This window comes from Chryseobacterium sp. JM1, assembly GCF_000737715.1.
Classification (GTDB): domain Bacteria; phylum Bacteroidota; class Bacteroidia; order Flavobacteriales; family Weeksellaceae; genus Chryseobacterium.
The window spans coordinates 288,358-346,028 of sequence record NZ_JPRN01000003.1 but is presented as its reverse complement, the minus strand read 5'-3'; the positions used below and the strand labels follow the sequence as shown (position 1 = coordinate 346,028).

Genomic DNA, 57,671 nt, shown 5'->3' with positions numbered 1-57,671 from the left:
AGGGAGCTGCGGTTTCCGTACTGGTTGTGGCTACCCGTGCTATTTTTGTAGACCTTTACGACTCGGAAAAAGTAAAGCATTATCTGAGCTATTTCACGATTGTCTGGTCGTGTGGGCCTATTCTGGCTCCTTTCCTGGGCGGATATCTTGAAAAACTGTTTAACTGGCATGCGAATTTTTATTTCCTAGCCTTTTATGCAGGTGCTTTATTCCTGTTTGAATGGTTTTTCAGTGGTGAAAGCTTACCGGAGAAAAAGAAACTTAATCTTTCCGAGAACATCAGTCTTTACAAAATGATGCTGAAAAACAGGATCTTTATGCTGGGGATCATTATTTTAGGACTGAGTTATTCTATTGTTATGCTTTTCAATCTGACGGGACCTTTTATTATTGAAAACACATTTCACTTTACTCCTGTAGTGATAGGATATTGTACGCTGATCTTAGGATTTTCGTGGATGATCGGAGGATTTATAGGAAAGCGAAGGCTCAAACTGGAATTTAAAGCAAGAATTCTTCAGCCTATTATTTTGCAACTGGTTTTAATTGCCGGACTGATTGCCACCAGCTTCTACGCAGAAAGTCTGTATATCATGGTTCCATTCGCATTTTTCATTCATATCTGTTCCGGAATTCTGTTTACGTCGTTTTTCACAACGAGTATGCTGTATTTTCCGAAAAATGCAGGAACAGCAGGAGGACTGATGGGTGGTTTGGTGTATGTGATTACGTCTATTACAAGCTTTATTATATCAGTCAGTGGAAACGTCACAGAACAGGATGGTCTGGCCTGGCGTTATCTGGCGATTGCCATTGTGCTTTTGGGAATTATTCTCGTCATGCATCAGGCGGTTAAAAAAGAACAGGCAGAGAGTTGATCTCTGCTTTTTTTATGTCTTTACTATTGCTCAATATCTGAGTTCATTCCAGTCATTTCTTCATTAAATCTATAAAGTTACTACAATCCCATGATTGATACCACCAATACAGCTATTGGTGGAATATATTTTAGCATTGTTACCATAAGAACTAATATTGCAGTGTCAAAAAGAGAATTGTTGTAATTTTAATAAGCGATTAAGTATTATTTATAGAAAAATCCTCAATCATAAATATAACAAAACCAAATCATTAAACAAAAGCAGGGAATTAAATGTTAGAGAAGGTCAAAAAACAATGGAAGCAGATTCTGGTCATCCTCATGTTGTACACGGCATGGAATATCGCGGTATTTCTGTTTCTTGTAAGACTGCAAGGACTTGAGACCACCATGAAGCAATTCGGAACGGGAACTCAGCTGTATGTCAATTTTATTCACACTATTATTAAAGGAACTATTGTTTATTATATCATGATCTACCATCTGATCATCCCATTCATCAGGAACAGAAATTGGAAAAACTTTCTTCTCCGGTGTATTCTGCTTTTTGTAGCACTTACCGCTTATGAATATCTATGGAATTTTACAATATCAAAAACAGATCCTTCGAGCAGCAGCTATGTTTCACCCAAAGTATTTCTTATCAGCGCTGCCGTTCTGGACTGCTTTATTATACTCATCTCTTATTTTGTGGCTACACTCATTACATCTAATGAAATGCGGAAGCACAAAGAGGAACTGGAAAAGGAAAAACTCAGGGCAGAGCTTGCTGCGATCAAATATCAGATCAATCCTCATTTCTTATTTAATTCACTGAGTTTTATTTATACGAAAACCCTTAGAAACAGTCCGGAAGCCGCTCATGCCGTACATCTTCTTTCTGAAATTATGAGTTATGCGCTTGATGACTGGGGAGAACTGGGAACGGTTCCTCTGGCGCTGGAAGTCGAACATATGAAAAAAGTGATTGAGATGAACCAGATCCGGTTCAGTCATAACCTGAAAATTAAATATTATGAAGATGTTCAGGAGAGCGATGCCTTCATACCTGTCCTGGCTTTCGTTACCCTTGTGGAAAATGCTTTTAAACACGGTGATCTGAATGACGATAAAAATCAGGTATCCATTGAATTGATTGCTACAAAAAGTAAAATCTGCTTTCTCGTGAGCAATAAAAAGAAAACAGGCCCCAAAGAACCTTCCAAGGGAATCGGTCTGAACAATGTGCAGCAGCGACTGCAACTGATGTATGGGATCAAGCATTCTTTTACCATCAAAGAAGATGAGAATTATTATTTAAACGAAATTATCATTAATCTATAAATTATGATGAACTGTATTGTTGTAGACGATGAGGCTCACGCCATAGAACTGCTGACACTGCATATTGAGCAGACTCCGTTTCTGAAGCTTGTGGGTACTGCCACCAATCCTGCGGAAGCATTACAGCTGCTGAACAGCACAGAAGTTGACCTTGTTTTCCTGGATATCCAAATGCCGGGAATGTCAGGAATCGAATTGCTTAAAGTATTGAACGACCGGTATAAAGTGATTCTCACCACCGCTTTCAGAGAATATGCCCTCGACGGATTTGATCATCATGTAGTGGATTATCTGCTGAAACCTATCTTTTTCCCAAGGTTCCTTATGGCTGTACAGCGGGCACAGGAAACAACTTCGGCCCCTAAAACGGAAACAGAAGATTTTATCCTTGTCAAAACTGAGTACAAAGGCAAGCTACTGAAAATCAAAATCAATGACATTATCTATATTGAAGGAAAAGGGAAGTATATATGTTTTCATACCAAAGACGGTGAGCAGATCATGGCTCTTCTGAATATCGGAGGCCTGGAAGAAAAACTGCCTACAGACCGTTTCAAACGGATCCATAAATCTTTTATCATAGCTGTTCCGTTTATCATCATGATTCAGGGGAATATGGTACAGTTGGAGTTTACGAAAAACCAGATCCCGATCGGGCAAACCTACCGTGACACTTTTATGGCCCTGATGATGGACAAAGTACTGACCAATAAAGGCAGAGAAGAGCCCGGACCCATTGATCCCATCCGATAAATCAATTAATAACCAACTATATAAAAATCTAACAATTTTAATTTACAAATCAAAAACAATGAAAAAATTATTCATCCAATCTATTGGAATCTTTGCACTGGCTGCAGCTACATCATGTACCCCTTCTTATTTCGGAAAGACCTATTCACCGACGCAGAATGTAGATGTATATTTTGATGCCGCAGATGTAAAAAAAGAGCATGAAGTGATGGGAACAACAGATGTCGGTCAGGGATTTAATTCCTTAAATGCCGTACAGCAGAAAGTCATTGAACTGGGCAAAGCACAAGGAGCAGACGGTGTTATCATGAAGCTTACGGAAGAAGTTACAGGAAGCTCGACAAGTGATTTTGGAAGCATGAAAAACGGCAGTAAAAAAAATACGTACAGTGGCGGATCCATAACTTCTAATATCAAAACTAAAAAAGTACTGGCTACTTTTATCAAATACAAGTAAGTCACTCCCCTATTCATCAGGTTTCTCAACTGATGATTCCCCTGCAAGAGATTGCAAAAACCTACTCATAAATCATATCATTTTTTACCGTTTTTAGTACCATAAACCGCTGTAATATACAGTCGGAAGGGTAAAATATTGGTACAGGTTTGAGAGTAGCGTAGTTGCTGGTTGACATTTGAAATTTCCTGGTTCGAATCTCGGAACTCGTATCCCGAAACATATCTGAAATCCAGAATCTTGACTCTTGGATCTTGGATCTTGACTCTTAACAACACCAATTTAAAATAGTCGTTTTATCCTTTTTATCCAATGTTTTTTGATCCGGAGCTTTTGTGGCTCCGGATTTTGTGTTTTCACAAATAAGATGTTTAAACTTCACAAAAAGGGAGCATAGAATATCTTCCATGCTCCCTTTACAGATCAATAAAAACTGACAATCAAAAGGTGTAAGCTACGACACAACCCGTTCTAAGTTCGCTTAAAGAGCTCATACAGCTGATTGAAATCAAGCTTAATGTTTTTAATCTCCAATGCATATAAGAAATCTTTTATCACCACTTCGTACTCGCCTGTAAGTGATAAAGACTGGGTATATATACCTAAGATATGATTGCATATAATTTCCAGCTTATCAAAATTTTGTGCATCCAGGTTCGATGAAATCCTTTCTTTTTCTATAAAAGACCTCAGTTCCATTTCCTGTTCATTAAATAAGTCGGATGGCTTAAATAAAGTATTACCCGGTACATAGTCTGCCAAAATAAAATTCCAATTGGTATACTGAAATTCGTTTTCATTCAATTCAGTTTTATCCAGTCCTCTCTCCAGAATGGTATCCTCCAATTCATCAATCAAAATACTTTCTAATGATTGAGGTAAATGAAACCTCTTATGAATCCGTTTGTATTGAATGGTGATGGCTTTCTTCATCATGTCCGGGAGTTCATTCCTGTTTTCTAAAAGATGTTCTGACAAAACTTTAGCTGCCTCATACGAATTCTGATATTCCAGATTCTGTAATTTGATAAAATTGAGCTGGGCGACGACATTCAAAGGCGGGATTTTACCCTTAATATACTGATCAATCATCTCCGTTGAAGTATCCCACTTTCCAAGCCTCTGATGCAACAAGGCATGGTAGATGATAAACTCTGAAAAAGATGACCGGATTCTGTCCTTTCCCAATTCTACTTCTTCATTTAAAATCCTGAGATAAGCCAGATCTCCATTAAGTGCGGTTTTCAGAAGCATTAAATAATATACCTCCCATTCTTCATCGCTCATAGCATTGACAAGTCTATCTGATGCTTTTGTTTTCAACAGAGAATGCAGGTATGCCTGTACATTTCTGGGAAATTCCTGAAACGAATACCCTATATAATTCCTTATCCTGCTATATAAATCTGCAGTAAGCTGTGAGGGTATACTTCCCTTTTTCAGTAAATGGAAGTAGTATTCAGCTTCAAAAAGCACCCCTTTATCTATTCTTGTTTTATAATAATTGATAATATTGGCTTCAATTTGTCGGGACGAAACAATATAGTCATTCTTGATCAGCGGTACACAAGCCATCCTGAGATCCGGTCTGAAAACAATTTCATCATTATTTGAAGATTTTGAAATAAGCATTGTTTCTTTCTTGAGTTTTTCAAAGATCTCCGCCGTATCTTCATGCTCATCCAGCCCGCATGGTTTTGCTAAAACTTCTTTAATAATTTCAGGGCTAATTCGTCTGATCAGCATACCGGGAACTGCTATTTTCTGTACTTTTTCATCATGAATATGCTCTAAAATCCGCTGTACCAGATATTCACTTTTCTGATTTTTAATTTTAGAAAAGTCATAAAGGCTTTCCGGGTCATTTTTCACCATATTCATAGCCATATGAAGCATGAGTGGTGTTCCCCCGAAAATCCGAAAAATTTCTTCTGCTATTTGAGTAGATTCTATTCCATTTTTTAATAAAAGGGCCACTGCAGATTCTTTATCAAAATCTTTAATCCTCAAAAACTGAAAACTAAAATAATCTAACTGCTCTTCCAATTCAGCACGTCCCGAGAAAACAGGTCTTATTCTCGGCAGCTTTTCTGACATTTCCTTTATAAAACTCAAAAAATTATTCATCTCATCACGGGATGAACGGAACTGCATTTCTTCAAAGGAATCAAAAACTAAAAGAATTGGAGAATCCAGCCCGTCCAGTTTCAGGCTGTACTGCCCTATCAGGGTTTGCAGCTCATGAAACAATACACTTCTTGTAGATGAAATAGAAGAATTAAAGGACTGTGAATCTTGCCCTGCATTCAAATTATTTTTTTCGATAACACCGGAAATAACGGCTGATACATCATCAAATATATATTTGTATTCATAAAACTGTATGGAAAGCTGTCTCAGAGACTCAATAAGTATGGAAAGCGGTTCTTTAATATTAAATCCCGGTAAATCAAAATCAATATATATAAATGGAAGAGACCTTTTCTCCTTTTGAACATTCTGTTCTAAAATAAACTTTGACAATAGAGCTGACTTCCCTATTCCGCCTACGCCCTGTATGATCAAAGGGGGCTTATCATACCAATTGATCACATTTCTTATTGTATTTGAAATTCTGCCTATCAGCGTTCTGGAAGGAAGCCAGTTGACGTAGTCATTGAGTTCTGCCAGCTCCGAAGACCGTCCTGCAAAGTTCCGGGTTATTTTTTCGAATTGCTGGAGAAAATATTTTTTATTTAATTCTGCTTTCAGTTCGTTTTCATTAAATCTATTTGGAAATGCTTTTAAGGAATTAATCAAATAAAAAAGTTCAGTATTTGAGAGTGTTTTATAATCAAAATCAGGATTATACATCACATTCATCAACGTCTTTGACAGCTCGGAATCAATCCCAAGCCGGTTAACTGTCTCCTGAAGGGTATTGTGTTCTACTTCTTCTGCTATTATTTTGATCCTGATCTGATCATTAAGCAGATATTGCGTTTTTAACTCATCAGACGGACATGAGCTTTCCAGAACCTCAGCGATCTTTTCAGCCGGGTAATCTTCAAGATCTGCTGTACTAAAATAGTACAGAAGTGCAGCCTTTTTAAAAGCATCATCATATATAAAACCTTCTTTATCAACAGAAATACTGAAAAGATGATCTAAATTTATTGGGGTATTCATGATTAGTACTTTTTCAGGTTAAACAAGTGATCATTTATTATATTTCCCACTTTGCATATATCCAGCTCTTCTCCATCCACAAATATTTTTTCCGACACAAGGGAACAGTATTCATCACACTGTATGTGCTTTCCTCCCAGAGAATTGATAATATTCTCTTCATACTGATTGAAAATAACTGAAAAACAATCCACTATCGTTTCTTTTGTAATATCCTTTGCGGAAATCTCATCAAATCTGCAGGAATTTCTTATATCATTCCAGTTAGGAATGGAATTGTACTCTAATCCTGAAAATATAAAAAGACAATTTGTAGGAATATTAATGAGCTCATATATCAAACGATATACATCTTCGGGAATAAACATAGCCTTATGAAAATCGTGGAAGAAAAATATCGGAAACATTTCATTATTATGAACCACCTCTCTCAGGGCATTTCCCAGTCTGATAAATTTTATATCATCTCCTGTAGCAGGAAGATCTTCTCCTATATTGGCAAAAAGAATTTCTAAAATTTTAGCGCTTTTCCCTGAAGTCGGGCTATTAAGAATCTTTTCCATGTTGATGGGTATAATCTTAATATTTGTATCATTATTGATTTCGGAAAAATGCCTCAGAAACTGTTCAAGATAGGATATTCCGGATTTAGGTCCACCATTTATTAATAATGTTTTAGAAATCTTTGTACTGATGTGGGAAATGACCTCATGCCGAAATTTGGTTCTTTCGAGAAAAGCATAATTAAAACTTCTGATCAATAATGCTTTTTCAATATTGAATCTTTCAAAAGCTATTTCAGGCTCGCTTTCTAATTTATTCAACAGCGTGAGAATTCTTCTGGATATTTTTGTTGTTTCCACCTGAGCATCTGTAAAATTGATGCTATTCTCAGCCAGTTTTCCCAAAATATCATGATAATCTCTATGCATCAAAGTTAAGCTATCTTTCTGCGCCACAGAAAGATATAAAAACAATTTTGAACTGCATAGATCCAGTGCCATCTGGATTTCATTCCCTGCCACAAAATCTCTTACGCCCTTAATTATAGTTTCCATAGTAGATTTTTTAATTGGTTAGCCATAAATTTAAATATCAAGATCTGCTATATACTGGCTGTTATCCGTAAGTTTAGCGATGATCTGTTCCCTGTACGTTGCATACACATTCGAATTCAAGGTCGCTTTTGCAAGGCAGTAGTTAAGTTCAGCTTCGTTTCTGGCGGAAGTAAAGAAAAGTATTTTGGTAATGGTAGTTTCGGTAGAGAGAATAAAGGCATTTGCGGAAAGAGAAACAGTTCCGTTTACTTCATCAGCTACGCCCACCTGAAAGCTTCCTTTATGTGAAGTATGGGTATTTCTTTCAAAAAATGTAATCCGGCCATCCTGATCTGCCATATCCTTTAAGGCAGATAAAGTTTTCATGACAATAGCAAGCTGTCCTGCCGTCACAGCTGCTCCCAATATCTCCAGAAGAGCTTTATGAACATCAAATTTATTGTGGGAAGAAGCAAACTTACTGAAGTCTTTACCTTCCAATACCCATCCCACATTTTCAAGCACTTCAAAATATTTCTCATACCATTTAAAAATATCTTTCTCATTCGGAAAAGATTTTGAGGCTGCCCTCTGTGCCAGAAGAAGAGAATTTAAAACATCTTCTCTGTTTTGTACGGAAACACCTGCAGCAAAGGATTGCAGTCCTTTATAAGCTACGAATCCGGCCTCGCTGTCATCTGATTTTTCAGAGCTAAGACTTTCAAAAAATTCAGAATCCATCAATAGCGGCGCATCAGCCAGTTCAAGCTGAGACAAATAGTCATTATAGTTTTGCATGTTTTTTAGTTTTTTAGTTATTCAGTGGATGTAAGGTTAAAGAGAAAGATATTTCCGAGGTACTTTTCTTAGTAAATGATCGAAATGGACAGACATTTGCAGACAGAATTGCTTTTGCATTTCAAGTAAATCTGCAGAAGGAATAACCACCCAATAATCGGTACCAAACATTACTTTTTCTCTTATCTCGGGCTCCGAGTCAAGCTCTTTTTGAAAACGGTTAAACGTCTTCATATCTGCCACATTATAAGAAAAGTCGGCAAACACGTTCCACGATGGGTTTTTAAGCATCTCTTTAATCTTATTAATTCTGGAGTGCGATCCCTTTTTTTCATATTCCTCCCAGTCAGAATTACCACTGAAATGAGCCAGATTAAGCTTAAGGGTGTTATATTTTCTGAGCACAGGCTCCCAGTGTTCTGGCCCGTTCAGATACCTTGCTCTTTCAGTCCTCGAATCCCCGGGGATGCGGAAATCTTTATAGTTCCCATTCTCTTTTACCCTTATGCTTCGGTCAAAAGTAGAAACACTTTCCCCTCCGCAATGGGTAAGTACAGGGATATTTTTTTCTGCACAGATCTGAAAAATAGGGTCTAAGCGGTCATCATTGGGAAGATATCCCAAGGAAGGGTAACATTTCACTCCATAAAAAGAGGTTACAGGATCTTTAAATGCTTCGAGAAAAAGTTCATATAAATTTTCTTCCCTGTCTGCCAAATCAGATCTTCTGGGATCTACGGCCAAAAATGGAAGTATGGCTCTTTTTCCTGTTATCTCTTTTATTTCTTTGATCTGTTCAAGATATTTTTTCTTAGGCGTTTTACCCCAGCCTGTTTCAAGGTCCATCATCAGTACTCCCAGTACCATAGGATGCACTTTATAAGAATCAAGCGTATTTATAGAAAAATTACTCATATAGTAATCCAGAATTTCCAGCATACTGTTCTTTTTAAAGACAATACTGAAGGCATCTTTTATTTTATTGCTCAGGAACTCAGAACTGTCTGTGATCTCCACAACCTTTTCCATTTCCTGTTTAATCTGTTGCCACTTTTCTTCATGATCCAGATTATTTTCCATCATCATCTGATACACTTCTTCTTCTTCCTTATTCAAAAGAGAGTCTTTGTCGGAAAATGCTTCAAGATTAAAAAGATCTTTTAAATGACTGGTTCCCATTTTCAGGAGAAGGTATCCTATAGTAATACATTTTCTGTCAAAAATGTGTGTATGCACGTCAATGAGACAGTCTTTATCCAGCAGTGCCACTCTTGCCTTTTCGGTAAGGCGATGGGATGGGTTGTCCGAAATCTGCTCTCTGGCAGTTTTCAGAAAAGTTTCAGTGTCCATGGTATATAAGTTTTTAGTTTTGGTTTAGTTTTTATAATCTACATCATCACTTACTTCTCCGATTGTTCTTTTATATTACTCATAATTTCCTTAATAGGTATCCCTTCATTTGCAGCTGCTCTAGTCCCTATATCATCAATAATATATCCGCCATCCGACTCGCTTTTACCGGCATGATGAAGTGCAATGACCTCCCAGTCTTTATTAAATACGGGTGATCCGCTGGATCCTTTTTCGGTATCGGTTGTGTAATATATTTTACCGTTATATTTTCCTATAATAACGTCCGAAGCGATTTGTTTTGTTTCCCCAAGGGCATGTTGAATAATGACTACACTGTCCTCTTTGCTAATAGTGGAAGAATCTCCAAATTTCAGAAATCCCCATTCACTTATCGGAAAATCAGGATTGTCTTTTATTTTGACACGCGCATAGTCTAATGCAGCATCTTTAATAATTGTATTCGGTTCCAGATAGTACTCTGTTGATTTCTTAAGAACACCGGCTATATCTTCCTCATAATTGAAGATGATCTTTGCTGCAGCGGCTCTTTCTTCTGTTGGCAGCACATGAAAATTCGTGATCAGAAATCCTCCTTCAACAACAAATCCTGTTCCCTTATCACCATCGTCTCTTATGATCTGACAGACACTTTTTGACGCGATAATGCCTTGTTCAAGCCACTTAATTTTCAGCAGATTATTCTTTTCTCCGATGATTTTTTCAAGATGGTCATCATTTTCAAATTGATAGATATCCTTTAAATTATTATTTCTCTCTATGGCTTTCGGTATGGTTCTCCTTGCCAGATTCAGCGTATTATTACTAATTATCGAGGTCTCTACCCTAGCATTATCAGGCGATATCATTCCCATTGCAATTCTGGACTGCAATGAGTTGTAATTGGCAAGGTTTAATATAATGATCGTATCTATTGAATCTGAAAGATGCGAGTATTTATCTTTCAAAAGCAGCAGGGCTTCTTCAAGGTTTCCTTCAATAACAAGGTCCCCGATTATTTGGGTTAATCGTTGGTTGAGTTCCATGGTAATTTTAAATTTAAAGTTATTAGCTGACCTAATTTACGCAAATATTATCAAAAATAACAAACTCAGGATCAAAAACTTAAAGACCTTTTCACAAAACACCATGAGATAAATAAATTTGTATTTGAAACACGATTCATCGGTCTTTAGAAACAATTGACAAAACTTTTCTCTAACAAATTTAAGTCATAACCCAATCCCTAACCATTACCCTTTCGGGTGAATTTATCATGAAAGAACCATCATATTATTTATAATTTCAGTCTCTAAAAAAAACATTTCAATCGTTCCAAGTTCAGATTTCTATTTAAAGTAATTCTAAATTACATGAAAATAAAAAAACTCCAAAATACTTCACACAAGGCTTTTCATGAAAATAGTCCAAAATATCAAGATTGAAATTAAGTAAAAACACTGAATGGCATCTACCCCATTCTGATTAATTTTGAGTAAACAAAAACTGAAAATTATGGATCACTTAAAAAGCAACCCTCCATTTCTCAAAAAGGAGATGGACTCTAAAACGGCATCCAGGAAACTCTGACAAATACAGATTTCTCGAGATGAGATGTTGAAGACACTTTAATCATCAAATTTTAACGAAATGATTTGAATACAATCTCCCCAACGACGATTATTATTTCGAAGTGTCTGCCTCTGCCTCAAAATGATTACCAGATCCAATTTTAAAACCCATTAACTGATAACCATAAAAACGATATATCATGCTTAAACGTAAAAAAGAAAGTCTTGAAAAAGGAAGTGAGCTGCTCCGTAAGAGTTCAGGAGAAAATCAGGGTACTCTGGCCCAAGTGATGGACGGATATTCGAAACTTCTCATTGATGATCCGGTATTACCCTTTAAGGAAGAAAACCTCCAAGACATCGCCAACAATGTAGATTACGGGGTACTGGCAGCATTGGATGGCACCTGGGTAAGCTACAACGCTAATTACAATCAAAATATAGGAAAACCATCATTGGCAGGAGGAATACACACAACGATTATGCCTTCTCCAGGAACAAATTCAGGAACAATTCCCGGCAAATTCAGCTTCGACTGTGAAGAGTATATCGAAAAGCTGACCTTTTCTCTGGTTGCCGGAGGTGTCCGTAACCGTGGCGGTGCCAGTGAGTTATTCTGTGGGGCTGTAAAATATGAGCAAACCATAAAAAGCGTTAATAAAGAAGAAGGAAAGCCCGGTTTACAATATGCCGGCATTCATGAGGAAAACGGAATGTATTTATGGCTGAGCGATGTCTACAATCATGCCGCTACCAAAGAATCGATTGAGAAAGACCGCGGTATTCATGCTTTTTCTGATGAGGATTTTAAAAATTACGGATATACGGGAGAATACAGAGACGAGCCTCTGGTTCAGATATCTGCGGATGAAAATCATAAAAAATACATTCTTTTAAGCGAACTTCAGCCGGGACAGGAGTACTATGAGATTATTCCTGCTCAGGAGCTCAAGCCGGGAGACGGTATAAAAGGTCCTTACTTTATTCCTGACTACTCTATTTCCAGAAGTGGTGTTATTCCTCACGGCAGCACAATTACTTTACTGGGAGACATTGCTCCGGACGGTAACAATTACTTAATTAACGGTTCCCCAAAGTTTCCATACGGTAATGCTGCGTGGCAGACGGATCACCTTGCGATTTCGCAAACCATGGGAGGAGCAGGTGCAAGTCCTACACATCCTATTGATCTGGATCAGCCGGCACCAGCCTGGGTTCATGAAAAACTGAACGATCATAATGACAAAGGTTCGAATAAAATTTACACACAGCGAATTCTTGCCAATGATTTGTATCCGTATTCCGTACGACCGGATTTACGTCTTAGAGATACTTTAAGCGGACAGAATGTGGTCAACTATGTCCTTGTTCAGATGTCCTCAAAAATGAAAACCGGCGCTCAGGGAGGAATTTTAAATGTCCCTTTTGTGAATCGTTTCGTTCCTACGGTTGAAGTGGATTTCCGTCTGTGGATTGAAACTGTGATTGAAGATGGAAAAGAAATTCTTCAACTGCAATATGAGCAGATTGTGTTTTTCGAATTTGATTTCGGAAATGATGGTGGAACGACAAGCTGGCCTCACATCCAGGTCAATACACTTCGTAAATTACAAGATATCCCTGAAGATCAGAGGCGTGTGATAGAAGAGCAGTTCTTTGACTGTAAACCTGCCACTATAGGTACTGTTGAAACAGCTAATGCTGCTTCGGGGTGTCCTTATCATAAAGGATAGAATTACTCAAAACAGAAAAAAAGAGGCCAATTATTGCCTCTTTTTTTATTTCTCCGGCGATTACAACAAGTCCAAATATATACCTGTCCAGTCAATTACTACAGATTCTCGTAAGTCTGATCCACCAGGAAAGATACTGCCTTTTTGATCTTCTCACGGCCTTCCTCCGTACTGAGGTCTATTCCGCAAAAAACGCTGCCATTCAAGGAAGAATACATATTTAGATAATAAAGTCCTGAAATGATAATAGCCGTTATGGCACGGAAATCCTGTGTACGTTCCCCAAAATGAGGCTCGATAATGAATTTAAATAGACCCTCTCCGTTTTCCTCCTGCGCATTGGTCATTTTTGTTAATGATTTTCTGGACTCAGATAAGCGCCACAGTAATAGTTTTTGCAGCTCCTTATTTTTGAATACATAATCGTATTGCTCCAATAACATGGCTTCCGTAAATAATCTCCCGCCGCTTTCCATATCCGGCACCATTTTTTCGGTCGTTACATTACTCCAGTAATCCTTAGATCTGATATATTCGTCCATAAGACCATCCATTCCACCAAAATAGGTGTAGATCATTTTCTTATCTACTCCCGCGACGGTGGCGATATCATTCACTTTTAATCCTGCATATCCTTTCGTTTTCAGAATTTTTCCAACCGCATCCAAAAATTTCTTTTTACTGCGTTCCTTGTTTCGGATGCTGCCTGCTGCTGATTTTCTTTCCATGATTAAACATTAGATTATACAAGTTTATGAAATTTTTAATTATTTTAGACACTCGTTAGTGTCTAATTTTATATATTTGCACAAACTAAGCCATTCTATATATATTTAAACACTCATTAAGTTGAAAAAGCTAAAGACAATTCAGATCGCAGTATTGCGTAAGTCAGGACAGAACAGCCAGCAGGCACAGGGAAAATCCGACCTTTTATCCAAGGATAAATTGTTGGTTGAAAGTATTTCGATTTCTTTTAAAGATTCTTTCTTTCATTCCCATTCCGGAGGTTGCACAAGTACCGATTAACAAAATAAGGATTGATTTGAATTCCCAATTTCGGACAGGATCAGAAATCTTTTGCAGTTTTTATCCAAAAGCTCCAGAAGAAAGTCCATGAAAGCTAAATGATCCTATCCTTAAAATGGTTCCCCCGGTTTATTCTCTCAGTTTAAGAATACTTCAGAAATAACCATAGAACGAAGCACTTAAACATGAGGTTTTGAAACAAGCGAAAATGTGGTTGTACCCGTAACATAAAGACAATTTCGAACCAAATTACTAAGGTAAAAACACTTAATGTAAGCAGCATCATTAGAACTCTAATGGTGCTGTTTTTATTTTCCCGGAAGCTTTCGGCTAAAACATTTGCCTAGTCGAATCAATACAATTAATTCCTTTTTTGCTCAACTTTCAATATGCAGCATCGTGATTGAATTTTGCGTTTAAAAAACAGAAATATTATTTTTCTACTGACAACCTCTTGTCACACCACCACCCTATTTTTGTTGAATAATTTAAAATTTAAAAAAATGAATTTAGTTTCCATACGAATTATCACAGCCCAAATCGAAAGTCTGGTGAAATTTTATGAACAGATCACAGGGGTTCCTGCCATACAGTATACTCCTGATTTCGCTGAACTGAAAACATCAACTGCAACCCTTGCCATCGGAAGTACGAAAACTTTACAATTTTTTGGAAGAGAAAGTGTGGCACAGCCTGCTGAAAACCGTACTGCAATAATAGAATTTATGGTTGAGGACGTAGATCAGGAATTTAACCGCTTAAAAAATGTACTGTCTTCTTATATTGTTCAGGAACCTACAACCATGCCCTGGGGAAATAAATCGTTACTGTTCAGGGATCCGGATGGTAATCTTGTCAATTTCTTTACACCTGTAACGAAGGAGTCAATAGAAAAATTCGCGACTAAGCAGGAATAATGTGTGCGATTGGGTTAAAAATATTATTTAAATACTATTATAAATTAAGGCTTGGATTTTATCATCTGAGCCTTTTTTATATATACAATCAATTTATTTTTACTGAATTTAAATTTCAGATCGCGCATAGTTTTGAGGAAGGCAAAGACTTCGACTGCGTCGTTGATAAAGCTCTCGGATAATAAACGTTCGCTTAGCCGAATCAATGCAATTGATTTTCTCTTTGTTCTCCTTTCAATACATAGAATGATGATCAAACTTTGTATTTAAAAAATAGGAAGCAAGCTTTTTTTAAACATTAAGACATTAAGATCTAAAAGATGGATGTTTAAAGAACTAAAAAAAAGTCGATTTATTGATTTCTTCATTTATAACAATAAGCATACTGCTTAAATCCTCAATGTTTAAATTAAGAAATAAACTAAAGTTTATTGAGGTTAAGAAAATTAAGGTCAACTTTAAACAGACTATTATAGGCTTGATTGTCTTTATTTTACTCCCCAAGTTTTGAAATTAATCGCATTTTTCCCGATATCCAGATCGCCTCTTTTTAGTACCACATTTTAATTTCATTTTCATATCAATAAAAAACTTAATATTAAGAATTTGTAAAATAATTTGAATTATAATGTAAATTGGAACAGGATTGGGAAGTAATTTAAGCTTAGTTGGGGTTAAAGAAGCACCATGAAAAAACCTGAAGTAGGAATTTACCTTAATAAATTCCCTCTTTCAACTTGCTTTCCCCGATAAATAAACACCAATAAAAACAATACAATGGAAAAAAAACTAATTTCGAAAAAACCCGGAAAAAGGAAGAAGGTCATACTGATCATCATTGGGACTCTGCTCCTTTTAGCACTTATTTTTCCGTTTGCGTTGAATATCTATCTCAAAAATAAGCTGCCGGAACTGGTGAATGAAAAAACACCTTATCAAATTCGTCTTGATAATTTCAGCCTTAATCTTTTTAAGGGTGATATTTCCGCGAATTCGATAAACATTACGACCAAACAGACTAAAGACCCGACTGTTACTCACATCAACGGAAATATAAAAAGCCTGCGTGTACAGAATTTTGGGATCTGGAAGGCGATCTTTAACAAATCTTATCATGTCAAAGAGCTACAGCTTATTGATCCTGATGTGAAAGTGATTCTGGGAAAATCAAAGGAGAAAAAAGATGCCCCAAAGAAGAAAATCAATTTCGGGATTGAAAATATTTTGGTAACCAACGGACACATTTCTGTGAAGGATAAAAACAAAAAAGATCTCGTTACCGGAAAAAATGTTAATATTAATCTTACAGAAATTAAGCTGAGTGAAAATGTATCAAAAATACCTGTTGAGTTTAAAGATTTTAAGATTGATGCCCATGATATTCTTATCACTGTAAACGATTTTTATCAGATTTATGCTACAAAAATTGACGCGAAAAATAAGCAGCTCAATATTTCTGAGTTTCACCTGAAGCCCATTGAAACCCCTGCACTTTACAACGCAAAAAATGTCTTTGACCTGAAGATCAGTCAGCTAGCGGCGGATAATTTCACAGTGAGTAAGGATTCTCTTATCATTGAAAATGCAAAATTCGTAAAACCACAACTGACGGTTACTTCAACCAACAAAAAAGAGGTTAAAGAAAATCCCAAAGAAGTCAACCTGAAAATAGGTATCAAAAACCTTGATTTTGGGCAGGGCTCTGTTCTTATTCAGCAAAGAGATAAAACAAAAGTGGCTTCTGTAGATAATTTCCATCTGAATCTTAAGGATATTGTTTTCGACAAAAAAACGGTGAAAGAAAAGATACCTTTTGCATTTTCCACGCATAATATTGAGTTTGAAAATATCTACTTCAAAACGGATCCACTGCAGGCAGTGAACATTAAAAAAATCACGTCAAATGATTCCAATATTTTAATCAATGATATTGCATTTACGGCCCTTGGAAAGAGTGCTACAAAAGATGTTTTCAATATTAAAACCGAGAAAGTTGAAATACTGAATAATACTTCAAAATTTGCAGGACAACAGCTGCAGCTGCAATTGGGAAAAATTAATGTGTATCATCCCCACGTAGAAATCATTGCAGCCACGCATAAACCAAAGGTTACTAAAAAAAGCAACCCTGCCACACCTGATCTGTTGGCTCATCTTGGAGCGCTTCATATTATAGACGGTACTTTTGTCCAAAAAAAGGAGGGTCATGATAAAATGAAGGTTGAAAATTTCAATGTACAGCTTAATTCAGTTACAACCAATAAAGATATTCTTAAGGAATCTATTCCATTTCATAGTAAAAATCAGCTTATTACGGCAAAGAAAATCGATGTGGATGCAGGAAAATATTATCGTCTGAAAGTTGATCAGATCAAAAATACAGGAAAAGAGACCGCTCTGAACAACTTTGCTTTCCTTCCTAAATATTCCAGAGCTCAGTTTAACCGTTTAATTGCAGTTGAAGAAGATTTGTACACCATAAAGGCAAAATCAGTGATGATTAAGGATAAAAATTCAGCATTGGGAGCAAAAACAAGCATAGACCTGGATCAGATTATTTTTGATGGCATCGACTGTAATATCTATCATGATCTGGCACCGCCGGATGACATTGGAATACGTTATATGTTCAGCAAAAAGCTTCGTGACGTGAAATTCCCGCTTTATATCAGAAATATAGATATTAAAAACTCACACCTTACCTATGAGGAAGTTGCTGAAAAAGCGAAAATACCGGGTAAGCTCACTTTTGCCCATTTTAACGCGAAAATCAGAGATGTAAACAGTGCTAAAATGAAAGGAAAACCAACAATGGTGAAAGTAGATTCAAATTTTGACTTTTTTGGAGATGCTCCTACGGATGTGCACTGGCAGTTTGATGTAGCCAATACCAATGGTGATTATGCCATCAATGGAACCATTAAAAATCTGTCCGTACAAAATGCCAACCTGTTTGTAAGGCCTTATCTTAATGTAAGCTTAGACGGGCAAATTCATTATCTGAAATTTGACTATAAAGGAAGCAGCAAGCAAATCGGTGGTAATTTTTACTTTAAATATACCGACATGCAGGTCAACTTTTTAAATAAAAATACGGGTAAAGAGAGAAAACTTCTCAGCGCTGTTGCCAATATTTTTGTGAAAAACGACTCAAAAGGTGAACCCAATCATGTAGAAGTGGATGTAAAGCGTGATCCCAATAAGAGTTTCTTCAATACGCTGTGGCAGGGAATTATGGAGGGGTTGAAGAAGTATCTGATTTAGTTTCGGGTTTCGGGTTGGAGAGTTTGAGAGTCGGAGCGTTGGAGGGTTTGAGCTTTTCGCCATGTCTGATGTCTAAAATCTGACGTCTTGCATCTTGGCTCTTAATTCTTAGTTCCAGCAAAGCAAAACCCACCATTGACTCTCAAACCCGGCCTCGCTATTTTTTCGATATAAAACCTATCGCTTCCTGAATGTTTTTGTCGGCCAGCAGATCATTGAAATTGTCCTGTTTTGAAACTGCGATGTCTGGAAGGACTTTTTCATAATAGTTGCCATATCTGTCGCTGTCATAGGCTACACTTAAAAGCAGCATGGTATCAAAAGGCAGTCCGATATCAACATTCGATGTAGTCATTCCAAAGGTGGGCTCTCCAATCAAAATGGTATTGGGTCTGCCTTTAAATGCTAACGCCGTCACTTCTCCGGAACTGGCGGTTAACGGACCTGTAATGACCGCTACTTTCGCTTTGTCGAGCAATTCTCCTTTAGGATTGATATAAGATGATTTTTTAGAATTACTTAGGTAGTTTCCTTTTTCCAGCTTTACCTTAGAATTCTGTTTTTTATTACGGTCAACGGTACCCCAAATATCATTATCACCCAGTAGATCGTATAAAGCGAGCAGCATCGCAGAAGAATTCCCACCTGTATTAAAGCGTAAATCAAGAATCCAGCCTTTTGTTTTATTTTTAGCTTTAAAATCAGCAATCTGGTCATACATAGACTGAGCTATTTTATGAACATTTTCAGAACTGAAATCTAAGAACGTAACATTCGGCATTAAAATATATCCAATATTTCCATTCAGGGCTTTCACTTCAAAACCAGGTTTGGTTGCGAATTTTTCTTTCCATTGGGTGCTTAAATTATCTATTGATGCTTTTACCGTTGTTCCATAGGGCTTATTCTGGTAAAAAACCTTGCAGTGTGTTGCGCCTATTTTACCAAATAATACCTCTGTTTCCTTTAATGAACTTTTAAAATCACTGTACTTCGTTAAATTCTGATTGGTTTCATCACCGACAGTTTTCCAGTCTACATCCTTTCTAAGAAGATAATCTGATTTTAACATCACCAGTAATTTATCGTAGAATACTTTTATACTATCCTGTGAGGTCTTTACTTTCTGTGCATTCAAACAGAATGATAAACTGCAAATACAAAGCAATATCAATATTTTTTTCATGTTTTATTCTGGTAGTTATTAATTTTGTTAAGAATCTAATATAATTAAATTAAAAATATTTAAAACCATTTATTTTAAATTTAATTGCGGGAAAAAAGCCGTTTCTCCGTCGAATTTTAATACGCTCAAAGCGAAATTATAGTCCATCTTTTCCAACTTCAACCCCAAAAATTCAATTTTTCACCACCAACTCCAATTATTAACATAAAATTATCATCAATTTTACACCGTCTCTCCTTTTTATCGATGACAGGAAACAGAACGTCATTTCTGGCTGGTGATCAGGGTATTCCGTGCGAAGCATATGAATTAAATACAGGAAAAGTAATATAAATTTTAAAAAAACATATCAATAAATCAGAGCAGAATAATTTCTTTTGTGCTTTAATCTTTATTTTCCTTTGATTTATTTTAGCTTATGGGTAAATTTGTATAAAAATAAAATTCATGAACTATACACTTGAGCTCAATACACAGGAACCCGGTTCCAATATTGTATTTAACACAATCGTATTTGATCCGTTCAAGGTTAATATAATTGAAAGATATGTGGGAAAGATGAATTTCCATCCTAAATTATCTTACGTCTTATTTAAAATCAGAACTCTGGATAATGAAATCATTAAAACAAGAGATGGCAATGGAAGGGTAAAAATCAAGGGAGATCATTTCGAAACGTACCAGAGACTGGTAAGAGTTCTGAATTCTTATGACTATAAAAATAAGCTGATCAACCGAAAGGAAGCTGATCAGGATTATGTTCACTTTATTCTGAGCCTGGTGCTTGCCAATTATCAGCTGAGCTAGTTTTTTTTCGCTGGTACCTGACCGATATTCAAAGAAAGAAACCTGGAAGCAGGAAAGAAAAGTGTATTGAAGTCCAAAGAACAGCCATATTCTGGTTCTTAGTGTCTTTTTGAAAACTGTTGACTTTACAATAGTTGTCAGAAATGAAAAGTTCTTGCAGTAACTTCCAGCCTCCTTCTTCCATCTTCCGGTCCTAAAAACATACATCTTATGGATCATAAAACAGTTTTGAAGAAGGCCAATTCAGCGATCTCGGAGGGTGATCATGAAACCTTCCTTGCATATTGCATGGAACATATTAAATGGACATTCATGGGAGATCAGGTACTTTCAGGAAAAGACGAAATACGCCAGTATATGGCTGATACCTACAAAAAACCACCAAAGTTTAATGTAGAACTGATGATTGAAGAAGATGATTATGTAACCGCAGTAGGTATCATAAGCCTTTTTAATGAAGACGGCCAATGGATAGCATATGATTATTGCGACATCTGGAGATTTGAAGATGGCCAAATGGCTGAACTGAAAGCTTTTGTTGTTGAGAAATAATATTCTTTAAAGGCCAAACAGGATCATCAAAACAGATAGCTACAACCTGACTGGCACGAACTATTAAAAATAATGGTGATATCAAGTTGCAGCTATTAAAATGAAGTCATCTTTATACTGAAGTATTTAGTACAGCTGAGATAACGAGTTCTCTTTTTTTATAGAATGAACAATTTCGTCTATTTTCCCGTATCCTGCGCCATATAGTATACCTGCCATACTGATCCGCTTTACGCCACAGTCAGTAAGTTCATCAACAGATGAAAGGGCTGAAATACCGACCACATTGACAGGAAGCTCTACAGCCGAAACAATTTTTCTAACTGTCTCTGTGTCTTTTAACCCGATCACAAACAACCCGTCAGTTCCGGCATCTTTATAAAGCTTTGCTCTATTGATCACGGTTTCCGTTGGATGATCTATTTTTTGTGCAAACACATCTGTTCTTGCATTGATGAATAATTTTTGGTTGGTTTCATGAAGATAATTCGTGATGGATTTCAGTTTTTCCAGGAAAATATCCTCGCCCTGATTATCCTCAAGATTAATGCCCGCCACGCCTATATCTATCATCTGCTGAATATGTGAATGAAGAACGTCAAGGTCATTGGTGTAGCCCCGCTCCAAATCTACAGTAAGCGGAATACCCGTGCTTGCCTTGATCCTTTTCACTATATAAAGCAGCTCATCAAAAGGGATCTGCTCACCATCTTTATACCCCAAGGAATCGGCGATGGCACCACTGGAAGTAGCGATGGCGCTGAATCCTGCTTTTTCTATAATCTGTGCACTTTTAACATTCCAGGCATTGGCCAGTAACAAAGGCTGAGCCTGATAATGCAAGTCGTAAAATATCTGATACTGATTCATAATATTGTATTTTAAATTGATTTGATGATTGTATATTTTTCAGATTAAGATTTTGGTTCATCTTATGGATTAAAAGACAGATGCATCCAATTTTTGAATTCCGGAAATAAGAAATCTGTTGGTTAAGAAAATCCGGGTGTCGTATTCTGTACAACACCCGGATGTGCTGAAATAATTTAATCGGCAATGGTTCCCATACTCATATTGACAATAGTCCCGGTCATTCCGCTTGCACGATCGGAAGCCATGAATGCAGCAACTTCCGCCATTTCCTGAAGCAATGGTAAACGTTTGCTATGCGTATTTCTTTCGATGATCCCCTGAAACTGCTCACGGGAAAGACCATTGGCTTTAGCATGAAGTCCATATACTTCCTCCATCGTATCACTGTCTGCCATACCTTCAGGACGAATTCCTATCGCTCTCACCCCTGTAGATCCTAATTCAGCGGAAAGATCTCTGATAAGTGCTTCTTCAGCAGCCATCGCAACCGCTACTCCGCCCATATGCGGGATTGCTACCCTTGAAGGGCTTGACGTAACGGTCATAATAACTCCCGATCCATTGGCGCCCATATGTCTTCCGGCTACTCTCGCCGTTAAAAAATTAGACTGTACATGAGATAAAAGAGGAGCCATAAAATCTTCAACATCAAGATCTACCAATGCAACACCCTGTAATTTTGTATTGCGGAGACCCACTGCGTTAAATGAAATGTCAATATTTCCTGACTGATTCACCACATAATCTAAATGGTCTGTGATTTGAGATTCATTAAGTGCGTCAACTTCTGCAACTTCCGCATAACCACCGGCAGCATTAATTCTAGCAGCTACAGCCTCCACTTTTGATTTGTTACGACCTGTTAAATACACCTTTGCTCCTTCCCGGGCAAATGTTTTTGCTACTGTACTTCCGACAGCTCCGCCGGCTCCATAAATAATGGCAATTTTTTTTGTTAATAACATAATTCTGTTTGTTTTTGATTTAGTGTTCTTATGAACATGACAAAGATATCGTCTATATCAAACATTAATACATGGTAAAATAGACAACTTAACGTGTTGATTTGGACAACACATTATCATACCTTTGTAAAAAATTAAGGATGAAACAAGTAACGATTCTTGTTCCTGCGGGCAATGTTAATCTGAGCAGTGTAGTAGGAACTCTGGAAATACTGACCGAAGCTAATGAGTATTGGCGAAAAGCAGGGAAAAGCTCAGGTATAGAAATCCGGGTGGCAGGTGTATTGACCGAACTGAAAGAGAATAACAGTTTTTATTCCCTTAATCCGGTTGATGTAAGTACTGTCAGAAAACATGATCTGGTTATTATCCCTTCCATCTCCCATCCGAAAGGTTTTGCTCAGCTGATCAAGGATAACCCGGACTTGATTGACTGGATCAGGAAACAATATAAAGAGGGCGCTGAAATAGCCAGCATCTGCACCGGAGCATTTCTTCTCGCTGCTACAGGATTATTGAATAACAAAACCTGCTCCACTCACTGGCAGGCTGAAAATGATTTTAAAGCACTTTTTCCGAACATCGATCTTCAAACGGATAAGCTTCTTCTAGCCGGACATGGGTTATATACCAATGGTGGGGCTTTTTCATTTTTAAATCTGGTACTGCTTCTGGTTGAGAAATATTTTGACCGCGAAACGGCTGTTTACTGTTCAAAAGTTTTTCAGATAGATCCGGGTAGAAGCCTGCAGTCCCCTTTTGCCATTTTTCAGCCGCAGAAAAACCATGATGATGAAGTCATTATCAAGGCACAAAGTTATATCGAACAGAATGTCAGCGAAAAAATATCTTTTGAAAAACTGGCTTCCCAACTGGCCATAAGCCGGCGAAACTTTGACCGTCGCTTTATTAAAGCCACCCACAATACTCCTGTTGAATATATGCAGCGAGTGAAGATCGAAGCTGCAAAAAGTGCACTGGAAAGAGGCAGAAAAGGTATTTTTGAAATTATGGAAGAAGTGGGTTATAGTGATGAAAGAGCATTCAAAGATGTTTTTAAAAAATTAACAGGCCTTTCACCGAGTGATTATAAAGCCAGATTTAATAAGGAATCCGGTTTTTTTCAGGATTTGATGTGATAGTGATTAAAGCCAAGAGCCAAGATGTCAGATTTCAGACATGAGACTTTGAGCTGAGATTGAGATTGAGATTTAGAAATGTGAAGGGTGAATTTTGCTTCGCAAGTGAATGGTGAATTTTTTCATTGACAGAAGTTTTCAGATGGTGATTAGATTTCAGACGTCAGATTTCATATATCTGAAAACCCAAAACCTACACCCCGAAACACTCAAACACTCAAACCCTCCGACTCTCCAACCCAAAACCCGCACCCCGAAACTCTTAAACCTTAAACACACCTGAAGTTTTGACTCATGGTTCGTGGCTCTTGACTCTTGACTCTTATCCAGAACTCTGGTTAATATCTGTTATTTTTAATGAAAGCAACAGCGTCCACTTCGATCTGCATATGATCCAGTGCCAATTTAGGGACAGGAATTAAAGTACTGGCCGGGAACGTATGGTCTTTCCATGTTGTATGCATTTCTTCCGTCCATATTTTAAGTTTTTCCTGATCATGATCAACGATGAGGATCGTGATTTTAAGGACATCATTAACCCCTAATCCATATTCCGAAAGCACTGTTTCTAAATTTTTCAGAGACCACTTCACCTGAGTTCTGAAATCTGCAGAAAGGCTATGCTTCAAACCTTCTCCACCGCTTTGCCCGGATATAAATACATACTGTCCTTCCCCATCATGGCTGGTAGCATGAGAAAAAGCAAACGGAGTGGGATCAAAAAGGGATTTGGGGTTTTTGTTGATGACAGAGGATGTATGAGTTTGAGAAAAGGCAAGGCATCCTAAGCAGAATGCAGAAAGGTTGAATATGATACGCTTCATGATATTTTTTGTATTGAATTAACAGAGCAAATGTAGATTTCAACATTTTTAAAACATTCAACATATGTTGACATTTTTGTTTTTTATTGGCTGTACATTCGTGGAATTTTTGCATCCTGAATACAGAAACGGAAATGAAAAGCGGAAGATCCGGATGATGAAAATAAAAAACCTCCAAATTAATTTGAAGGTCTTATTTTTCTAGCGGAACATGACTGATCAGCCAAAACCAATTCCTCATATTACATTATATAAATATTCAGGAAAACATCAACCGTTAAATAACAGTTCCTCCTTTTGCCTGGAAGTCTTTCTTCATCCTTGCATATCTTTCGGGATCTATCGGTTTGGAAGCGCTTTCTATAATACTTGACTTAAAACCTAAGTCCAGCGCATCATTGGCTGTATAGTACACACAATAATCGGCGGCTACTCCGCAAACGGCTACTTCGGTAACTCCACGTCCTTTAAGATAATCAGCCATACCTGTGGATTTTTTTCTGCCATTATCGAAAAAGCCACTGTAACTGTCAATTTCTTTATCCATTCCTTTTCTAAAAATAGCCTCAACAGCATTTGTTAAAAGTTCCGGAACCAGCTCTGCTCCTTTTGTTCCCTGTATACAGTGTTCGGGCCACAATACCTGGTTCAGCCCATTTAAGGATATTTCTTCAAACGGTTCTTTCCCCGGATGAGACGTAACGAAACTCTTGTGACCTCTCGGGTGCCAGTCCTGTGTAGCGACCACCAAATCATATTTGGACTGTAAATCGTTGATTGTCTGTACAATCTCATCACCTTGGTTAACGGCCAGAGAGCCTCCCGGTAAGAAATCATACTGTACATCGATAATAATTAAAGCATTCATAATAAAGGTTATATGTTATTAGTTTATTTTGGATTGGATATTTTACCTTTTCTATTTTATACAATAGAGAAATGATAAATCTAAAACCGGCAGTCCGGCTAAAACAAATTTAATTAATATTTCAATACATGGTGATTTTTTTAATAATAAATTACAAACACATTATCAATACACTAGAATACATTCAAAACACTTATAATTTTACCATTTTCAGTTTAAAAAAAAGAGCGCACCGCTAGATTTCTAACGGTGCGCTCTGGTCTTATATTAATAGTCGTTTAGCCTTTCGCCTTTTCATCGGTGAACAACTGAAGGCCTTCTTTTCTGTCAATAAGCTGTAACGGGTACAGTTTTGGATTGTACTCACCGTTTAAAACCTCATTCAGGGCATGTTTTTTCGACTCTCCGAATGCAATAACCAGTATATTTTCAGCCTTGTTAATCAATGGTGAAGTCAAAGTGATTCTGAACATTTCCTGAGATTTCAGATAATACGCGGACACCCACTTTTCATTTTCATCCAAAACAGCCTCACCCGGAAACAGAGAAGCGGTATGCCCGTCATCTCCCATTCCTAAAAGGATAAAATCAAAAACGCCTTCATTTCCGAGAACATTTTTAATCTGTTGTTCGTATTCAGCAGCATAATCTTCCGGAAGGATTCCGTCTTCATACATAGGGAAGATATGATCTTTATTGACGGGAACCTTGTTCAGAAGGGTCTCGAATGTCATTCGTGCATTGCTTTTATCATCGTCTAAAGGAACCCATCGCTCATCTACCCAAAAAAAGTACACTTTATTCCATTCTATTTTGTCTGCATATTCTTCAGTCGCCAGCAAATTAAAAATAGCTTTAGGAGAAGAACCTCCACTTAGTGCGACCACAAAACGGTCATTGTTCTGAATCGATTTTTTGGAAAGTTCAACAAATGTATCTGCTGCTTTTGTATATAATTTCTCCAGATCGTTAAATACTGTGATATTCATTTTTCGTCTAATTTAAATTGATATGTTACACCCAGTTATGCCCCTGTCTTTCAACCAGTGCAATACTTTCTTTCGGGCCCCAGCTTCCTGCTTCATAGTTTGGAAAAGATGCATCTTTATTGCCTGCCCAGGCTTCCTGAATGGTTTTGACAACATCCCAGGCTTCTTCCACCTGATCAGAACGCATAAATAAGGTAAGATCTCCTATAAGTGCGTCCAGCAATAGTGTTTCGTAAGCTTCAGGGGTATCTTCCTGACAGGCGAAATTGTCGAAAATCATTTCAACAGGCTTTAACACCAATGAAAGTCCCGGTTTTTTTGCCATAAACTGCAGTCTGATATCCATTAATGGCTGAATGTTGATAATCAACCTATTAGCAGATAAGTGCTGTGAGCTTTCTGAGAAGGTAGAATGTGGAAGCGGTTTAAACTGAATGGTAATATAAGAATGCTTTTCCTTCATTTTCTTCCCTGTACGAACGTAAAAAGGAACGTCCTGCCATCTTTCATTATCCAGATAGAATTTTACAGCAGCAAAAGTTTCCGTATTGGAATCGGTAGCAATTCCGTCTTCCTGACGATAGCCTTTAGCTTCTACTCCATTCACGATGCCTTTTCCGTACTGGCCTCTTACGGCATAATGATCCACCTGATCTGCCGGAATTCTGCGGATAGATTTCAAAACATCTACCTTACGGTCTCTGATTTCGCCCGCTTCCAGTGAAGCCGGTGGTTCCATAGCGACCATACAGAGGATCTGTAATAAATGGTTCTGAATCATATCCTTAAGCGCTCCGGTCTGCTCATAGAAAGCACCTCTGGTTTCCACGCCTACTTCTTCCGCAACGGTAATCTGTACGGATTCTATATGCTTACGGTCCCATAAAGGTTCAAAAATAGAATTTCCGAATCTGAACGCCAATATATTCTGTACCGTTTCTTTCCCCAGATAATGATCGATACGATAGATCTGCTCCTCTTCAAAAGTTTCAGCCAATAAACTGTTCAGTTCAATTGCCGACTGCTTATCATGACCGAATGGTTTCTCGATAATGATGCGGTCTTTCTTAGCGTCAGAAGCTAATGCTGAATTTTTGATATGATTGGAAATGGTAGAAACGAAATCAGGTCCAATGGATAAATAAAACAACCTGTTCCCTCTCGTTCCGTAAACCTTATCAAAATCCTCTAATTTCTGGTGCAGATTTTTGTAAGAACTTTCCTCATCCAGCTGATGCTGAAAATAAGTAATATGAGCCTGAAAACCGGCCCAATCTTCTGTAGTTATCTTTTTTCTTGAGAAATTCTCAAGGTTTTCTTTAATGTAGTTTTTAAAATATTCATTGGTATTATCTGCTCTTCCGAGTGCCAGAATATTAAAACCTTTGGGCATTCTGCCGTCGATGTATAAATTATAAAACGCCGGAAAAAGTTTTCTTTTCGCCAAATCTCCTGTCGCACCAAAAATGATAATTGTAGTTGGCTTCAAGACTTTATTGTCATTCATTTTTCCCAATTTTAATCGTTTGCAGTTTGCCATGAAGTGTGAAAAACACCTTCTCTGTCTGTTCTCTGATAGGTATGTGCTCCGAAATAATCCCGCTGCGCCTGAATCAGATTCACAGGCAGTGATTCTGTGGTATAGGCATCAAAATATCCCAAAGCGGTCTGAAGTCCAAGACTTGAAATACCATTTGAAGCAGCATAGGCGGCCGTTTTTCGTAATGATTTAATTTTCCCTTTAACGATCTCGGAAATATCTTTATCCAGTAAAATATTGGACAGAAGAGGATCTTTCGTGTATGCAGAATAGAACTTTTCCAACAGCACTGAACGGATGATACATCCTCCTCTCCAGATTTTCACCACATCTTTCAATGGAATCTGGAAATTATATTCTTCAGAAGCTTTTACCAGTAAAGCCAAACCTTGTGCATAGCTGATCAATGTCGCCAGATATAAAGCGTCACCCACTTCTTTAATGAATAATTCTGTATTTTCCGGACTTACCATTTCTTTCTCAGCATACAGTTGAGAAGCCTGAACCCTCTCTTCTTTATAGGCTGATAAAATTCTTGAAGTTACTGCAATATCAATAGTAGGGATAGAAACTCCAATTTCCATAGCTTGCTCAGAGGTCCATTTTCCGGTTCCCTTAGCTCCTGCTTTATCTAAGATCTGATCGACAAGATAACCCTCTGTCAATGAATCTTTTTGCTGAAAAATATCTCTTGTGATCTCGATCAGGAATGAATTCATTTCACCATTATTCCATTCTTTAAAAATCTGATATAACTGATCGTTGTTTAAATTCGCTCCTCTTTTCAACAAATCATAGGCTTCGCTGATGAGCTGCATGATCGCGTATTCAATTCCGTTGTGAACCATTTTCACATAGTTTCCAGCAGAATCTTTCCCCATATAAGCGGTACACGCTTCATTGCCCACTTTGGCTGAAATAGCTTCCAGCATAGGCTGAATAAGATGGAAAGCTTCCAGATCTCCACCCGGCATGATGCTTGGTCCTGTTCTGGCTCCTTTCTCACCTCCGGAAACGCCCATTCCCATAAAGTGAAGATTTTTTGAAGCCAGATCCGCGACACGTCTGTTGGTATCTTTGAAATAAGAATTACCGGCATCAATGACGATATCTCCTTTGCTTAAAAGCGGTGTGATGCTTTCCAGAACTGCATCTACAGGTTTTCCGGCCGGAACCATAAGAATAATTTTCCTTGGGGTTTCCAGTGCAGATACAAAATCTTCCATCGTATCTGTTCCTTTTACTTTCATTTCTGAGGTGGCGCCGTCCTGTAGTTCTTTTACTTTCTCTCCATCAAGGTCGAATCCGGCGATAGAAAAGCCGTTATCGGCAATATTATAAAGAAGATTGCGCCCCATTACTCCAAGGCCAATCATTCCGTAATTATATTTTTCCATTTATTTATTAGTATGAATTCTGTTATACAGAGAATAAAATTACGCAAATGCCAATCAGGAAAAAAATAAATGGATAGAAAAAAATTCTTCAAAACGGAAAGACAAAAGCCTATTCATTTAATTCACACTTTTAAAAACCGCTAAAACGCATTGCATCAGTAATTTAAAAACATCTCAATGCATAAAATTCACACAATAAGGATTTAATAACTTATTTTGAATAAAGCATAAAAATAGTATCCAAATAAATCCTGTTTATCTGAATACTATTTATAACATTCCGGCATCGGTTTATAATGATACTACTTTACGCACTAACCGGCTCAGATCATATTGTTAAACTCCACAGGCACTCTTTTTGTGATCAAAGGTCTGGCCACCTGTGCATCTGCCTGTATTTTGGTGTCATCTGCATTGAACAGCAGTTCCCATATGTTTTTATCAGAACTGAAGTTTCTTTCTTTCTGAACAATGAGAATTCTTATAAATCCTTTAAGCCCTTTGCTAATGATTTTTTCTCCATGATCACTTTTTAGGGTATTATTTTCCTTATCATACCAGTATGTTCCGTAATAGCTTTCTACAGGCATTCCTCCCATATCATTTTCCAATTTTGTGACCACTACATACTGTTGCTCATAGGTGGTGTTGATCTCCGGTAAATCTTTAAATGATGTAGTATTTACTTCCACCGTTCCATATTTGTTTACTTCATTGATCCATGCTTCAGGGATGGCTGAATCGATGGCAAGTACATATTCTACCCAGGTTTTTTCAGACCACTTGCTGGTGAGATCTTCTAATTTTGACTGGCCTCCATAAAATCTGCTTTTGATAACACTTCGGGTAGCAACTCTCATTAAGCTCCATGCCTGGCGTTGATCCTGCAGGGTAAAGACGGCATCTGATAAATGCTTATCCGATAAATCCAACAGATAGGCGGAAGAAGTGATTTTAGGCGTTTCAGCGGCCAAATCAAATGTAAAACCTACTGGTCCCTGTGGCACAAAAATAAAATTATCAGAATCAACTGAAGTGCCATTACCGGGCAGCGCAAGAGACTTGATATGAGATAAATTTGGACTGGCTCCAAAATTAAGGTACGCTTCCACATTACCTTCTTTAGTAAGGTAGTTCAGTTTTTCAATTCCGATTTCAAGTCCATAGGCAAGACCCGCCTCATTAAAGACATTTCCTTCTACCACAGCCATAATAGGTGCTGCATTTTGATTTAGTGTTTTTTCCTGTTCAGAGGTAATGGATTCTGTGAGCGGGATGAAAAATCTTACAACCGGAGCCGACAGTTTTTCTTCACGCTTACACAACTGAATAAAACGTTTCCATTGGTTTTTAACCACAGTCTTATTCTTATTCTCATCAACATGATCTATCGGTACTTTTCCTTCTATCACCCGATGTTCTTCTGAATTTATTTGATCTATAAATGCATAACGGGAATAAGCCGTGACAGCAAAACGATGGTAGAGCGCTTTTGTTTCTGCTTTATTTTCGATGGAAAACAATAGTTGCTCATTGATCTCTCCGTCACTTGATTTTAAACGGGCCTGTCTGACCGTACCCGTATGATCCGGTCTGGTGGAGAATGACCAGGCTTCCCACTCCATAGCCTGACTGGTTTTATATTTTTCAGAATGTTTCGGATCAAGAGAAACATTGGTGTTATTCAGATATTCCGGTTCACCGGATACATCCAGCCGTCCGTCCCAATACCACCGCTGATGTCTTATTTCCAATTTACTGATATAGGCAAACTCTAAACTGATGTCGGTTTTGAATTTTTTTGCCCCGGCAAAGACTTTTACATAATCATTATCCTGAAACGGAACATCTTTATTACTGTCATCTTTGATGTTGATGAGTTCCCAAAGTTCCTCTTCCAGATGGCCGGAAGGATGTTTGGCAGCCTCAAAGCAGTAAGAAACGGGAGCAAATTTAAAATAGTTTTTATAGGTATTTGCTGTTCTGTCTTCCGGAATCAGAGATTCGTGCAGCATTTCTTCATTTCCTCCTTTAACAAAGTATTTCTGATCGACCAGCGAAAAGAACTTCATTTCAATAATCTCTCCTTTTTTTACGGTAAAGATATTGTCAGTTTTATTATATCCTGTTGAATCTTTGTTCCAGGAAACCGTAAACGGATCTTTATGTTTGCTGTCCAGCTCAAAACTGTTCAGCGCCGTTACCTTTGGAAATGCGGTGCTCCATTCAACAAGAATCAGGTCAGATACAGCCGGATCCGGTAGTTTAAGATCACTTTTTTGGGTATCACTTTCATCTTTGTTTAAAAATGCTTTGACTGCTTCCAGTAATTTATCTGTACCCTGATATTCCAGCAATTCATTCAGTGTTTTCTTTTCAAACGCAAACCAGTCCCAGATACCCGTTGTAGCCCTGGAAATATCGAAAGTTATTATATGATTGAATTTCTCTGATCCGGAAAGTGTAAGATGGGTATATTCCTTTTCTTTCCAGAAAGATAGTTCTTTTGCCAGTGGCATAAAATCAGGAGGTTCCTGATGCGAAAACTGCCCCGTAGATGCATTGATCTCCGGTGATATATTAGGAGATGCAATCGCCACTTTTCTGAGGTGATGGTAATTTTTAACCAAACTGTTGTGTTCAGTAATGACCGGACTTTCGTCGAACATATTTAAACTGCTGCCGGATCTCAGTACAGGAGGCAGAACGCCGCTGTTTAACACCACAAATCCCACAAACTGATAATGGTAGCCATACCAGAATTCCGGACATTTAAAATCCATTTTATACGGGGATGATGTGGTTCTATTTCCGGCTGCTGCTACCGGTGCCTGTAGCGTAGTATTATGCAGTGTAAGATTGGGGTCTACAATGCCCCGCTTATGATTCGTTAAAGATAAAGACAGCAAAGGCATTCCATCCACTTCAGGCAGGAATAAGGGTTTAAGAAGTGTCGTGCCGGTATCAGTATCATTAATCGTTAAGGTTGTTTTATTCAGATAATGCCAGGATGCGGGGTCAAATTCTTTTACATAAGGTTCTTTACTTCGCTGATTCAACAGTACGAATCCTGCAATTTCATCCGAGATGTCATCGGTATCGTTATGTATCCTGCTGTCTGAATATACCTTTACCTGTATAGCCGGAGGATCATAAACCGGGGCTTTTTCTTTTTTAATCTTAGCCTTTAATCCTTTTACATTTTCTGCCAGATAATCGTTAAACAATTTTTTTATATCATCGGTTTCTTCTGCTTCATCTACGTGCAGGAAACTTAGCAGGCATAACGGATCTTTTTTGACGTTGTCCCAAACCTGTGCAATATCTGTTTCGAGTTTTGACATAAATTCTCCAATAGATGCAGTTCCTGAAATGTGGTATTGCTGATAATACACAGCCTGATTATACTGCATCATAAATTCTATATGGAGTTTTTTTTCCGGTAATTTTATTTCTTGTTGCCCTGATTGAAGTGAGTTATCTAGAATGAACTTCAAAACTTCATCATACAACCTTCCGATAATGATCCTTTTTTCCGGTGTTGCCAGTTGACGGCAATCTTCAATAAGAGCACCCCAGGATTCTATCCATTTGCCCACCCATTCGGTTTTTGAGTTATTTTCGGGAAGTGATAATTCAACAGTCTGGGTTGTTTCATCCATTTTCCGGCATAAACGATGTATTTCTTTAACCGATGCCTTGTTATCCGTAAAATCAGTAAGAAGGATTTCTTTTAATTTTTTCGTCAGTTTTATTAAATTGGCATTGGTCTTTGTGATATCCACCCATGACTGATATATAACCGGATCAATCTCTTTTTGAAAATAACCGCTTCCATCAGGTAATTCTTTAGTATGAGGAAAGAAAGGTTCCAACACCAACCGCCACATCAGCCCGTCAATGGCTCTGACGTTTTTTTCAAAAGATTTTTCATCAGCGGTAAAAAGCTTAATACTGTCAGCATCTCCCAGGCAGTCCTGCAGCAGAACAGGAAAATCTAAATAGGATCCTATATTGTTGTAATAATCTGTGGTCCAGTCAAGATCCTGCAACACTTCAATCTCAACCTTCCCATCATAGTTTCCTTTTTCATCTCTGAGGTAGATATTCCCCTTTTGAACCGTTTCTTCGGGAATTTCAGTCTCAATACAGATATACTTATTCTCGAAGCTTATGCCCTTCTCATCCGTCTGACCATAATTCAGCTCCCAAAGCCCGGAACCGATTGGCCGCGGGCCTGCTGTCGGTTCGGTATCATGTAAAGGAAATGCCAGGAATTTTGTTGTTCCTGCAGGAATATTTGGCCGTGTGGGATCCGCTGTATGCTGTTTTCCGAAAAGCACAAGTCCTATCTGTTCGTTCAGAGGTGCCAGCATTTGGGAAAAATTGGCGAAAGCCATGTTGGAGTAGCCTTCTCCTAAGTTTTCATAGTCATATTCTTTAAAATTCTTATCATCAACAGTAATATTCTGGTTTACTCCATCAAAACTGTATTTCAGACGTGTCTCCACCCCAATATTAATCTCCAGTTCTTCTTTTATATACTCCATATAGTTAGGAGGTAATCCTACTGCTGAATTCCCTACTACAACACAATCTCTGTGTTCAAAATTAGGACTTGCAGGGTCATTAAAAAAATAGAGTCTGATTCTGTTGTGCTGAAGATGTGTATTAAAATTTTTCAACAACTCCTTTGCTGCGTGAAATTCTTCTACTGTAACAATTTTATCAAACGACAGACCGGTAATGCTTACCGCTACCGTCATTTGTGGAGTTCCTGCATCATCAGTGGTTTGGATACAGCTAGGGTCTATGGCTATTTGTAAATTATTACTCATATCGTGGTGCTAATTAAAAGTTATGGGTGTAATTTTTTTCCACTTTTGAGGTGAAAAACCTGCAAATTCTCATGGAGGCTTTTATTCTTCCGGTACCTGTCATTTTTTGACCGTCATAGGCAATGGCAAGGCGTACAACCAGAAAAACATGAATAATACGAACGACACATACATGTCCGATAAACTGTATGAACATAATGACACTCGTCCTGCTTCCAGGCCCGAGAGCCTTTTTGACATACATCACTTCTATGCCCATTCCTACCATGACACTGCCGTAGATCCAGCCGGCATTAAAAGCCAGGGCCGCACTTGCCTGTACACTCATGGCAAAATTGACGTTCAGGCTGTTGCTTACAGAAGGCGTATACTCCACCGAACAGTCGACAAAACCACCGCCACCGAATATAAAGGCTGTAAAAATAAACGGAGCTTCCCGTTTCCCTAGGTAAAATCCTAATCCCAGGCTAAAGTCGAGTGTTTTCTTTTCAATATCAAATGCTTTCATTTTAAAATATCCTCCAAAAGCCAGATTGGTGATATTCGTAGGACCACCACCTATCGTGATGGGCGGAATATCCAGCGAAGCATTCACCCCGTAAGGAACTTCAATATCGGTATTCTGATACTTTGTCTTTAAAATATCGATCTTAAATACGGAAGTCTCTTCACCGTCTTCAGATGCTGCCGGAATATTTTTGGTGGCATCCGTAATTAACTGTAACAGTCCGGACATTTCCATTCTGCTGGGATCCAAATCAAAATCATATTTATCATTAACGCAGGTGATCTTAGCATCTCTAAAACGCATTAATTCTGTGCCCTGCAATCCTATGATAAAAGAACCTGTAAGTGATCCGTGGTTTTCTTTTTCGAGTTTACTGTCTGCATCAATTTCTGCTCTTATATTTCCGACCAGAGTAGCTGCTTTGTCCAATGATACGCTTACCGGTCCTATGGCAAAAAGCTCTTCGCGTTTGGGAAGACTCATATTGGTTTCCGCTTTTACCCAGGCTTTTAGGTTTTTGACATCGGTCCCGTGCATTATTTTAATATTGTTTCTGAAGGCATCCGGCATTTTAAATCCGGGGATCAAGCGTTCGAGATCAAGACCGCCTGCCCCTTTTATAATATTGGTAAAATCATAATTGCTCAGGAGAGAATTTTTAAATTTTTCCAGGGCTTCTTCACCCCATTCTCTGGCAGGGGCTAAAAATTTATCGGTAATAGAAACAGAAGGCAGCCTGATGCCCAGTGCAGACAGATTTTCTTTTAACTGATTGAATTTAGTCATTACAGGAGTAATGGTTAAACGCTGTTCCACATTCTTCCAATCGGTACTTACGAGCATCGCTACAGTCTTACGGTTGAAGCCAAGACCGGGGGCAACCAGCTCATCATATACGCCTCTATAATTGAATAAGGTGGTATTTACCGCATCAGAGAGGTCATTGTATGCATACGTTACTTTTTCGGCTTCCGAATAGGCTTGGAGTAATGTTCCGGTGAGTGCGCCAAGATCTTCATTGATTTCTTCGGTAAATTTGTTGGCTGCTTCCAGAATACTTTTGGGGTTTGGAGGTTTAGCTCCGATAGCAGTTTCCAGGTCTTTATAGCTTTTATAACGCTCCAGGTATTTGCTGAACTCAGCTTTGTACTGATTGGGGTCCAATTGATGAAAAAAAGAAGATAATTCCCTCGCGATGTTTTTAATATAATCATCAGCTTCCTTAAAATAATCGATAAGGGGTTTAAAACCAACAATCTCATTTGGAGGTGGATTATTATTCACCAGAATAGTTGAAAATTCTTTTGTAAGCCCGGTTTTCAATATGTCCCTAATATCAATCACTGTCTTATTTAACCAACCGTTGACCGATTGTATAAATTCCTTCTTCTCTTTGCTAAAGGTTTTCAGGGTTTCTTTAAGGTTCAGATGTTCAATCGAAATTGTATTGCTGAGCTGTTTCAGTTTTTTTAAAAGCTCACTTTCTATGGTATTAACACCGTCTTTAAGAGCTGCGGATTTTTCATCCACTATAGTTCTGATTTCATTAGACAAAATATTGCCGGCATTAATGTAGTCGATGATATCTTTTCGCAGGTTTTTTGTTTTTTCTACAGCAAAACTGATAAGTTCTTTAATTTCAGACAGCTCTGATTCATGTATCTCATGAAGTATACCGTCAAATAAATCGTTGATCTTCTTTTCGAGATTAACCTTTTTATTTAATTCATTTAACAGAACATTAGTGGCAATCTGATCCAGAATATCTTTTCTTTTAGTGTCTAAAAGCCTTTCTATTTCATCGGTTACCTCATCGGGCGTAGGCAGATTAATGCTTTGGATTTCTTTTTCAGCATCGGATAAATAGGTTTCAATCTGCTGTAAAAAAAGTTCGATAACTTCTACTCCCTGGTCAATAATTCCCTTTGCTTCATTGGCAAGCGAACCTATTTCAAAAGAAAACTGTTCAATGATTTTTTGGACAGATACAACCTGACCATTGATTTCATGATCTAATTTCTCAATAAACTCATCAGTTATTTCATTAGCCTCCGCCATTATTGCATTCACCTTTTTAGTCACTTCACCAGTCAGCAGGTCATAATTTGAAATGAGTGAAGCTATAAATGCATCGGCACTTTCCACAGTTTTTTTCCAAAGTAACCTTGTGGGAAGTTGGAAATTGCTGGCGGCCAACCAAAGATTATTACTTAAATAAGTCACCTCAGGAGCTGAATCCAGTACATGTTTAATGGCATCAATCTGATCTGCAGAAAAAGTGATTTTCTCCACTGCTTCGGAAGCATATCCGGTAATGTCAGCCGGCAGTATACCTGACAACAGCTTTGTATTGGCACGTTCCAGCCCGTTTGCACACTGGCTCAGAATATTATTGGGATCAAAAGCAAGTTGGTTAATGACCGTTCTTGTTTGAAGCGTTCCGCCTGATAATGCTGTTTTCAGCTCATTTCCTTTTGGAGCACTCCGCATCATCGTTGCGACCCGCAGTTTCCCATTAATCTCGGAATTTTCTACATATCTTCCGTTGACTGAGCTGGTTATTTCCGAAGGTTTCACTTTAAAGCAGAATCGTTCAAAACCGGGCAATATACTTATCGGTCCCGGTAACGGAGCATCCATCAGTTCAGGTGTATTTCCCAAAGCAGGTCTGGCATTTCTGTGTATATCCACCATTGGCAGATCGGTATAGTCTACATATTTTATCAGGGGCCAACGATCTGTATCGGCTTCTATTTTAACAGGTACCGGCAGGTTATTTTTATCAATAAATACTACTTCTGAGCGAACATCCGTATAAAAGTAGAGGTCTTCCACATTCTCCATCTGAGAAAGAACATTTTTTATTTCAGCACCCTTGGGAGCTAACAGTTCCAGTAAGACTTGGGGAAAGGGATAGATTTCAGGATCAGCATGTTTATTCCATAGAGGAATCTCCCAGCCAATGATCCCATTGCCACCCGCCTTCACATTTCTTCCCCAAGAGGAAGACACAGGTATCTTTATACTTTTAAATTGACAGCCTGTTATAGAACCTGAACCGTCCGGGCTCATACCATCCAGGTCCGGATATTTCCTGACAGGTTCCAGGATTTCGATATACTCTCTTACTTTTCTTACAATAGGTCTTCCCAGAAGTTCGGGCTGCTCATTTTTAAACTGAGCCGGAGGAACTACAGTACGTTCATATTCAATCACATGTTTGGCTCTGTTCCATAAAACGCCTATTCTTCCGATACGCTCCACAGCATGAAAGTGAGTTCTTCCAAGAGAAGTGGTTGATTTTATAACGGTTTTATCACTGGCAAATCTGGCCGTCTGCCTGCCATAACCTCCCAGAGAGGTAAAAGCCAGCTGCTCAATTTCTCCGGAAGACGAGCCTTTGCCGATCCCTTCCCGCCACAGCTCTTCATAGACACCTAATGATTCAAACGGATATAATGCCCCACCCGCCAAACCTTCAGGATTGTGATATAACTGATCATTCTGAGCCGGAGAAACCTGCCGGCCTATTGGCCATCTAAATTGAGCTCCTTTACCATATTCTTTAACGGAACCATCCTCATTCAGCAGATTTTTCTCCCTGCGGATATAATAGCTGATCCCATCGGTAAATTTACCCGGCCGAAACGGTTCGGAAGAAGAGACTTCAAGGATAGACAGCCTGCTCTGCCAGGATCTGTATAAATCCCGGTATTTCATATACAGTGTTTTAAATGCTTCTCCCTGTACTTTTGATTCTTTCCAGACAATATTGTTTTGCGGAGGATTGGGTATAGCGCCTAATTTGAGTGCCAGTTCTGCAATACATGCATTTTTATTCTCTAACTGGGCACCTAAACCATAAAGTAACTCAAACTTTGCATTAATAAGCTGTAATCCCGGGTTGCTATCTCCTATTTCACCCCAGATATTTTTAAGATTCCAGGCTGGTGTTACATATTGGCGGTTGAGCTGTTCACTGGCGATCTGTAATACTGCGGATGGAGAAAATTTGTAGTCAATGGCTTCGTCATCTTTCGGTTCTCCTCCGTTGTTGGTTGTACTTTTTATATAAGCCTCACCAACCGCCTGTGCAGGAAGACTAAGCTCAAATCCTTTTTCAAGGGCGTTGTCTGTATAGATTTCCCAGGTACCGCTGTCGATGGAAAAATTTGATTTTCTCGCCAAAATATAAATTCCGTCGTCTGTGGAAGGTGAGCGTAAAAGCTGTGTTTTAATTTTAGCGATTTGCTGAGGTGCGGCATTGAGTACTACCGCTTCCACGGTGGCCGTACTGTCTATTCCTCCAATCTGGTCTTTTTCTTCCAGCTGCATTTCCAGTCTGTAGTTCTGAGCCACATTCGAGCTTTCAGACATCATCAGATAATATGCATTTTGAAGACCTTCGGTACTTTTTTCTTTTTTTTCGAGTAAGGGAATCACTAATGCGGGTTCACTCCTTTCTCCAAAACCTTCCGATACCGTTCCTAATGAGGCTGGTGCCACTAATTTTTCTTTACCGATGAGATCGTTTCCAAACGCTTTCACTTCCTGAACGGGAATTCTGAATTTATTGATGGAATAACAGTACCGGATAAAATCTTCTTTATCTATATCTTTATACCATTGCCATAAAAAGAGCGGTCTCTGTGCTTTTTGAAGCTGAAAACTTACCTGCAGTTTATCAATAAGTTCGTCTCCTTTGGAATAATTTTTCAGCTTAAAAGAAAATGAACCGTCAAGCAATATAACGTTATTGAGGTCAGGAGATGTTTCACCTGCCTTTACATTCAGAATAATGACACTTCCATTGTCTGCTACATTCCCTTTTGAAGGCTCAAACATCGCTTCCTTAAGATGTATTAACGGTGTTTTAATGTCATTTAAAGGTGTGTCTTTTGCATAGAGTTCCTTATCCCGTATTAATGGAAATGATATATTCGGTTTTCCCTGCGCGGAAAAGTATACACTGGAAAAATTAGCAGTAATCCCATCGACACCATCATATATGACTGTGATGGAATTCAAAACGGCATTATCAATTTTCGGAACAATACCTATGGGCTGCGCTCCTTCGGTATCAAGGATAGAGACGGCCTTTTTCCGTGTTTTTTCGTTCCAGATATTTATAAGATTTGTAGTATCCTTTATTGTACAGAGAGCAGTCCTGTTTTCTTTCGAATCTTCATTGTGTCTGTACAGCAAATAATTAATCACAGTACTTGATCCAATACTTGACAGATAGGAGCCTGCCACTCCTACAACGGTCTTTCTATCGGTAATAAGAAGTGATAAATTCCTGCTGTTGGCATCTTTTCCCAGCCAGGCAATTTGAGACTGTTCATCGGTATTTTCGGATTTTATTTTGGTTGATACATAACGTGGGTTATTGAAGTCAGTAGTGATTGTAACGGGTACTTTCTCAAAATCAAAAGTTACGATATCATCATTACGGCCGTTTTTTTTCCAGTGAACGGGCACATCATTGCCATTGGCATTGGTTTTATTTTTAGGATCAACCGTGAAAAACGGAGCATGCTCACCGCCACTGGGCTGTCTGACTCCAAACCACGTTTCCAGTCCATTAAATTTTTTATTGGTGTCAATAATTTCACTTATCACTCCCCCCAGCATGAACAGTTTTTTATCATACAGATGAAGGGGGATATTTTTATCAGTGATCCAGAATCCAATTTCTTCATTCGTATTATTATCACTCATATAACGAACGGTTCCATAAGTGGTATTCAAATCAAAATAGGTACATGAAGTGATCAATTCCTGGTATTCAGCGTCCTTCCCGGGAAGAAAGCTGTAATCTTTCCAGTTATTTATTTTTCCGTCTTTTCCGTTATACAGCTTAACAACCGCCTTCCTGCACGGATAACTGTTCTTTACAGGATCTTTAGAATAATTAAGTTCATAGGCATAAGGCCCTTCTGTACTTACTTTTAGCGGAATACACCAAAGCGGCATCTTTGACTGCCATGTAGGTTTTACTCCAGAAATCCCGTCCCATTTCAAGTGCAGGGAATTAAAATCACTGTCCGCAGTTTTGCTTCCCTTGCATCCTGCGAAAACACCAAAGCAATTTTTTTCACCGTGGTTGGCTTCCTGAAGTTCAACAATAGCCAGCAACCGAAGATGCGGCTTAGCGTCTGAACCTTTGAGATAATTTTGTATTAATTGACTCATAGAAAATGTGTTTTTTGGGTGAAAATTAAATGTAATGATTCGGGTTTAGTGATGCTTTGGACCGCTCTTCAATGGATGAATACGTCAGCCATTTGGTCTTATGAATTTCCAGGTGCAAATGAGGAGTATCACTGCCCACATTGCCGCTTTTTCCTGTTTTACCAATAAACTGTCCGGAGGTTACTTTATCGCCTTTTTTTACACTTATTTCACTCAAATGGCAGTACCCTGCTCCATATAAAACCTCTCCGTTTTTAAATTGCAGCGCAATATAACTGCCCAGTTCCGCACCATATCCAATATCGCTGATGGTTCCTTCTGCCAGTGCATAGCATTCTGTTCCTACCGCTGCTTCCAGGTCTATTCCTCCATGGAATTTATTACCGCTATCCCGGGTGCAGCCAAACTGATCTTTGGGCAAATCATTGGCCCATCCCATACTTTTAAGCGGGGCTGAAGTATAATCGGGAGCTTTCGCCCATCCAGCAGCATTAGGACATACGGCGGCAGTTGGCGATATTAAAGATTCTAATTGTTGTTGTTGTTGTTGTTTTTGTTCAGCCAATTGTGCTCTTAGATTTGCAGCACTCTGTTGTTCAAACAATTTCGCTTTGGCAGCTGTACTAGCCTGTTGTTCAGCTAATAATCCTCCAATCTTTTTCAGAATGCTGTCCGATATGCCTGAAAGTATCTGATTCGAGGAAAATCCAAATACAAGAGCATAGCCAAAGGCTACCAAACGGTTTCTATCAAGAGCAATATCCCCGGTAATTCCTTTTAATTCTACAGCGGCATGCACTAAAGGAGTAAGCAGTGCTCCTGCGATTCCGATAATAATATAGCCGGCTAAGGCTAACTGCCAGGTTCGTTCGGGCAAAGTCCAAGGCTGTTCTGTCCCGTCAAATGCACGGGCGGTTTCTTTTGGTTTGGTCGGTAAGGACAGGTAAGATAAAAAGAAATTAACAAGTCCTGCTATTGTTCCGGCAACAGCAAATAGAAGCATTAGGTTCATGGTATTAGTTTTTAGTTATTTAAAATTGTTTACAGTATTTTAAGCTATTATTTTGATTTAAAAAGCCTAAAACAGTTACAACGGTCTCTCCTTACCCAATACCTTTGTTTATTCGTGTCGTTCTATCAGTTTTTGGTATGACCTCCTTCAGCCGTTTCCTTTTGTCAGGAATGTATACTTTCCTATTTCTGGTCTAATTTTTTGAGAAACTTTACCCGAAATTATACGATTTCATATCTGCTGATCTATTGATCAGGAAGAAATGTACTTATTGCATTACAAATTTTAGAATTATATGGTCTCTAATCAATTACCCTTTTGTGTACTATTTTAATTAGATTATAGATAAAATGTTTTTTTAAACAGATGTTCTCCGTTTTAGACTGAAGTCTAAATATCGGAATCTTCCATTTTCAATATACCGCTGCTATTCACAGGCAGCGCTTTTATTTTCTTTATACTGCTTTGTTTATTGATAAAATCATCAATCGCTACAGCCAGGGATTTGGCCAGAGATTTTTTATAGTCCGCATCCCGCAGCCGCTGTGCGTCTTTTGTTTCTGTAATGAAACTGATTTCAGCCAAAGCACGGGCTGTCTTAGGAAAATGATAGGCCGGATTGAGTACGCCCAACTGTAGTTCTTTCACTCCCCTGTCTTTGTATTTTGTGGTCTGCACCAATCTTTGCTGTACGGAAGAGGCCAGCAGTGAAGAATTACTGTCAGCACCGGGATAGATAAACGTTTCCGTGCCCTGTGTGGTGGCATCTGTCCAGCCATTAAAATGCAGGGAAAGGAAAACGTCTGCTTGCATGGTCAGGGCGAGATTTGCTCTGTCTTTAAGGGATAAATTACGGTCTGTGTCTCTGGTGAGATAAACCTGGTGAGATTTTGATTTCAATTCAGCATTGAGGAGAAGACCAATCTCAAGAGTTAAGTTTTTTTCAAGGTCTCCCAGTGCGGAAACCGCGTGATTACCATCGGAGCCGCCAACATTTCCCATGCCGCCATGCCCCGGATCTATTACAATGATTCCAGTTTTCATGTTATTAAGTTTTTCATAAAGTTAATGAAATCACTCAGCATTATATGCATAAATTATATCAAATATTCTTTTACAAAAACAAAGACACGGTTTATTTTCATACCGGATACGCAAAATTCTGATCAGGCAAAGGAATTAATTCAAATATCAGTGTTTTTTTACCTCTACACTTTTCTGCTCATTTAAATTTATGATGATATAATGACGTATTTTATTTATCTGCTTCATTTTTTTATATTTGCCCGATTTAATCAAACAGTAATAAACAACCGATTTACCACTATCATTTCCCAAAACAATTACAGATTTTTATGAACAGGATTTTTATTTTATTATTAAGCGTCATCGCTGTCAATACTTTCAAATCGCAGGATATTAAACTCCTGGGAACCACATTATTTGGAGGAGCCAATGATCATGGGGTTTTATACGAATATAATGTAAACAACGGTACTTATACAAAAAAAGTAGAATTCAATGGCCTTGGGAACGGACAAAATCCTTCCGGCGGTGTGGTTCAGGGGCCCAATGGGAAGATTTACGGGATGACTCAAACCGGAGGAGCCAGTAATAACGGGGTGATCTATCAATATGATCTGGTTACGAATAATTACTCTAAGCTCTATGAGTTTTCCAACAGCATGAATGGGAAAATTCCTTATGGTTCGCTGACCATTGCACCCAATGGAAAATTCTACGGTGTAACCCAATACGGAGGAACAGCAAATAAGGGAACTTTATTTGAATTCAATCCGGCTACAAATTCCTACGCCAAACTTAGAGATTTTGAGGGTTCTTTTGGAGTAAGCCCGTCAGGAAGCCTTTGCCTAGGATCAAATGGAAAGCTATATGGCACTACATCCTCGGGAGGAACCAGGGATGAAGGAATCATTTATGAATACGATATCGCCACTACCATATTCACGGTAAAACATGTGATGCAGTCTTTTTATGATGGCAATTATCCTACTACACTGATTGAAACTTCACCAGGTGTGTTCCGGGGAACAAACAGATACTCAGTTAACAGTCAGGGAACCATTTTCCATTATAATGCAAATACAAACATTTTTCAGAAGAATTATACTTTTGAGTACAGTATTGGCTCCACTCCTCAGGAAGGACTTCTTAAAGGAAATAACGGCAAACTGTATGGTACAACGATGTATCGTGGAGGATTCTACAATGGTGTTTTATTTGAATTTGATCCTGTATCCAACCAGCTTTCCACGTTAGTCAATTTTCAGGAATTACCAACAGGTAAAACCCCTTTCGCAAGTCCAATGCAGGCTTCTAACGGTAAATTGTACGGAACAACATTTGCCGGTGGAGCCAATTATAATGGTACCATCTATGAATATGATATATCTACAGGACAATATACTAAGAAATATGATTTTGTAGGTACATCAGACGGCAGAAATCCTTATCATGGCCAACTCCTGCAGGTTAATTACAGTCAGCTGGGAACTGGTTCAGTCCGTAAAGAAAATACACCACTTTATCCTAATCCGACTAAAGGCTTATTATACCTGCCTGAAGGCGCACAAAATGCTGCAATTATTTCTCCTGAAGGAAGACTGATCCTGGCCGTAAAGGATGTTAAAACGATTGACATTTCAGCATTTCCAAAAGGTATTTATCTCATCGAAATCACATTCGATACCAAAGAAAAAATCACCAGGAAAATTATTAAAGAGTAATTGTTTTTTACTCCAAATGAATACGAAAAATCCGTCTCACAACCAGGTTCATTTATTTAAAGGTAATTTTAGGCTAAAACTAATGTTTCCTTTGTTATGATCCTGCCACATACACCGGCGCACCTCCCAGCCAGGTTTCCAATACCGGGATATTTCTCATCTTCATATATTGTGAGGATTGAGTTGTTAATGACAGCGGATCTTTTTCCAATATAACAAAATCAGCAAAGTATCCTGCATCTAACGAACCTGCCCATTCATCTGCATAGCACTGCCACGCAGCATCATACGTAACCGCAATTAATGCCTGTTCGGGAGTAATACGTTCAGGAGCATTCAATACTTCAATACTTGCAGTATTCTCTTCCATAATTCTGGTAACAGACTGTTCCATCATTCTCAAAGGACCCAGCGGACTTACCTCATTGTCGCTGTGTAGGGTAATCCTCATACCGGCTGCCAAAGATGAGCCGCAAAGATCGAGCATCTGTGCTTTATCCTTAAATATTACCTCGTTAAAAGCGTAGCCCCAATACCCTACGTGTCCGATAAGAAAACTTGGGGAAACACCCATTTGCAGCATAGATGTAATCTGATCCGGTGTCAGAAGAGAACAGTGCTCTATACGGTTTCGAAGCTCAGGCCCTCTGTATTGGGCAAGTGCGCTTTGATATGCCTCTATGGCAAACGTTACCGCCTGATCACCGTTGGCATGAATCATCAGAGGCCAGCCTTTACCGGCTACCACGGTATTGATTAATGTATCATATAATGGCGGAATAGTATCTGCCGGAATCCCTTTTTCAGGAAAATTAAAGATCCCGGTATTATTGGCTGGATCGCAACAGTAAGGGGCACTCTGATAACCGGTCAGTCCCTGGTTTGAGCCATCCGACACCACTTTAACGTGTCCGTAATAGACCGGTTTGTAAGTGGTTGGCAGCGGATACGTACCAAGATCATCAGCAGCAGCCTGATCTGCGCAAAGCAGTGCTCCTCCGATACGTACCAATTCCGGATTTCCCTGTACATAGGAAGTCAATACCTTTTCAAAGTTATCGTTCAGCCCGGCATCGTACATAAAAGTGACTCCTCTTGAGTTGGCCAGTTTAAAAAGGCTGGTCAGGTAAGCATCCATATTTTTGGCCATAGCAACGACCTGTGCCTGGATCACTTCCAGCGCCGGTGTCATTTGTTTGCTTTCCTGAAGTTGCCCCTGTGTCTGCTTTACATATTCATCCGGTGTTATATAATGATCCTGCACATATTTGCTGTTTTTAAATACATATTTTAATGCGCTGGTATTTAAATAAAGCGTATGCATAGAGGCACTTAACAGCATCATGGGTTCTTCGTTTATTTCGTCGAGTACCGTATTGGTAATGGTCTGCAGCTCGTTTACACCACTATCAGGGACAAAAGGCATCAGCGACGGATCCAATCCTTTCCCTAAAATAACATATCCGGGAGTGGTGGGAAGGTTACCGTTTATGGTTGTTCCGATAGACTCCAAATCATATTTTGCCAGCAGATCCTGACCATTAAATGGGCTTACATCTATCCACTCAGCCATCATAGCTGCGGGAACGATATGAACATGTGGCTCGATCAGGCCTGGGAGCAAGGTTTGCCCGTCAGTTAATTCTTTAGTTTGATAACCCGGATAATTATCATTCATAAAAGCAGTAACTGTTTCTTTTTCACCGGCTATAACAACATTTCTATCAGCGATGCCGATGGCTTCAACCTTTTCCGTTGATCCGCCGATCATAGGCCGGATGATACCGCCGCTGATCATAAGCGTTTGTGGAGATGGCTGAGTGGTGGTTTGATCTGGCGCGGGTTTCATTCTGTCCAGATTTTCAGAACTAAAAAGCTCTTCTTTCAGAATTTCTAAAATTGGGTTGTTGCAGCCGCACTGCGTGCAGCCGTGAACATGAGTGTGTGGTTTTTCCATGGTATTAGTTTTGGTTTGGTATGTATTTGTAGATGGTGATTGTACAGGTATAACAAAGCACGCCTGATAGAGGTGAGGCTTAGGTTAACATTGAAATCAGCTGGATTATGGGTAAGGCATTCCCACTATGTACATATTGGGATATATATAGTTTTCATTGGATTTTCAGGTATTAGTTTATGTACTAAAAATATGAAAAAAAAGTATTATGTTTTAATTTTTATCACATAATATTGATTATTAATTTTAATTAAAATATTAATTCACAATATGTTTACATTTAAAATAATAATTTATTTTTTCTTATGACTTAAAATATCCCACTACTGCGGGATATTTTCAGTCTCTTCTGAAAAGATTTCAAAAGAGAATGAAAAATTTGATCAGCGAATAAAATTCAGGAAATTAAGAGGATCTAACAATAACTTCGAGTTCTCGTCTTTATTTTAACCCTATTTCATACTTTTCTTCATCTGAAGTCATATTAAATACAACTATAAAGAGTTTCATCATCAGTTTCCAAAGTTCACAAAGTGAGGAATATCTGTTGCGAAGCTGTTCATTGGTAAAATATTATTCCGGTTGCTGTTAAAATCAAAAACTGAATTATTATCGAAAGGAACTCTTGGATAATAAGTGAAAGAAATCTGAATTCTGTTGAAAACCAGAAACGGATTATTGATCAAAACGCCCACTCCTATTTTTGTGTTGGCTGTGGTTTTAAGCAGTTTGTCATCCGGCATTCCCAACCAACCGACTGCAGCAGTTAAATACGGACTGAAGTGGAAATTCTTCCATGTTTTATTGACAAAAAGCTGAAGCTGGTATCTTAAAACCAATTTTTTGGTTCCGATAAAATCTGAATTGTAAACCGGAAATTCATCTGCAGCGGAAAGATTAATCCTGTCTTTGTAAGAATAATTATGCTGAGGATTTCCTAGTGCTAAGGTTGGGGAAAAGAAGTGTCTGGCTTTGGCAAATTTCCAGTCCATGAGATTGGTAAAATACGTTCCATCCAAACGGAAAGACTCACGGTTTGGGCTGTCTTCGTTAAAAAACCGTCCAAACTCAGCTTTCAGATTGAAATAACCGATTTTTATAAAATTACCGTACGATGCAGAAACGCCTACATAAGGCATTACAGCTTTACTTCTTGATAAAGCTCCGGCGGTCAGATTTATGGTATTTCCATACGCAACATCCTCAGGCAAATCATATTGAAAAATATTCTTCTGAACCGAGAAATTTCTGCGGATAAATCCTACAGACATCAAAAAACTGCTGTACGAGCTGAAATACTGATACTGGTCGATACCGGGACTGTCTTTGTACTGATAATTCTGGACTCTTCCTATCAGGGCAATATTACTGTTGACTCTTTCCTTAGAATCAGAGGAGACAGGAATCTGGTAACCACCCCATAAATCCTGGCTGTACACCTTGATTTGCACTTCCGGAAATTTGGTATCCGTAGCAGTGGGAAGGGCTACATTTCGCATGAAATATTCAAAAGTAAAGCCTCCAGCCCATTTCGTCAGCGGTGAGAAAAAATCTCTTCTGACATTGAAATTGATTCTTTCATTTCTCAAAAAATCCCTTTCTCCCAGGATCTGAGCATTGATGAAAGAACCCCAGAGGTTGTATGCGGTGTAGCTTCCTAAAAGATAATCCTGCTTTTCTTTGGAATCGTTTCTGTACAATACATTCAATTCGTGTCCCAATCCCAACATATTTTCTTCGGTAACGCCTAAACCAATTTTACTTCCTGAATAACTGACTCTTGGCTTTAGACTCCAGGAATCAAGAACTTTGACCACAACATCAATAGAATCTTTGTTTGATATACTGTCGGAAACACTGATATTAACCCTGTTGATAAAAGGCATTGTTCTAAGCAAACGCTCAGATTCATAGAGTTTCTGGGCATTATATTCTTCACCTTCCTTAAAAAGCAAATAATTATTAACCGTATTATCTCTTGTATTGGCATGAAGGTGATTGGTAAACCAGTCATACCACTTGGTTTTTTCTTTTTTCTCTTTCGAACCGTAACCAAAAGGGTCAATGGTTTCTATCCGGATATTTCTGATGTGTTTTCCGTTATGAGTCTCCTGCAACAATTTCTCCGTGGTTGTCCTCACTGATGCCGAATCCGCCTCCCTTCTAAATATAAAACGGTGAATGAATTTGGTGACTTTCGTTTTATCTGAAAAGTTCTCTATTTTATAATAAAGCGAATCCTTTTTCTCCTGCGCATTCAGAAGGGAAAAGCCACATAAAAGGAAAATTGAAACTGCAAGTAATTTATTCGTCATAATGAAAGAATTCGATAAAGCTTGTGATATCAATTTACAAGCCAATAGAAGCAAAAAACGAGGTTTTAACGTAAAAAATAAACGAGATACCACACGGGAAATGGTATTTTACCTATTTGAACATGGATAATCAAATCATTATTACTTCAGCTTCATTTTTTGGTCTTATTATTGAATAAATTTTAGTATCAATTCCATTAGTTGGATGCAGAAGAGAAATTCGGTTGGTCTTAGATGGGTTCAGTTTATTTTATCATTAATAATCCTTCATTCAGACTTATCCTCTACTCCACTAAAGATAGCGGCAAACAGCAATAAAGTTCAATCATTAAATATCATTATTATGGAAACTAAAGAAATTTCAAGAATTGCTCTAGGCGCATTTCTGATCACTGCAGGTGTTGGGCATCTTACCTTTGCAAGAAGACAATTTCAGGCTCAGGTACCGGATTGGGTTCCTTTAAAGAAAGATGACACCGTAGTGTATTCCGGAATAGCTGAAATACTGCTCGGTACGGCCATTATTGCAACGCCAAAAAAACACAGAAAAACTATAGGTAAAGTGGCAGCCACATTTTTTGCGGCGGTCCTTCCCGGAAATATTGCTCAGTATAAAAACAGGAAAGATTCTTTCGGACTTAATACGGATAATCAAAGACTGGCCAGACTTTTTATGCAGGCTCCGCTGATTGCCTGGGCTTTGAAATCTACGGATGAGTGAAAGTGTTCAGTTGCCTGATTCGTAAGGACGATATTGATTAAACCAATCATTATTTGATATGGTTAAAAGGAAGTCGGAGCATTTGCATCCGAAGTTTAGATTTTTCATACGTATTAATTGTTACTGATTCTGTTACTAATTAATACGCTTCCAAAAAGTTTAAAACCTGTCAATCCTTTTTTGGGAAAGCGATTGACAGTAGTGACCACGGAGGGATTCGAACCCCCAACCCTCAGAGCCGAAATCTGATATTCTATCCAGTTGAACTACGCAGCCTGTTTCATAAGCAATGAATGCGTCCTATTTATCTGTTGCTATGATTTAAGACTGCGAAAATACTGTTTTTTTTACAATTTATAAAGCCTGCAAAAGTTTAATTTTAAAATTATTTCAGGACTGCAGAATGATCTGTTGAAAGTAATATCCTAACAAAAGAAACAGGCTCGGGACAAACAATTAAAGGTCAAGTCTTTAAAAACAAAATATGTAACATTCAAAAAAAACTTCAGACCTATACAGGAAACATAACATACATTTCACAGATTAAAAATTATGCAGAATAAAATATTGTCAGCCTTTGTATTTTTCTGGACCGTTGCAGTTTTTGCCCAGAATAAGGTCGTTAATGATGAGTATGCTAAAGCAAAAGAAATCGTTAGAGATCTCGATTCGATTGTTTCACCCAATGGAATTCAGGAAAGCTACCCGGTTACTATAGGAAATATAAAACAGCAAGTCTACGTAAGAGGTCAGAATAAAGAAAACCCGATTATTCTTTTCGTACATGGTGGTCCCGCATCGCCTATGAGCCCGGTTATGTGGATGTTTCAGAGGCCTATTGAAGAATATTTCACGGTAGTCAACTATGATCAGAGAGCAGCAGGAAAGACCTATGCGATTAATGACACCGTTAATTTAGGGAAAACCATACACATTGATCAGTATGTAAAAGACGTTATTGAACTGGCGGAGTATATTGAGAAAAAATATAAGAAGAAAAAAGTCATACTGATGGGACACAGCTGGGGAACTGTCGTTTCTATGAATGCAGCCCTGAAAAGACCTGATCTGTTCTACTCCTATGTCGGCATCGGGCAGATCATCAATACAAAAGATAATGAACGGCTAAGTGTGGAGTACGCCATGAAAGAAGCCATCCGCTTAAAAAATGATACAGCAATCAAAGAACTGAAATCCATTGCCCCATATCCCGGAAATCAGCCGGTAACAAGAGAAAGAATTATCATCGCAAGAAAATGGCCGCAATATTATGGCGGACTTACTGCATTCAGGAATGATTCAAGGTACTATTTCCAGGCGCCTCTCCTTTTCTCTGAGTATTCGGAAAAGGATCTTGATGCCCTTGGTGCAGGAAGTCTTTTTACCTTGAAAAGACTTTTACCAGAGTTTTTGAATGTTGATTTTAAAGGCATAAAAAGCTTTCCGATTCCAGTCTTCATGTTCATGGGCCGCCATGACTACACCACACCTTCTGAACCTACCGACGCCTGGCTCCGAAATGTAAAAGCACCGGCAAAAAAAGGAATCTGGTTTGAGAATTCAGCCCATTTGATTCCATGGGAAGAGCCCGGAAAAATGCTGGTTACCTTATTGAATGATGTCCTGCCAACGGTCACAGACAAAAAATAAAGCATAACAGTAATAAAAAAACAAAAAGCCTTACATTTTGAAATGTAAGGCTTTTTATATTGAATATATCTTTAAGCTTAGAAGGTAATCTTCACCCCTCCCAGAACCTGTGCACCTAAGACTTTATAGCCTTTGTAGGTCTGATAATTTGAGTTCAGAAGGTTGTTTCCGATGGCAAAAACACTAAAGTTTTTATGAAATTTATATTCCGCAGAAAGGTTTAAATCTGCATAGCCTCCTACTTTATCATTTCTGTTTTCCGTAGACTGGTACACCATGTTTGGATTAGCTATTCCTTCGATCGCGAAAGAGTTTGTCGTTCTGTCGCTGGCAAAGATTCCTTTGAATCCTAACACCAACTTTTTATCAAGCATAGTATATTTTGCCCCGATGCTTGCATTCACTAAAGGAACGTTATAAATATCGTCGTAATTCTTCAGATTGTATTTTGTAAACTTTACTTCCCCGTCTAAAACCAGGTTTTCAAGCGGGAAATACTGTACGCTTCCTTTGATATCGCTTACATTTCCGTCATCATATACGGCAGAGAATGTGTTCGCAAAATTATAGGCAGAACGGTTCAGGCTAAAGGTATTGTCGAAAATACTGTTCCCCTGGAAGAACATAATATTCCTCATTTTTCCGTAACCTGCAGAGAAGTCATATTTAAACGTTTCGTCGATATCTCCACGTAAACCTACATAAAAATGATATTGAGTCTCTGTGGGCTTTAAAAGCTGGTCAGAAAGCACGAATGGATTCGCCTGCAGAAGATCTCCGTAGGTATTCAGCTTCAGTCCGCCGTCTACCCCACCGTAGAATTTAAATTCTTTAGCAGCAGCCACCTGGAACTCAGCCTGTGGAAACCAGTATGTTTTATTATTTTTCACCTCTCCTCCGAGGGCATCATTTGAATTCTTAGCATTCAGGAAAGAGAATCCGGAACCTAACATTAAGTAAGACTCCCCTTTTCTGAAAGTTACTTTCGGAGTAAGGCTTGTATTAAAGAAATTGGATGAGTTTTTGTTGACAATTCCAAAATCTGTTTTTACAGCTTCCAGTCCAACGCCTAAGTCAGCATTTAAAACAATTCCTGATTTACCGATCTCCACCGCATGCTTAGAAAGATTAGCCAAAATGGAAACCTGGTTTTCCTGAGCATCAAAATGATCTTTCAGGAAAGATGATTTTACCCTTACATCATTTAAGATTTCATTGGAATAAAAATCATAGTATCCATTTACTTTAAACTGACTCACCCTTTGCTTCAGATCAACGTCTGCAGAAGGCTCCATGGCATAAATTCCGTAATATCTGTTATTATCCAGCCCATACTCAGCATTCAGGTTGAATTTTCCTTTTTCACCGTATGAATTTAAATAGGCTCCGATGGCTGTAGAACTCTGCTTGGAATCCCATGCATATTCTTTTTTCAGGCCTAAAGTGGAAAGGAAATGGAAATCTGCACCTACTTCCAGTTTATTATCAAGGGTTTTGGAAACATTGGCATCACCCAAAATTTTCCCGAAGTTCCCCATTCCAAACTGAACATAGTTGTTCTGAGCCGTTCCTTCAAACTTCGGAGTCACATCCTGTCCCTGAATGGTAGATGTTTTAAAATCCGAAACCGCTGGAACATCCGTGATGGTATATTTCACAGGATTCTGGGATTTCTCTTCCGGCGGATAATTCTTGATGGTCTCCACAGAGGTTTTCTTCTTCTCGATCTTCTTCACCTCCGGCTCCCGCTTCTTATTAAGAATCAGTTTTTCCTCCTTGATCTGGGAAAACGCAAACTGCGAAAACCCTAAAAATAATATGGATAATAATTGAATTTTTCTGTTCATTGCTCAATATTTGTATTAATGTATAATGTCGGATGTATAATGTATCTATCGAATTGTACTTTGTACATTTTACTTTTTACATTATACTTTATACACTTTACTTTTTAATCTGCTTTTTAACCTCTTTTGCTTCTGCTACAATCTCCGGGAAATCTTTATAGTTCTCGATGATCTGGTCGCAGGTATAACTTGCCTGGTAATTGTCTTTCAGTCCCACATAGTTTTTAGCCATCAGTACCAAAGCTTTTGCTCCCCAATAGTCTTCGGAGGCATAATTGTTGGCCAGTTTAAAGATCGTCTCATTGGAAGACTTGAAGGCCTTTCCTTTATTCTGATAGTAAGCTTTTGCATAAATAGCTTCTGCCGCTACCGATGTATTGGAAGATTTTTCAAGAGAAGTATACGCTGATTGCGCATCTTTATCTTTCCCTGAATTCATCAGGCTTCTCGCTTTGATCACTTTCGCTGTTTCAATAACTGCTGCCGAGTTTTTCGTGTTCGCAATGACGGCATCAGCCAGTTTCTCCGCCTGAGAGAAGTTTTTCTCGCTGGCATATACCTTCATCAGCTCAACATTCGCATAGTTTTTAATGCTGATGTCTGAAGAGTTTTTGATATTCTCAAGGTACTTTTTAGCTTCCGCGGTATTCCCCTGAGCCACGAAGATCTGTGCCAGACGGGTCTGTGCATCATCCTGATAGTCGTTCTGTACCGATGCTACTTCCTGAAGAACAAGAAGCGCTTTTGTAGCATTATTGGTTTGATAGTAGCTTTCTCCCAGCTCGTATTTAGCCTGATAAAGACCTTCTCCGGTAGGATTCTGCGTTAGATATTTTTCGTAGTAAGAAATAGCATTTTTGTAATCTTTCTTCGTGAAATACTGTTTCCCGGTAGAAAGGTTGATCTCATCGATCTCAGAAGCATCTACATTCACCCCGATATTTTTTGCAAAAGTTTCATATCCGGAAACGTCACCGTTTTTCGTGAAAATAGGTTTTGCCGCCTGAACAATCTTATCAGCGTAAGCGGTATTTTTATACTGCTCGCCTAAAGATTTAAGCTCGGAAAGCGCTTTATCGCTCTGGTTCTGGTCAATATAATTCTGTGCTCTGTAAATAGATGCATTGGCAATAAGATCTTTATCCGAAGAGGTTTTGATCACTTTCACAAAATAATCATTGGAATTTGCAAAATCATCCTGTGCAGAATATGCCGTTCCCATTTCATACTGGGCATCGTCATAATACTCAGAATCCGGATATTTGGACAGAAGATTTTTCAGATTGGTGATCTTCGCCTGTGTATCACCTTTAAACCCTAAAGCCATTGCTTTCTGATATAAAGTATAGTCGGTGGCGTCTTCATTTTTATCGTAAATCGCAATCGCCTCATTCAGATCATTGTTGGCATAATGAATATCTGCCAGACGAAGTTCTGCATCATTTTTAAATTCAGGCTTCGGATTGCTCAGATACTGCTTAAAATACGTCTGTGCCTGATCGAATTTTTTAGCTTTAAAATAAGCATAGCCTAAATCATAAGGCAGCTGCTGCTTTTCAGGGAAAGTTTCATTAAGAAGCTTCTCATAACGGGCAATGGCAGACGGATAATTCCCTTTCTGGTAATATACCTGTCCCAACCAATATAATGCTCTGTTGTAAAATTCTTTATTGATATTGAATCCTAAGCTTCTCAGGAAATACCTTTCCGCTTCGTCATAATTTCCTTTGTTGAATTCCTCAGTTCCCAATAAATAAGAAACCTCCTGGTCTACTTTATTGATTTCAGGAGTAGAATTCTGAAGTCTGTCGATCGCATTCAGCGTTTCTTTATAGTTTCCGGAATACAGATATGATTTCACAAGAAGTGATCTCATTTCAGGCGCATTCGCGTCATTCTGATTATCGTTGATATAGCTTTGGATCACCGCAGAAGGACTTTCAAACGGGTTCCCGATATCGTAACTTAGTTTTGCGTATTGTTCGTGGGCTAATTTTTTTACCTTAGCATCGTAATTCATCTGGTAAGAAGAACGGAATGCCGAAAGGGCTTCCTGCTTTTTATCTACCGCCAGATAAGCATTTCCCAGCTGGTAGTAAGCATTCTGAGCCAGCGCTGAGTTGCTGTTGACAAGCTGGTTGTAATAAGAAACCGCTTCATCATATTTTTTAAGCTGAGCGGCCACAAATCCCATTTCATAAAGGTCATTTTCAGACGGGTTCTGCTGTACACTCAGATAGTCTTTAAGGTGTGGATACGCCGAAGTGTAATCATTTTTCATGAAATAACTCTCCCCGATGATCTTGTGCACCTCTGCTTTATAAGCATCGGAAATACTTTCGCTCAGTAAAGCCGTTCCTTCAGAAATAGCCTGGTCATAATTCTTATCATTGTAGTACATCTGTACATAATAAGGACGAACCAGTTTGGAGAATTTAGGCTGATCTTTTACAGAATCGAAATACTGGAAAGCTTTATCATTCTGCCCACCGGAATAATACAGGTGTCCCAGCATGTAAGCGATATCTCCTTTTTGAGATTCATCAGCTGTTTTATAGGCTTCTTCCAATGCATCGGTAGCTCCTTTGGTATCACCGGTCATGAATTTAGCATAACCCAGTTTCAGAATATACTGTGTATTTTCTTCTTTTGAAAGCTGATACTGATTCACTTTTTTCAGGGTCTCCAGGGCTTTATCGAAGTCCTTTTTAGCCAGATAATAATCTGCCAGCGGAAGATTAGCCTGAGCAAAATACGCGGAATTCGGGTATTCTTTCATAAAGGCCGTCAGTCCTTCCTCTGCATGATTTTTCTGCAGGATCACGCCGATCACATTATCAAAAAACTGCGCCGCTTCTTTTCTCGATCTGGACAAATTCTGGTTATAGAAATATTGTCTTGCATATTCGAATTGAGAAGCATTGTATATTTTGGTCTGATAAAGATTTTCTGCGAGATTAAACCTGTAATTTTCTTTCTGGGTAAAGTACTGTGACTGTTGCGCTCCGGAAATTCCGAAATAAAGCACGGCAGCTGAGAGAAGTATTTTTTTTGAATTCATTCTTTTTCTGAATAAAAAGATTAGCTATATAAGTTAACGAAAATATTAAAAACTTATTGTTTAAGCAAGTTTTAAAGGTTTTATAACATAAATTAACAATTGATTACATTTCACTATTTGATGATAAAAAATGATTACTTTAGTATCACAAAAACAAAATGGATATCAATTCGGAACCTTCAAAAAAAATTTCTGATGGAATCCTCAATCTACACCAGCTAAAAACATACCATTACATGAAAATTAAAATACTTTTAGCATTAATATTTGTCAACCTTCTACAGGCTCAAAAGTTTTATTTTCCGAAAACAGCCGTCACTGACAGTCTTATTTTGGAAAAACAAATGCCCCAGTTGGCATCAAAACTAATTACCCAGGCTCCACTGTTGAAGCTTAAACAAACCAATAAACTGGCTTATCTGGATATTCTCCTACGTTTAGAGTTGCTTACTAAAGATTACAAAAAATCCAATGCCACTTTAGCAGATTACCGCAAGGAATTTGCAGATCATGACATGGTAGGGAATAAATATATTGCCTACGAATTTTACAGCTTGGCAAAAATAATCGAAGCAAAAGAAAAGATTTCTTTCCCGAATGCCCTTCAAAAAGCCTTCAATACAAAATATGCAAGTCTCCCGGATAAACTGATCACCAAGGTAAGTATTGCAGTAGATGGCGACGTCATGGCCGCGCGAAAAGCCCTGAAAGAAACGCTGGACAAGCAGAAAGATATAGACAGCATAGATTACGGATCGGCTCTGGCTTTATGCAGAAGTTATCTGAATTACAAAACCTTCTCCGCCACTAAACCTCAGATCATGCAATTGGTTGCCGCAAAAGACGGGGAAAAATTCATTACCGAAACCAAAGATATTAAAACCAAAAACGGAAGTACCCTGACGATCACCATTGTCAGAAAAAAGGCCAATACGTCGCCACTTCCTGTTGTCCTCAGCAGTAATATTTATGCAGGACCTATTGATGGCTATTTCGGAAAAAGAGCAGCCGTTTACGACTATGTAGGTGCCGTTGTGAATACCCGTGGCAAAAGAAACAGCAATGATGTAAACAATCCTTTTGAACACGAATCTCAGGATATTTACGAAGTAATCGACTGGATCAGCAAACAGCCCTGGTGCAACGGTAAAGTGGGAATGATTGGTGGAAGTTATCTGGGCTTCAGCCAATGGGCCGCTGTAAAAAAAATACATCCTGCATTAAAAACAATCGTTCCACAGGTTGCCGTAGGAATTGGAATAGACTATCCTGCACAAAATAATATTTTCATGAGCTATATGCTGCAATGGATCCAGTATGTGACGAACAATAAGCTTACGGATGAAGCGGATTTCAACAATGGTAAAAAATGGGATTCTATTAATACAGCGTGGTATAAA

37 protein-coding genes and 1 tRNA gene (2 of these 38 only partly in view) are annotated in these 57,671 nt (G+C 38.4%); 15 read left to right on the top strand and 23 right to left on the bottom strand.

Going from position 1 to position 57,671, the window contains the following annotated elements; all coding sequences use genetic code 11:
- From IW22_RS06600 to IW22_RS06585, 4 genes are all read left to right on the top strand, one after another.
- Positions 1-878, top strand: partial view of an MFS transporter gene (locus IW22_RS06600; protein WP_034725647.1) — the 3' portion only. It extends 328 nt beyond the left edge of the window; only the last 878 of its 1,206 coding nucleotides appear in the window; its start codon lies off the left edge, out of view; its stop codon occupies positions 876-878.
- Positions 879-1,153: 275 nt separating this feature from the next.
- On the top strand, positions 1,154-2,203 hold the full coding sequence (locus IW22_RS06595) for a sensor histidine kinase (protein WP_034725163.1): 1,050 nt from the start codon (positions 1,154-1,156) through the stop codon (positions 2,201-2,203).
- 3 nt (positions 2,204-2,206) lie between these two features.
- Complete coding sequence (locus IW22_RS06590; protein WP_051891133.1) at positions 2,207-2,956, top strand: LytR/AlgR family response regulator transcription factor; 750 nt, start codon at positions 2,207-2,209, stop codon at positions 2,954-2,956.
- A gap of 58 nt (positions 2,957-3,014) precedes the next feature.
- Positions 3,015-3,413 carry a hypothetical protein gene (locus IW22_RS06585; protein WP_034725161.1) on the top strand — a complete coding sequence of 133 codons (399 nt, stop codon included), beginning with the start codon at positions 3,015-3,017 and terminating at the stop codon, positions 3,411-3,413.
- Positions 3,414-3,884: 471 nt separating this feature from the next.
- Here the strand turns inward: IW22_RS06585 and IW22_RS06580 are convergent, their stop codons facing one another.
- Genes IW22_RS06580 through IW22_RS23590 form a run of 5 tightly spaced genes read right to left on the bottom strand, consistent with a single transcriptional unit; the run spans position 3,885 to position 10,812 of the window.
- Entirely contained in the window at positions 3,885-6,581 is a 2,697-nt protein-coding gene (locus tag IW22_RS06580) for an ATP-binding protein (RefSeq protein ID WP_034725159.1), read from the bottom strand.
- Positions 6,582-6,583: 2 nt separating this feature from the next.
- Complete coding sequence (locus IW22_RS06575) at positions 6,584-7,639, bottom strand: hypothetical protein (protein ID WP_034725157.1); 1,056 nt, start codon at positions 7,637-7,639, stop codon at positions 6,584-6,586.
- A gap of 30 nt (positions 7,640-7,669) precedes the next feature.
- Positions 7,670-8,416, bottom strand: a complete 747-nt coding sequence (locus tag IW22_RS06570) for a hypothetical protein (protein ID WP_131401699.1) — start codon at positions 8,414-8,416, stop codon at positions 7,670-7,672.
- 36 nt (positions 8,417-8,452) lie between these two features.
- Positions 8,453-9,766 carry an amidohydrolase family protein gene (locus tag IW22_RS06565; protein WP_034725154.1) on the bottom strand — a complete coding sequence of 438 codons (1,314 nt, stop codon included), beginning with the start codon at positions 9,764-9,766 and terminating at the stop codon, positions 8,453-8,455.
- Between the two features lie 50 nt (positions 9,767-9,816).
- The gene (locus tag IW22_RS23590) at positions 9,817-10,812 is read right to left on the bottom strand and encodes a trypsin-like peptidase domain-containing protein (protein WP_051891132.1); all 996 of its coding nucleotides are present in this window, start codon (positions 10,810-10,812) and stop codon (positions 9,817-9,819) included.
- Positions 10,813-11,537: 725 nt separating this feature from the next.
- Between IW22_RS23590 and IW22_RS06555 the strand changes: the two genes are divergently transcribed.
- Entirely contained in the window at positions 11,538-13,070 is a 1,533-nt protein-coding gene (locus tag IW22_RS06555) for a peroxidase, FMP-type (protein ID WP_034725152.1), read from the top strand.
- A 98-nt stretch (positions 13,071-13,168) separates the two neighbouring features.
- Here the strand turns inward: IW22_RS06555 and IW22_RS06550 are convergent, their stop codons facing one another.
- Positions 13,169-13,798 (bottom strand): TetR/AcrR family transcriptional regulator, encoded by a 630-nt coding sequence (locus IW22_RS06550; RefSeq protein ID WP_034725151.1) that lies wholly within the window; start codon positions 13,796-13,798, stop codon positions 13,169-13,171.
- A 121-nt stretch (positions 13,799-13,919) separates the two neighbouring features.
- On the opposite strand from IW22_RS06550, the gene IW22_RS06545 reads away from it, so the two are divergent.
- The 3 genes from IW22_RS06545 (at position 13,920) to IW22_RS06530 (ending at position 18,280) form a co-directional block, all read left to right on the top strand.
- Positions 13,920-14,099, top strand: coding sequence for a hypothetical protein (locus tag IW22_RS06545; protein WP_034725149.1), 180 nt, complete (start codon positions 13,920-13,922; stop codon positions 14,097-14,099).
- Positions 14,100-14,602: 503 nt separating this feature from the next.
- A complete protein-coding gene (locus IW22_RS06540; RefSeq protein WP_034725148.1) occupies positions 14,603-15,016 on the top strand; it encodes a VOC family protein in 414 nt (137 codons plus the stop codon).
- Between the two features lie 777 nt (positions 15,017-15,793).
- Positions 15,794-18,280 carry a hypothetical protein gene (locus IW22_RS06530; RefSeq protein WP_034725146.1) on the top strand — a complete coding sequence of 829 codons (2,487 nt, stop codon included), beginning with the start codon at positions 15,794-15,796 and terminating at the stop codon, positions 18,278-18,280.
- A 157-nt stretch (positions 18,281-18,437) separates the two neighbouring features.
- Here the strand turns inward: IW22_RS06530 and IW22_RS06525 are convergent, their stop codons facing one another.
- Entirely contained in the window at positions 18,438-19,466 is a 1,029-nt protein-coding gene (locus IW22_RS06525; protein ID WP_034725143.1) for a S41 family peptidase, read from the bottom strand.
- 447 nt (positions 19,467-19,913) lie between these two features.
- On the opposite strand from IW22_RS06525, the gene IW22_RS06520 reads away from it, so the two are divergent.
- Together IW22_RS06520 and IW22_RS06515 are read left to right on the top strand one after the other, a co-directional pair.
- The gene (locus tag IW22_RS06520) at positions 19,914-20,273 is read left to right on the top strand and encodes a hypothetical protein (RefSeq protein WP_034725142.1); all 360 of its coding nucleotides are present in this window, start codon (positions 19,914-19,916) and stop codon (positions 20,271-20,273) included.
- A 210-nt stretch (positions 20,274-20,483) separates the two neighbouring features.
- Positions 20,484-20,825 (top strand): nuclear transport factor 2 family protein, encoded by a 342-nt coding sequence (locus tag IW22_RS06515; RefSeq protein WP_034725140.1) that lies wholly within the window; start codon positions 20,484-20,486, stop codon positions 20,823-20,825.
- A 126-nt stretch (positions 20,826-20,951) separates the two neighbouring features.
- On the opposite strand, the gene IW22_RS06510 is transcribed toward IW22_RS06515, so the two are convergent.
- Both IW22_RS06510 and IW22_RS06505 read right to left on the bottom strand, forming a co-directional pair.
- Positions 20,952-21,695 (bottom strand): isocitrate lyase/phosphoenolpyruvate mutase family protein, encoded by a 744-nt coding sequence (locus IW22_RS06510; RefSeq protein WP_034725139.1) that lies wholly within the window; start codon positions 21,693-21,695, stop codon positions 20,952-20,954.
- 176 nt (positions 21,696-21,871) lie between these two features.
- Positions 21,872-22,663 (bottom strand): SDR family NAD(P)-dependent oxidoreductase, encoded by a 792-nt coding sequence (locus IW22_RS06505; protein ID WP_034725137.1) that lies wholly within the window; start codon positions 22,661-22,663, stop codon positions 21,872-21,874.
- Between the two features lie 140 nt (positions 22,664-22,803).
- Here IW22_RS06505 and IW22_RS06500 point away from each other — a divergent pair, with 140 nt between their 5' ends.
- Positions 22,804-23,802: a GlxA family transcriptional regulator gene (locus IW22_RS06500; RefSeq protein WP_034725136.1), complete on the top strand. Its 999-nt coding sequence runs from the start codon at positions 22,804-22,806 to the stop codon at positions 23,800-23,802.
- 338 nt (positions 23,803-24,140) lie between these two features.
- On the opposite strand, the gene IW22_RS06495 is transcribed toward IW22_RS06500, so the two are convergent.
- From IW22_RS06495 to IW22_RS23580, 9 genes are all read right to left on the bottom strand, one after another.
- Positions 24,141-24,626, bottom strand: coding sequence for a RidA family protein (locus IW22_RS06495; RefSeq protein ID WP_081873900.1), 486 nt, complete (start codon positions 24,624-24,626; stop codon positions 24,141-24,143).
- A 277-nt stretch (positions 24,627-24,903) separates the two neighbouring features.
- Entirely contained in the window at positions 24,904-25,494 is a 591-nt protein-coding gene (gene pncA, locus IW22_RS06490) for a bifunctional nicotinamidase/pyrazinamidase (protein ID WP_034725134.1), read from the bottom strand.
- A gap of 278 nt (positions 25,495-25,772) precedes the next feature.
- The gene (pgl, locus tag IW22_RS06485; RefSeq protein WP_034725133.1) at positions 25,773-26,483 is read right to left on the bottom strand and encodes a 6-phosphogluconolactonase; all 711 of its coding nucleotides are present in this window, start codon (positions 26,481-26,483) and stop codon (positions 25,773-25,775) included.
- Positions 26,484-26,508: 25 nt separating this feature from the next.
- On the bottom strand, positions 26,509-27,990 hold the full coding sequence (gene zwf, locus IW22_RS06480) for a glucose-6-phosphate dehydrogenase (protein ID WP_034725642.1): 1,482 nt from the start codon (positions 27,988-27,990) through the stop codon (positions 26,509-26,511).
- 11 nt (positions 27,991-28,001) lie between these two features.
- Positions 28,002-29,420, bottom strand: coding sequence for an NADP-dependent phosphogluconate dehydrogenase (gene gndA, locus IW22_RS06475; RefSeq protein ID WP_034725131.1), 1,419 nt, complete (start codon positions 29,418-29,420; stop codon positions 28,002-28,004).
- Positions 29,421-29,743: 323 nt separating this feature from the next.
- The gene (locus IW22_RS06470) at positions 29,744-34,258 is read right to left on the bottom strand and encodes a hypothetical protein (RefSeq protein ID WP_034725130.1); all 4,515 of its coding nucleotides are present in this window, start codon (positions 34,256-34,258) and stop codon (positions 29,744-29,746) included.
- A 13-nt stretch (positions 34,259-34,271) separates the two neighbouring features.
- The gene (locus tag IW22_RS06465) at positions 34,272-40,961 is read right to left on the bottom strand and encodes a hypothetical protein (protein ID WP_034725127.1); all 6,690 of its coding nucleotides are present in this window, start codon (positions 40,959-40,961) and stop codon (positions 34,272-34,274) included.
- Between the two features lie 25 nt (positions 40,962-40,986).
- Positions 40,987-41,973, bottom strand: a complete 987-nt coding sequence (locus IW22_RS23585) for a M23 family metallopeptidase (protein ID WP_081873899.1) — start codon at positions 41,971-41,973, stop codon at positions 40,987-40,989.
- Between the two features lie 390 nt (positions 41,974-42,363).
- Entirely contained in the window at positions 42,364-43,017 is a 654-nt protein-coding gene (locus IW22_RS23580; RefSeq protein WP_051891130.1) for an N-acetylmuramoyl-L-alanine amidase, read from the bottom strand.
- A 311-nt stretch (positions 43,018-43,328) separates the two neighbouring features.
- On the opposite strand from IW22_RS23580, the gene IW22_RS06450 reads away from it, so the two are divergent.
- The gene (locus tag IW22_RS06450) at positions 43,329-44,720 is read left to right on the top strand and encodes a choice-of-anchor tandem repeat GloVer-containing protein (protein ID WP_034725125.1); all 1,392 of its coding nucleotides are present in this window, start codon (positions 43,329-43,331) and stop codon (positions 44,718-44,720) included.
- Between the two features lie 94 nt (positions 44,721-44,814).
- Here IW22_RS06450 and IW22_RS06445 read toward each other — a convergent pair whose 3' ends face one another.
- Together IW22_RS06445 and IW22_RS06440 are read right to left on the bottom strand one after the other, a co-directional pair.
- Positions 44,815-46,677, bottom strand: a complete 1,863-nt coding sequence (locus IW22_RS06445) for an amidohydrolase (RefSeq protein WP_034725123.1) — start codon at positions 46,675-46,677, stop codon at positions 44,815-44,817.
- 512 nt (positions 46,678-47,189) lie between these two features.
- Positions 47,190-48,992: a hypothetical protein gene (locus IW22_RS06440; RefSeq protein ID WP_034725121.1), complete on the bottom strand. Its 1,803-nt coding sequence runs from the start codon at positions 48,990-48,992 to the stop codon at positions 47,190-47,192.
- 343 nt (positions 48,993-49,335) lie between these two features.
- On the opposite strand from IW22_RS06440, the gene IW22_RS06435 reads away from it, so the two are divergent.
- Positions 49,336-49,713 (top strand): membrane protein, encoded by a 378-nt coding sequence (locus tag IW22_RS06435; protein ID WP_034725639.1) that lies wholly within the window; start codon positions 49,336-49,338, stop codon positions 49,711-49,713.
- A gap of 202 nt (positions 49,714-49,915) precedes the next feature.
- Here IW22_RS06435 and IW22_RS06430 read toward each other — a convergent pair.
- Positions 49,916-49,989, bottom strand: a tRNA-Arg gene (locus IW22_RS06430).
- Positions 49,990-50,265: 276 nt separating this feature from the next.
- On the opposite strand from IW22_RS06430, the gene IW22_RS06425 reads away from it, so the two are divergent.
- Positions 50,266-51,363, top strand: a complete 1,098-nt coding sequence (locus tag IW22_RS06425; protein WP_034725120.1) for an alpha/beta fold hydrolase — start codon at positions 50,266-50,268, stop codon at positions 51,361-51,363.
- Between the two features lie 77 nt (positions 51,364-51,440).
- On the opposite strand, the gene IW22_RS06420 is transcribed toward IW22_RS06425, so the two are convergent.
- On the bottom strand, positions 51,441-53,210 hold the full coding sequence (locus tag IW22_RS06420) for a TonB-dependent receptor (protein WP_034725119.1): 1,770 nt from the start codon (positions 53,208-53,210) through the stop codon (positions 51,441-51,443).
- 97 nt (positions 53,211-53,307) lie between these two features.
- A complete protein-coding gene (locus IW22_RS06415; RefSeq protein ID WP_034725118.1) occupies positions 53,308-56,271 on the bottom strand; it encodes a tetratricopeptide repeat protein in 2,964 nt (987 codons plus the stop codon).
- Between the two features lie 236 nt (positions 56,272-56,507).
- On the opposite strand from IW22_RS06415, the gene IW22_RS06410 reads away from it, so the two are divergent.
- Positions 56,508-57,671: the 5' portion of a CocE/NonD family hydrolase gene (locus tag IW22_RS06410; RefSeq protein WP_051891160.1), read on the top strand. The gene runs 1,077 nt beyond the window's last position; 1,164 of the gene's 2,241 nt are visible here — the first part of the coding sequence; the start codon lies at positions 56,508-56,510; its stop codon lies off the right edge, out of view.

Excerpts from the sequence above, each read along its gene's own strand:
- zwf (WP_034725642.1), bottom strand. The coding sequence starts at position 27,990 with ATGAATGACAATAAAGTCTTGAAGCCAACTACAATTATCATTTTTGGT.
- gndA (WP_034725131.1), bottom strand. The coding sequence starts at position 29,420 with ATGGAAAAATATAATTACGGAATGATTGGCCTTGGAGTAATGGGGCGC.
- IW22_RS06505 (WP_034725137.1), bottom strand. The coding sequence starts at position 22,663 with ATGTTATTAACAAAAAAAATTGCCATTATTTATGGAGCCGGCGGAGCT.
- IW22_RS23590 (WP_051891132.1), bottom strand. The coding sequence starts at position 10,812 with ATGGAACTCAACCAACGATTAACCCAAATAATCGGGGACCTTGTTATT.
- IW22_RS06420 (WP_034725119.1), bottom strand. The coding sequence starts at position 53,210 with ATGAACAGAAAAATTCAATTATTATCCATATTATTTTTAGGGTTTTCG.
- IW22_RS06550 (WP_034725151.1), bottom strand. The coding sequence starts at position 13,798 with ATGGAAAGAAAATCAGCAGCAGGCAGCATCCGAAACAAGGAACGCAGT.
- IW22_RS06575 (WP_034725157.1), bottom strand. The coding sequence starts at position 7,639 with ATGGAAACTATAATTAAGGGCGTAAGAGATTTTGTGGCAGGGAATGAA.
- IW22_RS06555 (WP_034725152.1), top strand. The coding sequence starts at position 11,538 with ATGCTTAAACGTAAAAAAGAAAGTCTTGAAAAAGGAAGTGAGCTGCTC.
- IW22_RS06495 (WP_081873900.1), bottom strand. The coding sequence starts at position 24,626 with ATGAAGCGTATCATATTCAACCTTTCTGCATTCTGCTTAGGATGCCTT.
- IW22_RS06595 (WP_034725163.1), top strand. The coding sequence starts at position 1,154 with ATGTTAGAGAAGGTCAAAAAACAATGGAAGCAGATTCTGGTCATCCTC.
- pgl (WP_034725133.1), bottom strand. The coding sequence starts at position 26,483 with ATGAATATCACAGTATTTAACGATCTGGAGAAATTATATACAAAAGCA.
- IW22_RS06435 (WP_034725639.1), top strand. The coding sequence starts at position 49,336 with ATGGAAACTAAAGAAATTTCAAGAATTGCTCTAGGCGCATTTCTGATC.
- IW22_RS06415 (WP_034725118.1), bottom strand. The coding sequence starts at position 56,271 with ATGAATTCAAAAAAAATACTTCTCTCAGCTGCCGTGCTTTATTTCGGA.
- IW22_RS06465 (WP_034725127.1), bottom strand. The coding sequence starts at position 40,961 with ATGAGTCAATTAATACAAAATTATCTCAAAGGTTCAGACGCTAAGCCG.
- IW22_RS06525 (WP_034725143.1), bottom strand. The coding sequence starts at position 19,466 with ATGAAAAAAATATTGATATTGCTTTGTATTTGCAGTTTATCATTCTGT.
- IW22_RS06580 (WP_034725159.1), bottom strand. The coding sequence starts at position 6,581 with ATGAATACCCCAATAAATTTAGATCATCTTTTCAGTATTTCTGTTGAT.
- IW22_RS06530 (WP_034725146.1), top strand. The coding sequence starts at position 15,794 with ATGGAAAAAAAACTAATTTCGAAAAAACCCGGAAAAAGGAAGAAGGTC.
- IW22_RS06445 (WP_034725123.1), bottom strand. The coding sequence starts at position 46,677 with ATGGAAAAACCACACACTCATGTTCACGGCTGCACGCAGTGCGGCTGC.
- IW22_RS06515 (WP_034725140.1), top strand. The coding sequence starts at position 20,484 with ATGGATCATAAAACAGTTTTGAAGAAGGCCAATTCAGCGATCTCGGAG.
- IW22_RS06565 (WP_034725154.1), bottom strand. The coding sequence starts at position 9,766 with ATGGACACTGAAACTTTTCTGAAAACTGCCAGAGAGCAGATTTCGGAC.
- IW22_RS06440 (WP_034725121.1), bottom strand. The coding sequence starts at position 48,992 with ATGACGAATAAATTACTTGCAGTTTCAATTTTCCTTTTATGTGGCTTT.
- IW22_RS06450 (WP_034725125.1), top strand. The coding sequence starts at position 43,329 with ATGAACAGGATTTTTATTTTATTATTAAGCGTCATCGCTGTCAATACT.
- IW22_RS06470 (WP_034725130.1), bottom strand. The coding sequence starts at position 34,258 with ATGAGTAATAATTTACAAATAGCCATAGACCCTAGCTGTATCCAAACC.
- IW22_RS06590 (WP_051891133.1), top strand. The coding sequence starts at position 2,207 with ATGATGAACTGTATTGTTGTAGACGATGAGGCTCACGCCATAGAACTG.
- IW22_RS23585 (WP_081873899.1), bottom strand. The coding sequence starts at position 41,973 with ATGAACCTAATGCTTCTATTTGCTGTTGCCGGAACAATAGCAGGACTT.
- IW22_RS06520 (WP_034725142.1), top strand. The coding sequence starts at position 19,914 with ATGAACTATACACTTGAGCTCAATACACAGGAACCCGGTTCCAATATT.
- IW22_RS06570 (WP_131401699.1), bottom strand. The coding sequence starts at position 8,416 with ATGCAAAACTATAATGACTATTTGTCTCAGCTTGAACTGGCTGATGCG.
- IW22_RS06540 (WP_034725148.1), top strand. The coding sequence starts at position 14,603 with ATGAATTTAGTTTCCATACGAATTATCACAGCCCAAATCGAAAGTCTG.
- pncA (WP_034725134.1), bottom strand. The coding sequence starts at position 25,494 with ATGAATGCTTTAATTATTATCGATGTACAGTATGATTTCTTACCGGGA.
- IW22_RS06585 (WP_034725161.1), top strand. The coding sequence starts at position 3,015 with ATGAAAAAATTATTCATCCAATCTATTGGAATCTTTGCACTGGCTGCA.
- IW22_RS23580 (WP_051891130.1), bottom strand. The coding sequence starts at position 43,017 with ATGAAAACTGGAATCATTGTAATAGATCCGGGGCATGGCGGCATGGGA.
- IW22_RS06500 (WP_034725136.1), top strand. The coding sequence starts at position 22,804 with ATGAAACAAGTAACGATTCTTGTTCCTGCGGGCAATGTTAATCTGAGC.
- IW22_RS06510 (WP_034725139.1), bottom strand. The coding sequence starts at position 21,695 with ATGAATCAGTATCAGATATTTTACGACTTGCATTATCAGGCTCAGCCT.
- IW22_RS06425 (WP_034725120.1), top strand. The coding sequence starts at position 50,266 with ATGCAGAATAAAATATTGTCAGCCTTTGTATTTTTCTGGACCGTTGCA.